Source organism: Haladaptatus sp. DYF46 (genome assembly GCF_021083305.1).
Classification (GTDB): Archaea; Halobacteriota; Halobacteria; order Halobacteriales; family Haladaptataceae; genus Haladaptatus.
Window position 1 is genome coordinate 1 of record NZ_JAJFAY010000002.1, and the last position, 55,861, is coordinate 55,861.

At 62.7% G+C, this 55,861-nt stretch carries 58 protein-coding genes (1 of these 58 cut by a window edge); 29 read left to right on the forward strand and 29 right to left on the reverse strand.

Going from position 1 to position 55,861, the window contains the following annotated elements:
* On the forward strand, nt 1–119 hold a 119-nt coding region (locus LJF34_RS11040; RefSeq protein ID WP_231186313.1), incomplete at its 5' end, for an integrase core domain-containing protein.
* 384 nt (nt 120–503) lie between these two features.
* Here the strand turns inward: LJF34_RS11040 and LJF34_RS11045 are convergent.
* The 6 genes from LJF34_RS11045 to LJF34_RS11070 form a co-directional block, all read right to left on the reverse strand.
* Complete coding sequence (locus LJF34_RS11045; protein ID WP_231185069.1) at nt 504–893, reverse strand: hypothetical protein; 390 nt, start codon at nt 891–893, stop codon at nt 504–506.
* A gap of 52 nt (nt 894–945) precedes the next feature.
* The gene (gene gcvPB, locus LJF34_RS11050; protein WP_231185070.1) at nt 946–2,367 is read right to left on the reverse strand and encodes an aminomethyl-transferring glycine dehydrogenase subunit GcvPB; all 1,422 of its coding nucleotides are present in this window, start codon (nt 2,365–2,367) and stop codon (nt 946–948) included.
* A complete protein-coding gene (gcvPA, locus tag LJF34_RS11055; RefSeq protein WP_231185071.1) occupies nt 2,367–3,755 on the reverse strand; it encodes an aminomethyl-transferring glycine dehydrogenase subunit GcvPA in 1,389 nt (462 codons plus the stop codon). Before gcvPA ends, gcvPB begins: the two co-directional genes overlap by 1 nt.
* Before the next feature lie 254 nt (nt 3,756–4,009).
* A complete protein-coding gene (gene gcvH, locus LJF34_RS11060) occupies nt 4,010–4,393 on the reverse strand; it encodes a glycine cleavage system protein GcvH (protein WP_231185072.1) in 384 nt (127 codons plus the stop codon).
* Entirely contained in the window at nt 4,393–5,487 is a 1,095-nt protein-coding gene (gcvT, locus tag LJF34_RS11065; protein ID WP_231185073.1) for a glycine cleavage system aminomethyltransferase GcvT, read from the reverse strand. Before gcvT ends, gcvH begins: the two co-directional genes overlap by 1 nt.
* Before the next feature lie 88 nt (nt 5,488–5,575).
* Nucleotides 5,576–5,743: a hypothetical protein gene (locus LJF34_RS11070; protein ID WP_175424197.1), complete on the reverse strand. Its 168-nt coding sequence runs from the start codon at nt 5,741–5,743 to the stop codon at nt 5,576–5,578.
* A gap of 73 nt (nt 5,744–5,816) precedes the next feature.
* On the opposite strand from LJF34_RS11070, the gene LJF34_RS11075 reads away from it, so the two are divergent.
* Nucleotides 5,817–6,260 (forward strand): hypothetical protein, encoded by a 444-nt coding sequence (locus LJF34_RS11075; RefSeq protein ID WP_231185074.1) that lies wholly within the window; start codon nt 5,817–5,819, stop codon nt 6,258–6,260.
* On the opposite strand, the gene LJF34_RS11080 is transcribed toward LJF34_RS11075, so the two are convergent.
* Nucleotides 6,236–6,430: a hypothetical protein gene (locus LJF34_RS11080; protein ID WP_231185075.1), complete on the reverse strand. Its 195-nt coding sequence runs from the start codon at nt 6,428–6,430 to the stop codon at nt 6,236–6,238. The genes LJF34_RS11075 and LJF34_RS11080 overlap by 25 nt on opposite strands.
* Before the next feature lie 204 nt (nt 6,431–6,634).
* Here LJF34_RS11080 and LJF34_RS11085 point away from each other — a divergent pair, with 204 nt between their 5' ends.
* Nucleotides 6,635–7,393, forward strand: coding sequence for a plastocyanin/azurin family copper-binding protein (locus tag LJF34_RS11085; RefSeq protein ID WP_231185076.1), 759 nt, complete (start codon nt 6,635–6,637; stop codon nt 7,391–7,393).
* 54 nt (nt 7,394–7,447) lie between these two features.
* Here LJF34_RS11085 and LJF34_RS11090 read toward each other — a convergent pair whose 3' ends face one another.
* Entirely contained in the window at nt 7,448–9,142 is a 1,695-nt protein-coding gene (locus LJF34_RS11090) for a Na+/H+ antiporter (RefSeq protein WP_231185077.1), read from the reverse strand.
* Between the two features lie 166 nt (nt 9,143–9,308).
* Entirely contained in the window at nt 9,309–10,898 is a 1,590-nt protein-coding gene (locus LJF34_RS11095) for a S8 family serine peptidase (RefSeq protein ID WP_231185078.1), read from the reverse strand.
* 212 nt (nt 10,899–11,110) lie between these two features.
* On the opposite strand from LJF34_RS11095, the gene LJF34_RS11100 reads away from it, so the two are divergent.
* The 6 genes from LJF34_RS11100 to LJF34_RS11125 all read left to right on the forward strand — a co-directional run bounded on the left by LJF34_RS11100 (nt 11,111) and on the right by LJF34_RS11125 (nt 18,361).
* On the forward strand, nt 11,111–11,593 hold the full coding sequence (locus LJF34_RS11100; protein ID WP_231185079.1) for an NYN domain-containing protein: 483 nt from the start codon (nt 11,111–11,113) through the stop codon (nt 11,591–11,593).
* Between the two features lie 56 nt (nt 11,594–11,649).
* Nucleotides 11,650–12,498 (forward strand): TatD family hydrolase, encoded by an 849-nt coding sequence (locus tag LJF34_RS11105; protein WP_231185080.1) that lies wholly within the window; start codon nt 11,650–11,652, stop codon nt 12,496–12,498.
* 215 nt (nt 12,499–12,713) lie between these two features.
* Nucleotides 12,714–13,295: a DUF2150 family protein gene (locus LJF34_RS11110; RefSeq protein ID WP_231185081.1), complete on the forward strand. Its 582-nt coding sequence runs from the start codon at nt 12,714–12,716 to the stop codon at nt 13,293–13,295.
* 44 nt (nt 13,296–13,339) lie between these two features.
* On the forward strand, nt 13,340–15,826 hold the full coding sequence (locus LJF34_RS11115; protein ID WP_231185082.1) for a hypothetical protein: 2,487 nt from the start codon (nt 13,340–13,342) through the stop codon (nt 15,824–15,826).
* Nucleotides 15,827–15,907: 81 nt separating this feature from the next.
* Entirely contained in the window at nt 15,908–17,245 is a 1,338-nt protein-coding gene (hmgB, locus tag LJF34_RS11120) for a hydroxymethylglutaryl-CoA synthase (protein WP_231186314.1), read from the forward strand.
* An 84-nt stretch (nt 17,246–17,329) separates the two neighbouring features.
* A complete protein-coding gene (locus LJF34_RS11125) occupies nt 17,330–18,361 on the forward strand; it encodes a helix-turn-helix domain-containing protein (RefSeq protein WP_231185083.1) in 1,032 nt (343 codons plus the stop codon).
* Nucleotides 18,362–18,372: 11 nt separating this feature from the next.
* Here the strand turns inward: LJF34_RS11125 and LJF34_RS11130 are convergent, their stop codons facing one another.
* From LJF34_RS11130 to LJF34_RS11145, 4 genes are all read right to left on the reverse strand, one after another.
* Nucleotides 18,373–19,173, reverse strand: a complete 801-nt coding sequence (locus LJF34_RS11130; protein ID WP_231185084.1) for an archaeal proteasome endopeptidase complex subunit alpha — start codon at nt 19,171–19,173, stop codon at nt 18,373–18,375.
* Entirely contained in the window at nt 19,170–19,787 is a 618-nt protein-coding gene (locus tag LJF34_RS11135; RefSeq protein WP_231185085.1) for a proteasome subunit beta, read from the reverse strand. Before LJF34_RS11135 ends, LJF34_RS11130 begins: the two co-directional genes overlap by 4 nt.
* A gap of 48 nt (nt 19,788–19,835) precedes the next feature.
* Nucleotides 19,836–20,138, reverse strand: a complete 303-nt coding sequence (locus tag LJF34_RS11140; RefSeq protein ID WP_231185086.1) for a hypothetical protein — start codon at nt 20,136–20,138, stop codon at nt 19,836–19,838.
* 127 nt (nt 20,139–20,265) lie between these two features.
* Complete coding sequence (locus LJF34_RS11145) at nt 20,266–20,973, reverse strand: helix-turn-helix domain-containing protein (RefSeq protein ID WP_231185087.1); 708 nt, start codon at nt 20,971–20,973, stop codon at nt 20,266–20,268.
* Between the two features lie 272 nt (nt 20,974–21,245).
* Between LJF34_RS11145 and LJF34_RS11150 the strand changes: the two genes are divergently transcribed.
* Together LJF34_RS11150 and LJF34_RS11155 are read left to right on the forward strand one after the other, a co-directional pair.
* On the forward strand, nt 21,246–21,857 hold the full coding sequence (locus LJF34_RS11150; RefSeq protein ID WP_231185088.1) for a metal-dependent hydrolase: 612 nt from the start codon (nt 21,246–21,248) through the stop codon (nt 21,855–21,857).
* Between the two features lie 24 nt (nt 21,858–21,881).
* Nucleotides 21,882–22,367, forward strand: coding sequence for a GNAT family N-acetyltransferase (locus tag LJF34_RS11155; RefSeq protein WP_231185089.1), 486 nt, complete (start codon nt 21,882–21,884; stop codon nt 22,365–22,367).
* 18 nt (nt 22,368–22,385) lie between these two features.
* On the opposite strand, the gene LJF34_RS11160 is transcribed toward LJF34_RS11155, so the two are convergent.
* The 4 genes from LJF34_RS11160 to LJF34_RS11175 all read right to left on the reverse strand — a co-directional run bounded on the left by LJF34_RS11160 (nt 22,386) and on the right by LJF34_RS11175 (nt 24,518).
* On the reverse strand, nt 22,386–22,994 hold the full coding sequence (locus LJF34_RS11160; protein WP_231185090.1) for a GNAT family protein: 609 nt from the start codon (nt 22,992–22,994) through the stop codon (nt 22,386–22,388).
* A 92-nt stretch (nt 22,995–23,086) separates the two neighbouring features.
* On the reverse strand, nt 23,087–23,320 hold the full coding sequence (locus LJF34_RS11165; protein ID WP_231185091.1) for a flagella cluster protein: 234 nt from the start codon (nt 23,318–23,320) through the stop codon (nt 23,087–23,089).
* On the reverse strand, nt 23,317–23,916 hold the full coding sequence (locus LJF34_RS11170; RefSeq protein WP_231185092.1) for a GNAT family protein: 600 nt from the start codon (nt 23,914–23,916) through the stop codon (nt 23,317–23,319). The genes LJF34_RS11165 and LJF34_RS11170 overlap by 4 nt, the downstream gene beginning before the upstream one ends.
* Nucleotides 23,913–24,518 (reverse strand): GNAT family protein, encoded by a 606-nt coding sequence (locus tag LJF34_RS11175; protein WP_231185093.1) that lies wholly within the window; start codon nt 24,516–24,518, stop codon nt 23,913–23,915. Before LJF34_RS11175 ends, LJF34_RS11170 begins: the two co-directional genes overlap by 4 nt.
* A gap of 139 nt (nt 24,519–24,657) precedes the next feature.
* Here LJF34_RS11175 and LJF34_RS11180 point away from each other — a divergent pair, with 139 nt between their 5' ends.
* Both LJF34_RS11180 and LJF34_RS11185 read left to right on the forward strand, forming a co-directional pair.
* Nucleotides 24,658–25,389 carry a bacterio-opsin activator domain-containing protein gene (locus LJF34_RS11180; RefSeq protein ID WP_231185094.1) on the forward strand — a complete coding sequence of 244 codons (732 nt, stop codon included), beginning with the start codon at nt 24,658–24,660 and terminating at the stop codon, nt 25,387–25,389.
* 133 nt (nt 25,390–25,522) lie between these two features.
* Complete coding sequence (locus tag LJF34_RS11185) at nt 25,523–25,756, forward strand: HalOD1 output domain-containing protein (RefSeq protein WP_231185095.1); 234 nt, start codon at nt 25,523–25,525, stop codon at nt 25,754–25,756.
* A gap of 113 nt (nt 25,757–25,869) precedes the next feature.
* Here LJF34_RS11185 and LJF34_RS11190 read toward each other — a convergent pair whose 3' ends face one another.
* Nucleotides 25,870–26,319 carry a pyridoxamine 5'-phosphate oxidase family protein gene (locus LJF34_RS11190; RefSeq protein ID WP_231185096.1) on the reverse strand — a complete coding sequence of 150 codons (450 nt, stop codon included), beginning with the start codon at nt 26,317–26,319 and terminating at the stop codon, nt 25,870–25,872.
* A 90-nt stretch (nt 26,320–26,409) separates the two neighbouring features.
* Here LJF34_RS11190 and LJF34_RS11195 point away from each other — a divergent pair, with 90 nt between their 5' ends.
* Both LJF34_RS11195 and LJF34_RS11200 read left to right on the forward strand, forming a co-directional pair.
* Complete coding sequence (locus LJF34_RS11195; RefSeq protein ID WP_231185097.1) at nt 26,410–27,297, forward strand: PhzF family phenazine biosynthesis protein; 888 nt, start codon at nt 26,410–26,412, stop codon at nt 27,295–27,297.
* A gap of 117 nt (nt 27,298–27,414) precedes the next feature.
* On the forward strand, nt 27,415–28,914 hold the full coding sequence (locus tag LJF34_RS11200; protein ID WP_231185098.1) for a replication factor C large subunit: 1,500 nt from the start codon (nt 27,415–27,417) through the stop codon (nt 28,912–28,914).
* An 83-nt stretch (nt 28,915–28,997) separates the two neighbouring features.
* Here LJF34_RS11200 and LJF34_RS11205 read toward each other — a convergent pair whose 3' ends face one another.
* The 6 genes from LJF34_RS11205 to LJF34_RS11230 all read right to left on the reverse strand — a co-directional run bounded on the left by LJF34_RS11205 (nt 28,998) and on the right by LJF34_RS11230 (nt 34,501).
* Nucleotides 28,998–29,543, reverse strand: coding sequence for a GNAT family protein (locus tag LJF34_RS11205; protein ID WP_231185099.1), 546 nt, complete (start codon nt 29,541–29,543; stop codon nt 28,998–29,000).
* Nucleotides 29,544–29,606: 63 nt separating this feature from the next.
* Entirely contained in the window at nt 29,607–31,274 is a 1,668-nt protein-coding gene (locus LJF34_RS11210) for a Na+/H+ antiporter NhaC family protein (RefSeq protein WP_231185100.1), read from the reverse strand.
* 74 nt (nt 31,275–31,348) lie between these two features.
* Nucleotides 31,349–32,110, reverse strand: a complete 762-nt coding sequence (locus tag LJF34_RS11215) for an amino acid ABC transporter ATP-binding protein (protein ID WP_231186315.1) — start codon at nt 32,108–32,110, stop codon at nt 31,349–31,351.
* Nucleotides 32,111–32,136: 26 nt separating this feature from the next.
* On the reverse strand, nt 32,137–32,967 hold the full coding sequence (locus LJF34_RS11220) for an amino acid ABC transporter permease (protein ID WP_231185101.1): 831 nt from the start codon (nt 32,965–32,967) through the stop codon (nt 32,137–32,139).
* 17 nt (nt 32,968–32,984) lie between these two features.
* Nucleotides 32,985–33,821, reverse strand: a complete 837-nt coding sequence (locus tag LJF34_RS11225) for a transporter substrate-binding domain-containing protein (protein ID WP_231185102.1) — start codon at nt 33,819–33,821, stop codon at nt 32,985–32,987.
* Between the two features lie 200 nt (nt 33,822–34,021).
* Nucleotides 34,022–34,501 (reverse strand): COX15/CtaA family protein, encoded by a 480-nt coding sequence (locus tag LJF34_RS11230; RefSeq protein ID WP_231185103.1) that lies wholly within the window; start codon nt 34,499–34,501, stop codon nt 34,022–34,024.
* 334 nt (nt 34,502–34,835) lie between these two features.
* Here LJF34_RS11230 and LJF34_RS11235 point away from each other — a divergent pair, with 334 nt between their 5' ends.
* A complete protein-coding gene (locus LJF34_RS11235; RefSeq protein WP_231185104.1) occupies nt 34,836–35,915 on the forward strand; it encodes a M24 family metallopeptidase in 1,080 nt (359 codons plus the stop codon).
* 72 nt (nt 35,916–35,987) lie between these two features.
* Nucleotides 35,988–38,243, forward strand: coding sequence for an NADP-dependent malic enzyme (locus tag LJF34_RS11240; protein WP_231185105.1), 2,256 nt, complete (start codon nt 35,988–35,990; stop codon nt 38,241–38,243).
* A gap of 383 nt (nt 38,244–38,626) precedes the next feature.
* Here LJF34_RS11240 and LJF34_RS11245 read toward each other — a convergent pair whose 3' ends face one another.
* The gene (locus tag LJF34_RS11245; protein ID WP_231185106.1) at nt 38,627–39,019 is read right to left on the reverse strand and encodes a hypothetical protein; all 393 of its coding nucleotides are present in this window, start codon (nt 39,017–39,019) and stop codon (nt 38,627–38,629) included.
* A gap of 221 nt (nt 39,020–39,240) precedes the next feature.
* Nucleotides 39,241–39,876: a reverse transcriptase-like protein gene (locus LJF34_RS11250; RefSeq protein WP_231185107.1), complete on the reverse strand. Its 636-nt coding sequence runs from the start codon at nt 39,874–39,876 to the stop codon at nt 39,241–39,243.
* A gap of 130 nt (nt 39,877–40,006) precedes the next feature.
* On the opposite strand from LJF34_RS11250, the gene LJF34_RS11255 reads away from it, so the two are divergent.
* From LJF34_RS11255 to LJF34_RS11280, 6 genes are all read left to right on the forward strand, one after another.
* Entirely contained in the window at nt 40,007–41,632 is a 1,626-nt protein-coding gene (locus LJF34_RS11255; RefSeq protein WP_231185108.1) for an ABC transporter substrate-binding protein, read from the forward strand.
* A 30-nt stretch (nt 41,633–41,662) separates the two neighbouring features.
* Entirely contained in the window at nt 41,663–42,649 is a 987-nt protein-coding gene (locus LJF34_RS11260; protein ID WP_231185109.1) for an ABC transporter permease, read from the forward strand.
* The gene (locus LJF34_RS11265) at nt 42,649–43,707 is read left to right on the forward strand and encodes an ABC transporter permease (RefSeq protein ID WP_231185110.1); all 1,059 of its coding nucleotides are present in this window, start codon (nt 42,649–42,651) and stop codon (nt 43,705–43,707) included. Before LJF34_RS11260 ends, LJF34_RS11265 begins: the two co-directional genes overlap by 1 nt.
* Nucleotides 43,704–44,891 (forward strand): ABC transporter ATP-binding protein, encoded by a 1,188-nt coding sequence (locus LJF34_RS11270; RefSeq protein ID WP_231185111.1) that lies wholly within the window; start codon nt 43,704–43,706, stop codon nt 44,889–44,891. The genes LJF34_RS11265 and LJF34_RS11270 overlap by 4 nt, the downstream gene beginning before the upstream one ends.
* Nucleotides 44,888–46,207, forward strand: coding sequence for an oligopeptide/dipeptide ABC transporter ATP-binding protein (locus tag LJF34_RS11275; protein WP_231185112.1), 1,320 nt, complete (start codon nt 44,888–44,890; stop codon nt 46,205–46,207). Before LJF34_RS11270 ends, LJF34_RS11275 begins: the two co-directional genes overlap by 4 nt.
* Before the next feature lie 95 nt (nt 46,208–46,302).
* A complete protein-coding gene (locus LJF34_RS11280) occupies nt 46,303–46,965 on the forward strand; it encodes an HAD family hydrolase (RefSeq protein WP_231185113.1) in 663 nt (220 codons plus the stop codon).
* On the opposite strand, the gene LJF34_RS11285 is transcribed toward LJF34_RS11280, so the two are convergent.
* Together LJF34_RS11285 and glp are read right to left on the reverse strand one after the other, a co-directional pair.
* On the reverse strand, nt 46,924–48,876 hold the full coding sequence (locus tag LJF34_RS11285) for a molybdopterin biosynthesis protein (RefSeq protein WP_231185114.1): 1,953 nt from the start codon (nt 48,874–48,876) through the stop codon (nt 46,924–46,926). The two genes, LJF34_RS11280 and LJF34_RS11285, sit on opposite strands and share 42 nt — an antisense overlap.
* A 55-nt stretch (nt 48,877–48,931) precedes the next feature.
* Entirely contained in the window at nt 48,932–50,155 is a 1,224-nt protein-coding gene (glp, locus tag LJF34_RS11290; protein WP_231185115.1) for a gephyrin-like molybdotransferase Glp, read from the reverse strand.
* 73 nt (nt 50,156–50,228) lie between these two features.
* Between glp and LJF34_RS11295 the strand changes: the two genes are divergently transcribed.
* From LJF34_RS11295 to LJF34_RS11310, 4 genes are read left to right on the forward strand one after another with little or no spacing between them, the layout of a single operon-like run.
* Entirely contained in the window at nt 50,229–51,002 is a 774-nt protein-coding gene (locus tag LJF34_RS11295; RefSeq protein WP_231185116.1) for an E3 ubiquitin ligase family protein, read from the forward strand.
* A 52-nt stretch (nt 51,003–51,054) separates the two neighbouring features.
* Nucleotides 51,055–51,411, forward strand: a complete 357-nt coding sequence (locus tag LJF34_RS11300; protein ID WP_231185117.1) for an Hsp20/alpha crystallin family protein — start codon at nt 51,055–51,057, stop codon at nt 51,409–51,411.
* Nucleotides 51,412–51,417: 6 nt separating this feature from the next.
* On the forward strand, nt 51,418–53,088 hold the full coding sequence (locus LJF34_RS11305) for an AarF/ABC1/UbiB kinase family protein (protein WP_231185118.1): 1,671 nt from the start codon (nt 51,418–51,420) through the stop codon (nt 53,086–53,088).
* Between the two features lie 59 nt (nt 53,089–53,147).
* Nucleotides 53,148–53,522 (forward strand): hypothetical protein, encoded by a 375-nt coding sequence (locus LJF34_RS11310; RefSeq protein ID WP_231185119.1) that lies wholly within the window; start codon nt 53,148–53,150, stop codon nt 53,520–53,522.
* A 432-nt stretch (nt 53,523–53,954) separates the two neighbouring features.
* On the opposite strand, the gene LJF34_RS11315 is transcribed toward LJF34_RS11310, so the two are convergent.
* Nucleotides 53,955–54,185, reverse strand: coding sequence for a hypothetical protein (locus LJF34_RS11315; protein ID WP_231185120.1), 231 nt, complete (start codon nt 54,183–54,185; stop codon nt 53,955–53,957).
* A gap of 211 nt (nt 54,186–54,396) precedes the next feature.
* On the opposite strand from LJF34_RS11315, the gene LJF34_RS11320 reads away from it, so the two are divergent.
* Together LJF34_RS11320 and LJF34_RS11325 are read left to right on the forward strand one after the other, a co-directional pair.
* The gene (locus LJF34_RS11320; RefSeq protein WP_231185121.1) at nt 54,397–55,122 is read left to right on the forward strand and encodes a helix-turn-helix domain-containing protein; all 726 of its coding nucleotides are present in this window, start codon (nt 54,397–54,399) and stop codon (nt 55,120–55,122) included.
* 117 nt (nt 55,123–55,239) lie between these two features.
* A protein-coding gene (locus tag LJF34_RS11325; RefSeq protein ID WP_231185122.1) for an acyl-CoA dehydrogenase family protein crosses the window boundary here: on the forward strand, nt 55,240–55,861 show its 5' portion. The gene runs 518 nt beyond the window's last position; only the first 622 of its 1,140 coding nucleotides appear in the window; it begins with the start codon at nt 55,240–55,242; its stop codon lies beyond the right edge, outside the window.

The following is a 55,861-nucleotide window of genomic DNA, read 5'->3' on the forward strand; positions in this document are numbered from 1 at the left end:
GGGTGGGCAGTCGGCCGAGCGTTCAGCGGTGGCTTGAGCAGTTTGTGCATTACTATAACCATCAGCGACCGCATCAATCGCTTGAAAACCGAACACCTGTCGAGGAGGAGCTTAACTAGACAGTGCCGCCGATGTTTTCATCACGATAACCATACCTGTCCTGATGCTGTCAAGAAAGAACACAACCTCGGTCTCGAAAGAGATGAGTCAGCGAACACCACGCTGAAAGATAGGCGCGCATCAAATCTATACTCCGAGGTTGTGGAAGGTGACGGCTTTCGGTACGACGAGATACGTGACGAAGGCTGTCGGGGCGACAGTCGCCGTGACGCTCCCGAAACCATCTCCGATGACCGGAAATTCCGTGGATGTCCGAAAAAGGGTTCGTTACCGCTCATAGACGACGGACGCGTCGTACCGTGCGACCCGCGTTCCGTTGTCGTGGAGTTCGACGTGCAGTCGCCCGACGAGCGGAGCGGTTCCCACGGGTCGTCCGAAACCGCTCACGTTCTCCCCGCCAATACCGATGACTGCACGTCGAACAGTCGGTCCCCGTCCAACGTCACCGCAAGTTTCGAGACGTTCGCATCCGAACGCCACTGTATCGAAATGATGACTTCCCGGTCGCTACCGTGCATCGTCGGCCGAATGTCGATGAGGGCACCTTCCTTCGTTTCGTTCGTGACGGCACAGGCTTCCGACTGAAGTGTCGTCGTAGTTTGGGTGGTGCTAGATTGAGTGGTGCTAGATACTCCTATCGCGGTGTCCGTGGTAGTTCGACCGGGAGTAGAGTGGGTCGACGTCGTCGTCGTTGCCGAATCGAACATCGAACCGTTACATCCCGCGAGAAGCAAGAAGAGGACGAGACAGAGTGGTTTCAGGATTCGTTTCACCTGTCAGCAGAGGAGGAAACGAAAGATACGGTTTGTGATGTGAACCGTTCGATTAGTCGTCCAGCGCGTGCCACGAAAGCCGCAGGTTCCGTGCCGCGCTCGCTTGGTCGATGCGCCTCGCGGTGGTCTTCTGCGGTGCGGACTCCAGCGTCTCGTCGTCCTCCTCGATGACGGCGTTGAACGCGTCGGCGAGTTCGTCCAACGTCTTTCGATTCTCGATTTCCGTCGGTTCGGTCATCAGGGCCTCGGAAACGATCTCGGGCCACTTCGTCGTCGGTGGGTGGACGCCGTAGTCGAGCATCCGTTTCGCCACGTCGGCCGCATCTTGGTCGCCCGCGCTGGCGACGAACTCGTGGTGGAACGGCGAGAACGGGACCTCGTAGTCGATTTGGGAGGCGAGGTAGTTCGCGTTGAGAACGGCTTTCGCGCTGGCGTCGCTCAATCCGTTGTCACCCAATCGCGCGATGTAGGCGTAGGCCTTGATCAACACGAGCCAGTTGCCCGTGAAGCCGTGAACCTTGCCGATGGTGCGTTCGGGGTCGAAGCGCTCGTACGTTCCGTTCGTCTTTTCGACCCGCGGGGCGGGCAGGAACTCGGCCAGTTTCTCGCCGACGCCGATGGGACCGGCACCGGGACCGCCGCCCCCGTGCGGCGTGGCGAACGTCTTGTGGACGTTGTAGTGCATGATGTCGAAGCCCATGTCGCCGGGTCGGGCGCGGCCGAGGAGGGCGTTCAGGTTCGCGCCGTCGTAGTAGAGCAGGCCGCCCGCACCGTGGACGATTTCCGCGATTTGCTCGATGTCGCGCTCGAACAGGCCGAGCGTGTTCGGGTTGGTGAGCATGAACAGCGCCGTGCTGTCGCCGGTCGCCGCTTCGAGCGCCTCGATATCGACGCGGCCGTCGTCCGCGCTGGGAAGTTCGACCACGTCGTACCCGCCGAGCGCCGCGCTGGCGGGGTTGGTTCCGTGGGCGCTGTCGGGGACGATGATTTCGGTGCGTTGGTCGCCTTGGCCGTTCGCCTCGTGGAAGGCCTTCGCGACGAGGATTCCGGTGAACTCGCCCGCCGCTCCCGCGGGGGGTTGGAGGCTAACCGCGTCCATTCCGCCGATTCGGCCGAGGAAGTCCTGCAAGCCGTACAGGAGTTCGAGGGTTCCCTGGACGCTCCCCTCGGAACGGTCGGGGTGGACGCTCGCACCGGGGAGCGCCGCCACGTCCTCGGTGAACTTCGGGTTGTACTTCATCGTACAGGAACCGAGCGGGTACGGGCCGCTGTCGATACCGTAGTTCATCTGGCTCAGTCGGGTGTAGTGACGGGCCAACTCGGGTTCGGACAGTTCGGGCAGATCGAGGCTATCACGGGTCAACTCGTCGGGGAGCGACGACTCGATTTCGACCTCTTTTCCGTCCTTCTCGGACAGGAGCGGTTCGTACAGGTCCTCGTCGTCGTGTTCCCACTTCGCTTGCGTGTATTGCATTACTTCGCCACCTCCGCGAACAGCGTGACGAACTCGCCGACGGCGTGTTCGTTCACGTCGGTCACACAGACCTGTACCTCGTGTTCACCGACCTCGTGGACCGCGAAGCCGCGTTCCTCCAAGTCGGCGACGATGGGCGGCGCGGGTTGGTCGGTGCGGGCGACGAACTCGCGGAAGTGATGGCGGTCGTTCACCGGCGCTTGCACGCCGCTGATGTCGTCGAGTCGCTCGGCGAGGTCGTCGGCCAGCGTGACGCATTTCTCGGCCAACTCGACCAACCCGGACGACCCGAGATACGCGATGTGCATCGCGGTTCGGAGGGCGACCCACGCCTGATTCGTGCAGATGTTCGAGGTGGCACGCTCCCGGCGGATGTGCTGTTCGCGCGTCTGGAGGGTGAGGGTGTAGGCGCGGTTGCCGCGCGCTTCGGCGGCGTCGCCGCCTTCGCCCCGTTGCGCCGTCGGCGCAACGCTTTCTTCACTGACGCCGACGAGCCGCCCCGGAACCTGCCGGACGAACTCCTCGCGGGTGGCGAACAGGCCGAGTCCCATCCCGTAACTCGTCGGCAGGCCGAGCGTCGCGGCGTCGCCGACGACCACGTCGGCCCCCACCGCGGCGGGTTCCTGCAACAGCGCGAGCGCGACGGGGTCGGTGCCGAGACAGAACAGCGCATCGTGGTCGTGCGCGAGGGCACCGATATCCGTGAGATTCTCCTCGATGGTCCCGCGCGTCGTCGGGTTTTCGGCGTAGACGAGGACCGTCTCCTCGTCCGTCGCCTCGGCCAGCGAGTCGAGGTCCACGTTCCCGTCGTCCATCGCGTACTCGTCCACGACGAGCCCCGGCCCGTCGGTGTAGTTTTCGAGGACGCTCCGACGTTCGGGGAGGAGCGAATCGGGAACGAGAACGCGGTTGCCGCTGGTCTTTCGCACGCGTGCGGCGAGGAGTGCCGATTCTGCCAGCGCCGTCGCGTGGTCGTACATCGAGGCGTTGGCGATTTCGAGGCCGGTCAACTCGACCAGCATCGACTGGTACTCGAACAGCGCCTGTAGGAATCCCTGCGTGACCTCGGGTTGGTACTGGGTGTACGAGGTCAAAAACTCCGACCTGTCGGCGAGGTGGTCGACCAGCGAGGGGACGTAGTGGCTATAGTGGCCGCGTCCCAGAAACTCCGTCAGACTGCGGTTCTCGCCCAGTGTTCGCTGCAACTCGCGGCGGGTCGCCTGCTCAGTGCGTGTTTCGATGCCGAATTCGCCGTCGAAGCGAACCGACTCGGGGATGTCGAAGAGGTCTTCGACGCTCCCGACACCGACAGCATCGAGCATCGCCGCCGTCTCCTCGGCCGTGTGCGGTGCGTACGGACTTCCCGTACTCGCGTTGCCTCCGGTCATTGATTCCGGCTAGGGAGCGCACCCTTTTAATATGCGAGGAAAGCGACCGCGCGAGTTGCACAGTTATGTATACATTCGTACTGTCGTCGCCGTGAGAGGCGGTAAAGTATGCACGGAAACGCAAACGAAGGGGGAATCTTCCCGGTCAGTCATTCGGATTCTATCGCCGGGCAACGACGACGTCCGACCGTCCGCCGTCGCTCGGCTATCGTCGTGACGTCGGGCGAAAAAGCGAGTGACTCGGTCGGAGAGCGTTACTCTATCTGCTCGCGGTACTCGTCCGCGGAGAGGAGGTCGTCCAGTTCGCCCTCGTCGTCGAGTTCGACTTCGAGCATCCATCCGTCGCCGAACGGGTCCTCGTTGACGAGTTCCGGGGTGCTCTCCAACTCGTCGTTGACGGCCGTGACGGTTCCGGAAACGGGCGAGTAGAGGTCCGAAACCGCTTTGATGCTCTCGACGACGCCGAGGTCGCCTTCCTGTTCTAGTTCGTCACCTTCGGAGGGAAGTTCGACGAACACGACGTCGCCCAGTTCGTCCTGTGCGAAATCGGTGATGCCGATTTTCCCGGTTCCGTCGTTTACTTCCACCCATTCGTGCGATTCAAGATACTTGCGGTTTTCTGGTACTTCGAAGCTCATTATTTGTCTTTCAGAAACGGCGTGCTCTCAACCTTTGCCTTTTTCGACTGTCCGCGCACCATCACGCGGATGACGGTTCCGGGGTCCGCGTAGTCCGTCGGAACGTATCCCAGACCGATGGGTTCGCCGAGCGTCGGACTCATCGTCCCGCTCGTGACCGTCCCGATGATGGTGTCTTCGGTACTCGTGATGTCGTAGCCGTGTCGTGGAACGCCCCTGTCCACGAGTCGGAATCCGACGAACGTCTCCCCGACGCCCTCCTCTTTCGCCTGTTCGAGCGCATCACGGCCCACGAACTCCGTATCGAGTTTCACCGTGAAACCTACTTTGGCCTCGTAGGGGTTCCGCGGGTCGTCTTCGTAGTCGAAATCCTGCCCCGAGAGTAGATAGCCCATCTCGGTTCGGAGCGTGTCGCGCGCGCCGAGCCCGCAGGGCTGACAGTCGAAGGCGTCCCAGACGGTTTCGGCCTCGTCCGACGGCAGGATGAGTTCGTATCCGTCTTCGCCCGTGTAACCGGTGCGGGCAACCCAGCACCGAACGCCCGCGACGTTCGCGTACTCCGCTTCGAACTTCGAGAGGTCGGCGAGCGACTCGTCCGCGGCCTCGTTTACCGCATCGGCCGCGTCGGGGCCTTGGACCGCGTACATCGCGTAGTCGTCCGTCGCGTTGCGGATTTCCGCGTCCAGATCCCACTCGCTACGGAACCGCTTCCAGCGGTCGTGCATCATCTCGTCGTGGCCGGCGTTGGGGATGAACAGGAACTCCGCGCCGTCGTCCTCCGGCAGTCGGTAGAGAACGGTGTCGTCCATGATGATGCCGTCCTCGTCGGTTATCATCGCGTACTGGGAGTCACCGGGCGACAACTGGGTCACGTCGTTGGTCGTCAATCGTTGCATGAGACGCTCGGCATCGGGTCCGCTGACCTCTATTTCCCCCATGTGGGAGACGTCGAAGATGCCGACGGAGTGCCGGACGCTCTCGTGTTCTTGCTTTATCGAATCGAATTCGACCGGCATATCCCAGCCGCCGAACTCGGTGAACGTCGCGCCCCGCTCGTCGTGTCGGTCGCGCAACGGCGGTTTCCGAAGGGGCATACCCGAACCCTCGAAGCGTAGTAAGTAATGTTTTGTTTTCTCCCCCGCGACTGCCGGGGTCGATTCGAGACCGTTGTCTCCTGCCTTCTCACGCCGGTTCGACGACGATTTGCCCGTCCCGCTTCTTGAACACGAGTCGGTCGCCCTCTTTCACTTCCTCGCCCGCCTCTTCGAACTCCTCTCGAACCGCCTTGATGAGGCTGATTCGCCAGCGTTGTGTTACGGTCGTCGTGCCGAGTATCTGTTCGGACGTCATCTACATCCCCCCAAGTAATCGGTACCGTTATGGATTTGTAGCTATTTCGACTAAATAGTCACATATGACTATAATGACACAACGCCGTGTCCGTCGGATACACGACAGGGAGGCGAGGTGTGTCCTCGTCCGTGGGTGGAAGTCACCGATCGAACCACTCGATACCGTCGTCGCGTTCGATGCGGGATTCGTCGCGACGTACCGAGGGGATACTCCGAATCTTCCCGTGTACGTCACGACGCCGAAGGAGGACGGGCGAGAACGACGACGATTCGACACGCGAACGCTGTTGGACGCCACCGACTACGTGGCACGGATGCTCTCCGATGGGGTGTTCGACGCCGTTTGGTTTCGCCAACACCCACATTTGGTCGATTGTCTCCATCCGATTCGCGTCGGCGCGCTCGAACGGCGATTGGCCGAGACGGCCGAGGGGTCCGGGGCGACGCTGGTGACGTGGACGGACGAGACGACGCCCGCCAACGACGCGGTTTACGACGACATCGTCGAGTCCTGAAGTCGGTCGAACAGTCGCGTCGGGTCGCCGTCGACGTCGGTACTCTCACAGGCCGGACATTGGACACAGAACGACCAGTCGCACGGCGTCGCGTCGGTGTTCGTAACACGAGCGGCGACGTCGAGAAGCAAGACGAACGAATCGGAGTGTCCACAGTTTTGGCAGTTCATGGGTAGCGGACCGACTGGTGGATTCACGTTGTCGGCCGTCCCGGAGTGGTCCCGTTTCGCTACTTGAACGTTCGGGTCGTCTGGGGAGAAGTAGGAGAAGAGAAGAGAGGAGAGGGAGGAAAGGAAAATATTCGATTTTCAACAACTGGGAATCGGATACCGGTATTTTTTGCCGCGGACGTGTAGGTAACCCTGTATTTTCGCATGACCCCAAATCACGACAGACGGACGATGCTGAAAGCGACCGGCGCGTTGGCACTCGGAACCCCCTTCGGCGGCTGTCTCGCGCTCGGCCAACCCGATTCGAACGGCGACGGTTCCGAAGCGAATATCACCGTGACCGTCGGCAGGAACGGAAACCTCGGGTTCGAACCCCGAGACGTCACGGTCCTTCCCGGAACGACTGTGGAGTGGGTGTGGGACTCGGACACCCACAACATCTACGTGGACGACCAACCCGAGGGCGCGAACTGGCAGGGGACGCCCGGTAAAGTATCGAAGCTGTACGACGACGGATATCGCTACGCACATACCTTCGACGTACTGGGCAGGTACGAGTACTACTGCGCCCCGCACAAGGCGGCGGGGGCGACCGGAACGGTCACGGTCGCCGAATCGAAGGACGCCGACGCGGAACCGCCGGAAAACCACGCGACGAAAGCCGACCTTCCGGTCGAAGTCGGTCCCGAGGGGTACCTCGAATTCGCGCCCGGTACGGACCGTCCGCTCGCCGTCCCCGTTGGAACCGAAGTCGCCTTCGTCTGGAAGTCGGACGGCAACAATCTCGTCGTCGACGAGCAACCCGACGGCGCGAACTGGCGGGGAACGCCCGGTGGGTCGAGCGATCTCTACGACGAGGGGTACGAGTACGGCCACACCTTCGACGTTCCGGGGTTCTACAAATTCCACAGCGCGCCGTACGAGAGCGCAGGGATGATCGGCGAAATGTACGTCACGGAGTAGCCCTCCGCCGATTTCCGCCGGTTCCCGCCGATTCCCGCCGTTTCGTCCGTCGCGTCAGTCGTTGCTGGGGGTTGAATCGAGGCCGTATTCGGACGCGCGGGCGCGCCAGAACTCCTCGTAGGCTTCGTTGTCGGGGTCGTCGCGGACGGTGCTTTGGCCGGTGTCGACCCGGTCGAGTTTGAGGTCCACCTCTTGGAGCAGTCGTTCGCCGATGTCGTCGCTGATGACGCCCGAGTGCATGGCGTCCATGATGGCGCTCTTTTCCTGTTTGAGGACGCGGCGCTCGCCGACGAGGAGTTCCTCGCGGCGGAGTCCGGGATTCTCCCGGAGCAGGCGGGAGATGGTGGTGTTCAGGTCGTCCTTTTCGTTTTCGTACTCGCCGCGGAAGTCGTCGTACACGTCGCCCGGAAGGTCACCGCGGTTGTGTAGGCGCTCCGCGGCGTCGAGGGCGGAATCGACCGCCCGTGCGCGCCCGAGGAGGAGTTCGTACAGTTCCTCCGTCTCCGTCCGTGTGATGATTCCGAGGCGGTCGAGGAGGTTGCTCATCGTCAGTCCTTGGACGACGAGGCTGAACGCCGCGACGCCGAACACCATCGAGCGGAGTTCACCGATGTGCGGGAAGTCGCTTGGAAGTCCAAGCACGAGCGCGATGGGAATCGAGGCGTGCAGGCCGCCCCAGATCATCACGTGCTGGTAGGAGAACGGAATGTCGCGCCGACCGAATCGATTGACCGCAGCGGTGAAGGGATAGACGGTGACGGCGCGGACGAAGATAGTGAGAACGATGGCGATCGCGATGAGTTGCCAGTTGTTCACCATCTGGTGAATGGGCGTCTTCGCGCCGATGAGGACGAAGATGAGGGTGTTGACGAGGAACGCGGCGGTATCCCACGTGTTGAACACCGAAATCTTCGTCTGGGGACTCATGGCGTACTCCGCGCCGCGGTTACCGATGAGCAGTCCCGCAGTGACGGTGGCGATGACGCCGCTGACGTGGAGGTAGTGTTCCGCGAGCAGGAAACTGCCGTAGGCGAGGATGAGCGTGAGAACGATTTCGGTCATGTGCTCGTCCAGATTGATCATGACGCGATAGATGAGGTAGCCGGCGGCGAGGCCGACTATCAGGCCGCCGAGGCTGGCGACGATGATCTCAAGTCCCGTATTGACGAGGACCTTCGGCGTGATGAGTTCCGAGAGTTCGGTGTTGTTCTCTATCGAGTCCTTCACCAGAAGGAACAGCGCGGAGAAGACGACGACGCCGACGCCGTCGTTGAGCAGGCTCTCCCCTTCGACCAGCACCGACAGTCGTTCGGGTGCGCCCAGTTCCTCGAACAGCGCCAGCACCGACACGGGGTCGGTGGGGAGGATCATCGCGGCGAACAGCGTGGCGAGCAGGAGCGGATAACCGAACGCGTAGTGACCCAGCACCCCGAGGACGAGAATCGAGACGATGAGTCCGGGAACGGCGAGTACGAGTATCGGGACGAGGTTCTCGCGGAAGCTATCGAGGTCGGTGGTCGCCGCGCCCTCGAACAGTAACGGCGGAAGGAGGACGAGGAGGATGAGGTCGTGTGTGAGCGTGATGTCGATGTTGAGACCCAGTATCGAGACGGCGAGACCCGCGAGGAGGAGGGCGATCGTGTACGGGAATCGTCCGACCTTGGCGACGAAGATACCAACGCTCGCCGCGATGATGAAGACATCGAGGAGGTTGATGAGTCCGGCAGTGATTCCAGTCGGCGCAGCCATGGACGACGATTTGTCGTAACAACGGATAAACCGCGTGGTAGAATCACGGGAAGGATTCGCATTCGAAGTCGCCGTTGGCGGCGGGCGGTGGCCGGATGGCCGACTGTCACCGGCCGGCGTTTCCACTCACGGGGAAGCGACGGGAGAAGGGACCAATCGAAGGAGGTTACTGGAATTCCGTGATGGTCACGGTGTAGCTGCCCGACCCGCTGTAGGAATCGACGTCGATTTGGAGATCCGTCGAGGTGTCGGGACTGTCGATGGTGACCGTCTCTTGGCTGTTCGTGCTGGTGGACGAATAGTCGTAGTTGCTCGGGCTCGCGGCGCTCGTCGCACCCGTGTTGAGATAGAGGTCGAAGTCGGCACCGCTCGGGCCGTCGAGTTCCACGACGATTTGACTCGGGTTGCTGTACTCCCACGACCACGAGTAGTCGGCGTAGTCGGCGTAGCTCGATAGCGAGCCACTAACCGAATCGGACGTGGAACCGCTTCCGCCGTCGCCACCGTCGCCGCCATCGCCACCGCCGCTACCGGGCTGGGTGGTGACGGCGTTGTAGGAGTCGACGCGGCCACTGCCCTGCTTGTTCGAGGAGAGGCCCACATCGACGGCCGTGTTCTTGAGGTGGCTTCGAAGCTCCGAGTTGGTGAGGTCCCACTGGGAGAGCGTCAGACCGGCGACGCCGGCGACGACGGGCGTCGCCATCGAGGTACCGGAGAGTTTCTCGTAGGAACCGCGCGCCTCGGTGGTCGTCGAGAGGATGTCCACGCCGGGCGCACAGAGTTCGACCTTGCTACCGTACTGGGAGAAGGAAGCGAGATTGCCGTTCGAGTCGATGGCTGAGACGGCGAGACATTCGCTGTATCCCGCCGGATACGAGACGCTGCTCGACCCGTTGTTCCCCGCCGCCGCGGCGATGAAGACGCCGTTGTTGGACGCGTAGGTAACCGCGTTCTTCATCGTGCTCGTGTAGCCACCGCCGCCGAGGGACATGTTGATGACGTCGGCACCCTGGTCCGCGGCCCAGCGGATGGCATCCGCGATGTCGGACGTAGAACCGCTGCCGTCCTCGTCGAGCGCACGGCCGTTGATGAGCGAGGAGTTACCCTGTCCGGCGACGCCGGTCCCGTTGTCGATGACGCCGGCGGCGATGCCGGAGACGTGCGTCGCGTGGTACTCGTCCTGCGGCGCGTCCGGGTACGGGTCGCTGTCGTCGTCGGCGAAGTCCCTGCCGGGATTGGATTTGTAGTTGGCCGCCAAGTCCGGATGGTCGTACTGGGCACCCGTGTCGATGACGGCGACGGTGACGTCCGAACTGCCGAGGGTCGTGTCCCACGCGTCGTCGGAGTGGACCATCTGCGGCGCGTACTGCTGGCCGAATTTGGGGTCGTTCGGGGTGAGAAGCGACTCGTGCGTCGCGTTCTCCTCCGCGTATTTGATGCCGTCACGCTGTTCGATGGCGTCCATGAAGCTCTGTCGAGCGGAGTCGGGCATCGCGCTCGAGAGTTTCACCGCAACGTAGCGCAGGTGTTCGTTCTTGTGAACGACGTTGACGTCCATCGGTGCGCTCTGCGTGACGGCCTGTTCGATGTCACCGTAACCGGCCGAGACGCCGACCAGAATCTCGTCTTCTTTCGGTCCCGGACTACGACCCGGCGTCGCCACCGTCACGCCGCTGAGGGCTGCCGTCGCACCGATCGCACCGGTTGTTTTGAGGAATGTACGTCTGTCGAATCGCGATGTGTTGTCGTCTGCCATGCGTCGAGTTGACAAAAATATCATACATATTTAAATTTTATCCATTGTCCATTGTGAAATCTTCTCTTGAGGATTAATAAATAAATGTGAAATTCATTCGAACTAATTATACGACCCGGTTATATGATACGGAAATAACTCCGGACGGGTCGAAACGGCGAACGCGAGGGCGAATCGCCACCGCTATGTCCCGCTGTCGTTTAGCTCGGTGCATGAGCGGCGGCTTGCGGTCTCTCCACGAGGAAGACGACGACGAACACGACCGAACGGTGGCGCTTTTCGTCGACGGTCCGAACGTCCTTCGGGACGACTTCGACGTCGATTTGGACGACGTTCGAACCGCCGGACGGCAGCTCGGCCAACTCGCGACGACCCGTCTCTATCTGGACGAACACGCGACGCCGGGACTGATTCAGGCGGCGGAAGCGCGCGGGTTCGAGGTCGTCATCACGAGCGGCGACGTCGACGTGAAACTCGCCATCGATGCGACGGAACTCGCGCTCGACGAGCGCGTGGACGTTCTCGCCATCGCATCGCGTGACACGGATTTTAAGCCCGTCCTCGAAAAGGCGGCGCGAAACGGCATCCGAACGGTCGCCATCGCGCCCGGCGAGTACGGGCGGTCCGATGCGCTCCAGAACGCGGCCCACGAGGCGTTCGTCATCGAGGACGAAGAAGCGGAGCAGGACGAGTAGACGACCGACGAGGGGCGAACCACGGGCGTTTTTTCCGTGGAGCCCAACGTAGGCGTATGAACGACCTCGGGACGCCGGTACTCGACGACCACCTTCATTTGGACCCCGACCACGGCCGCGGTCTCGAAGCGGTCAAAGATTTCGCGCGGAGCGGCGGCACGCACCTCCTCGTCGTGAACAAGCCCTCGTGGCTGCTCGGCGTCGAGGCGGAGTCGGGCGACGATTTCCGAACCGTCTTCGACACGACGGTCGAGGTCGTGTCGCGCGCGAACGAAATCCTATCGGGACGCGCGTGGCCGGTCCTCGGCGTCCACCCCGGACTCGTCTCGAAACTCGTGGACGACCGGGGTTTCTCGGCCGCGGACGCGCGTGACTTGATGCGGGCCGGACTCGAAGTGGCGGCCGAATACGTCGCGGACGGGCGTGCCCTCGCCCTGAAGTCCGGACGGCCACACTACGACGTGACCGACGAGGTCTGGGACGCGTCGAACGCGGTCCTTCGACGCGCGCTGGAACTCGGCGCGGAAACCGGATGCGCCGTCCAACTGCACACCGAGGCGACGGAGGACCTAACCGAAGTGGCGGAGTGGGCACGGGCGGCCGGGTTGGCACCCGAACGCGTCGTCAAACACTACGCTGGCGGCGAACTGGCGGGCGTGACGCCGAGCGTGATGAGCGACAAGGACCGTCTCGAACGCGCCGCCGAGCGCGGAGACCCGTTCCTGATGGAGACGGACTTCGTCGACGACCCCGACCGGCCCGGCGCGGTGATGGGGCCGAAAACGGTGCCACGACGCGTTTCGTGGATGCAGGAACGCGGGTACGACGAAGCGATTCGGACCGCACACGTTTCCACACCCGAACTCGTGTACGGAGTTAATACCGAAGCGACGCTTTCCGACTGAGGCGACTTTTACCAGCGAAGCATCGGTTCCCCTGACATTTCAACGGAAACGGGACGCGACCCGAACCTCGTCCCGTTCGTCCCGAAACGTCCGATATTTCTGATCGAGGGTGTTTCGGTTTCATCGTTCTATCAGCTTTTCTGTCGTTTCAAACCGCCTCGCGCTCCTGGGGCCGCCTCGGAGGATTTATGAATCGTGCTACGCAGGGAAGAGGTATGAGCGCTCCTCCAGAGGAGTTTTACTCCGAAGAACGCTGGCAGAACTGGCTGGACAGAATAAAGGACGAGGACGTCGACCCGGAGAACGAGGATTCCGCGCGTCTCCTGCTCAACCTGCAGGACGACGTGGCCATTGCCGTCGCAAAAATCGTCACCGCGTACGACGACGAGGACATCGACGAGGAAACGGCCCTCTCTGAACTCACCGACATTCGCGAGACCGTCCTCGGCGAGGTCGATTTCGAGGACGAGGAGAAGGCGATGCTCATCGACGGCGTCCAGACGAGCCTCCTGTGCGTGTTCTACGCCGCGGAGGAGTACGTCGCACACGGACCCGCCGATGAGGCACCCGTGGAGGAGTACATCCGCGAAGCGGAGAAAGCCGAATCGGCCGAGGATTTGGACTCGGCGCTCGGTCTCGTCGCGGCGGGCGGAACCCGCGTCTTCGCCGGCGACGAACTCGACATATCAGTGATGGAGGAGATGGAGTACGGCCTCGTTACGGAGTGGGCGAACGGTCTGGACAGCCTTCAGAGCGCGATGAGCGACCCGGAACTCGTCGAGGAAGACGACGAGTGAAAGAGTAACAGGTTTTTTATCCTTTTCCCGTATCTGTCCCATCCATGACGTTCCGGTCCGACGAGCGCGGCGTGACCGTACAGGTGGGAACGGTCCTCCTGTTCGCCACGCTCGTCGTCGCCATGTCGCTGTATCAGGCGACTGCCATCCCGAGCCAAAACGAGGGGGTCGAGTTTCGACACAACGAGCGGGTGCAGGGTCAGATGCAAGACGTGCGCAACGCCGTCCTTCGAACGGGTGCGACCGGAACGAGCCAATCGACGTCCGTAACGCTCGGAACGCAGTATCCGGGACACGTCCTCTTCGTCAATCCGCCGCCCGCGTCCGGGACGCTTCGAACGACCGAACTCGGAACCCTCAGCGTCGAAAACCTCACCGCCATCGACCCGGAGACGAAGGAGTATTTCGATGAAAGTAGGCACTCGTTTTCGACGCGAGCGCTCGTCTACGCGCCCAACTACGACCAGTACGGCAACGCGCCCGACACGGTGTACGAGAACTCCGTCGTCTACAATCGCGGACGGGACGGCAACGCGACGCTGACCGACCAGCAACTGATTCAGGGGAAACGGATTACACTCGTCACGCTCGCCGGAACTCTCTCGCGGTCACGGTCCGGTGCGATAAGCATCGACCCGCGCGCGCTGAGTCCATCGACCGAGACGCGCACGATCGCCGTGCGAACGAACGGGAGCGACCCGGTGATTCGAGTCCCGACGACGCTCGACGCGGAGAAATGGAAGGACCTCCTCGCGGGACAGGAGTACATACGAAGCGTCGACCCCGGCACAGGCGATTCGGTCGTGGTGACGCTCAAAGGGCAGGAAAACGGTACGAACGTCACCTACGACCTTCGAATGGCGAAGGTCGGCGTGGGGTCGGGAACGACGGAGACGGAGGCGACGTACATCACGAACGTCAGTCCGAAGAACGCGAGCGTCGACGGAACGACGACGCTCGTCGCGGAGGTGCGTGACGAGTACAACAACCCCGTCAGCGGCGTCACCGTGACACGAACCGACACCGGGGAAACCGAGACGACGGACGAACGGGGTCGTGTGGGGTTCGAGTACGACGCCCCCGAGTCCGGCACGGGGACGGTTACGCTTTCCATCGGTGACAGTAGCCGAGAGCAGGTGTCGTTCGAGATTCACACGGGCGAGGGAACTACCTCGCCATCCGGTTCGTACTACGACGTCGAGTGGCGACCCGACGAGTTCGACGGAAGCGGCGTTTCGGACTGTAACGGATACCACGCCTGTGTGAACGTAAGCGAGGGAACGACGGTTTCGCTCCCGGTTTCCGTGACGGCGGACGACGGGCCGGTTACGTCGGCGACGGTCGATTACGCCGTGAACAACTCGACGCTGGCGACGATTACGGCGAACGACGGGACCACGCTCGATGGAAACGACGAGGCTACACTTCAGGTCGGGAACGAACGGAACGGAACGATAACGGTGTACGCCGCGAGCGGCGACGATGTTGACAGCGCCACCATACGACTGATGAAACCGCCCAATTCATCGAACAACGGTAGTGGCGGTGGCGGCCCCACGAACCTCAGTTACGTCGTGACGGACAACACGGACATCAGCGAAAACAGGGTTCACTACGAGGTATCGTACGACGTGTCCAACGCCGGGTCGTCGTTCGATTACATGCGGGTCAACTTCACGAACCTCGACGAACCGGCGTTGACACAAACCAACGTAACGAACGACACCGCGCGGGGAATCATCCGATACGACGCCGGATACGGTCAGGGCGACACGTACAACATCACGATACAGGTGGTCGCAACGAACGGAAGCGTCCTCCACTCGGCGTCGGTGGTAGACCAAGCCGACAGCACCGATCCGGACGGGAGCGGTTCGCTCGGTGGAGAGTCGAGTCCGGCGCTCGCCGGACGGTGGATAACCGACGAAAGTGACAACGAAGATGGTGGGGTGTATCAAGCCTCGTACAACGTGACGAATCGGAGTACGTTCGGCCACATCGAAATCGAGTTCCGGAACATCGACCACGACTGGGCGACCCAGACCAAGTCGTCGAACGACCCGCGCGGACGGGTGTTCTATTCCCTGGGCGGTGCCGACGGTGACGAGTACGAGATCATCTTCAGGATCTACGACACGTCCGGCGTGAAAGTCGACGAGGTGTCCGTTTCCGACGACTCCGATGGCGTCGAACCGGCCGGAAACGAAAAACTCCGGAACGATTCGAGTCCGACGCTGACGAACGTCGCCGTGGACGACCGGAGTTCGCCGTACAACTCCTCGTTCGAAGTAGAGTACGACGTCTCCGACCCGGACGGAACGTTCGGAAGCGTCGAGGTCGAGTTCAACGACCAGACGGCGGACCTGAGCCGTGAGAATCACACGCGCACCACGCCGAGCGGGACGGTTCAACTCGACGAGTACGCGGACCACGGCAACAGCTTCGAAATAATCGTCCGCGTGTACGACGAATCGGGCGCTCTCGTGGACGAACAGCGGGTTTACGACACCGGAGACGGGACGGACCCCTGATTCGGACGCGAGGAGTTTCGACGACCGTCGATACTTTCATCGACAAACACTTATAGCACGTTAGACAACGTGATGGCAAGAATGACAGCCGTCGGTATCGACGCAATCGAAATCTGGACGGGAAAGCTGAAGCTCGACCTCCCTGAAACGGTCGCACCGGTAAAGGACAAGGACCCGGCGTACTACACGAAGGGATTGGGGCTGAACGCCAGTTCGTTCCCCGACGCGTACGAGGACATCGTCACGATGGGCGCGAACGCGGCCAATCGGTTGATGCAGCGCAAGGGACTGACGCCGGACGACATCGGTCGCATCGACGTGGCGACCGAAAGCGCATTCGACAACTCGAAGCCCGTTTCGACGTACATCGCCGGATGCCTCGAACAGGTGTACGACGGCGACTTCCACCACGCGAACAAGGGCGAGCGCAAGTTCGCCTGCATCGCCGGAACGCAGAGTCTGGACGACGCCTACAACTGGATCAAGGCGGGCCGCAACCGCGGCCGCTCCGCGCTCGTCGTCGCCACCGATACCGCGCTGTACGCCCGCGGAGACCCCGGCGAGGCGACGCAGGGTGCCGGTGCCGTGGCGATGCTCATCAGCGAGGACCCGTCCCTCCTCGAACTCTCGACCGAGCAGGGGTACGGCAGCGCCGACGAGACGGACTTCTTGAAGCCCAACCAGCAGTTCCCCAGCGTGGACGGCAAGCGCTCCATGCAGGTCTACCTCGCTCGCATGCGCGAGGCGCTGGAGGACTTCGAGCGCGCCGGCGGGGAGACCCACCCCGACGATTACGTCTTCGGCCCGTACCACACGCCCTTCCCGGGAATGGTCCGCAAGGCCGGGTTGTTCGCCTTCCGTCACACGATTCGGGACACGGACATCGAGGAGGAACTCGCCGCCGAAATCGGCCGCCAACCGCGCGAGCAGGATTACGACGACCGAGAGGAGTTCGAGGAGGCCATCAGCGCGTACATGGACGACCTCAAGGCGACCGATCAGTATCGGGAGTGGTACGCGAACACCATCGAACCCACGCTCCGCATCTCGCGCGAGGTCGGGAACTGGTACACCGGGTCGGTCCACATCGCCCGCGCCTCGGCGCTCCAGTATGCCGCCGAAAACGACATGGAGATGGTCGGCAAGAAGCTCCTCGTCGGATCCTACGGCAGCGGCGCACAGGCCGAAATCCACGCCGAAACCGTCCAAGAGGGCTGGGAGGAGGAAATCGCACAGCTCACTATCGACGAGCAGATTCGGAACCGTCACGACCTGACCTACGACGAGTACGAGCAGGTTCACGACCGGCACAACCACGACAAGCGCGTCGAACTCGACGACTTCACGGACCCCGAAAACGAGTTCGTGTTCACCGGTCGCGGCGAGATGGACGAACGAGTGTACGAATACGTCGAGTAAGCCGCCGAAACACTGTTTCCGTCCCGTCTTATTTTTCGATTTCCTTCCGGGAGCAAACGACTTATCCGAGTCGCGCCCGTCCGTGTGACCAAGGAACACGCGCTCGACGCCGAATTCACGCCGACGGCATTCATCGAAATGACCGAAACAGAGCCGACACAGACGGGGGACGAACTGCCCGAAACCATCGGAATCGAACCCGAAGGGGACGACGACCCGACGGACGCGTTTGCAGTTCTCGGGAACGAAGTCCGAATGGCCGCGCTTCGCGCATTGCTGGACGCCGAGGCGGAGGGCGAGGAGACGCTCGCCTTCTCGGAGTTGTTCGAGGCGACGTCGGCGGACAACACGGCGGGCTTTTCGTATCACCTGCGGCAGTTGACCGACCACTTCGTTCGGAAGACGGATCGCGGATACACCCTGACCTACGCCGGGCGGGAAATCGCGCGGGCGATTCGCGCCGGGACGTACACCGACAGCGTCGATTTCGATCCCATCGCGGTGGACGACCCGTGTCCGTTCTGCGGGAAAGAGCGAATGGAGGCCCACGGCGAGGACAACTACGTCGTGGTGGAATGCCGGGCGTGCGAACGGCCGACGCTCACGCTACCGTTTCCGCCGGGAGGTCATCGCGCACACGACCCGGAGGGGCTTCTCCCGGCGTTCGACCGCCATCACCGACACCGCCTCTCGCTGATGGCCGACGGCGTCTGCCCGGAGTGTAGCGCCCCGGCGAACGCCCACGTCGGGTATCACGACGCCGACGAGGGCGACGAAGGCGGCGAGGAAGTGGCGGAAACGACGGAAAACGCCGACCGCCACCGTCGCCCGCAGGTCCGGTTCGACTGCGAGCGCTGTGGCTGTCGGCTTCGCTCGCCAGTGACGCTCGCGGTGCTGGAGCATCCGGCGGTCATCTCGTTCTACCATCGCCACGGAATCGACATCCGGGACCGTCCCGTCTGGAACGTCGGCGACGAGTGGCGCGAAGCGGTCGTCTCGGAAGACCCGTGGTGCGTGCGGGTTTCGACGGAACTCGACGGCGACGTCCTCGCGCTGTTCGTCGCGGAAAATCTGGAGGTCGTGACGGTGCGCGAGACGGGACAGACGGCTTCGTAAGGAAACGCGTTTTACGACGCCTGTTCGTCCAGCAAGTCCAACGATTCGAGGGTATCCCTGCGACTATCCACGTCGAGCGTCTGGTACGTCGGCGCAATCGTCGCAATCGACACCTCCTCGGGCGCGAGCGGGCCGTCTTCGGCCGCCGCGAGCGCCGAGAGGGCGAGTTCGACCCCGGATTGAACCGAACTCTGCGGGTCGTAGTTCGCTTCGAGATACTCCCGAACCGTGTCGTCGTTCGCGCCGATAGCCGTCGCCCGCCACTCGTGCGGCGTTCCCGAGGGGTCGGTTTCGAAGAGGCGCGGTTGCGGGTCTTCGTCGGCGATGGCGGGGTCGACGCCATCTCGCGGGATGGTCCTGCTCGCTTGCTCCGTCGAACGCGGTTCGACGCCACCCACCAACAGCGCCGCACCGAACGGGCGTGCACCGCCCTGCTGGGTGAACTCCTGGACGTGGTCCGTGACGGCCTTGGTGAACGGGTCCACACCGATCGGTTCGCCGTAACGCAGGCGGTCGGTCTGTGCTCGCCGACGGCCGAAGTCCACGAGGCGGCGGGCGTCGGCGACGTGACCCGCGCTGGCGACGCCGATGTGGTCGTCTATCTTGTGGAGTTTCTCGATGCCCTCGGCTTCGAGGAGGGGCGAGCGGACGTGCTTTCTCGCGGCCAAGACGACGCCGTCCCGAGCGCGGACGCCGACGCTGACGCTGCCGCGGCGGACCGCTTCGCGGGCGTACTCGACCTGATACAGTCTGCCGTCGGGCGAGAAGATGTTCGTCCCGCGGTCGTAGGCCTGCTGTTGCTGTCCGTTCATGCCGCCACCTCCGTGTACTCGTCGTACGCGTGGATTTCGACGCCGTCCGCGGTGACGGTCGCTATCGTCATGCCGTTCCCGCTGGCGGTATCGCGCTGGGTGGCGCTCTCGATAGCGTCGGCCGCGACGCGGCGGGCGTCGCCGATGGGGAGGCCGGATTCGTACTCGCGTTCGAGGACGCCGTAGGCCAGTTGCATCCCGCTTCCACTGGCCACGTACTCGGCCTCCATGACGCCGCCCGCGGGGTCGAGGTCGTAGACGTGCGGGCCGGTCGCATCGACGCCGCCGAGCGTTGGTTGTCCGGCGCGGTAGGGACCGTTGCGAAGCAGATTCCCGGCGAGCGTCGAGAGCGCGGCCATGTCGATGGGCGTGTCCCGGCGCGTTTCGTACAGGGAGGCTTCCGCACGGAGCGTACGGATGAACGCTTGCAGGTCGCCGACGCCACCGGCCATCGTTAGCGCGGCCGTCGGGTGAATTTGTTGAATTTTTTGAGTGTTCTTGTTCGTGACGAAGCGGCCACCGAGGCTGGCCCGGCGGTCCGTGCCGAGGAGAACTCCTTCCTCGGTCGTCAGCGCAACCGTCGTCGTCCCTGTCTTGACTATCGTATCGGACATGGAGAAAGGAAGGGGGTGAGAGCGGAAAAGTGTTAGCTAAAATATATTTTAGCTCGTGTCGGGCATCTCCCATTCGAGCATCTCGTTGACGTCGCCGGAGAGCGGCCCCTCGACGAGCGTCCGAAACGCCCCGCGCCCCGCGAGCGTTCGGAGGTGGGTGACGAACTCCCGCCACTCGGCGGCGCAGTCGGTGTGGAGGAACCAGCGGTTGGCCGTCGGCCGGTGTTCGGGTGGACGGCAGTCGGGCGGCGCGACTTGGACGCAATCGGTCGGATGGGAGATGTTTTCGGCACACCACGGGCACGTAGAGAATCCCATCTCGACCCCCTCGCGTGATTCATTCGTACTCATTAAGTAATGTAGACACATCAAAGATGATTCAACCCTGCCCTTCACCACGCCATCCTTTAAGTTATCAGCAAGTCGTCACAGTCAGAATTTGGGGATGAGTAAAAGAGATTACGGCGAGTGCAGGAGATCACGGCGCGAGTTCACGCATGGCGTCCAACATGGTCTCCTTCTCGCAGTCCGTCACCGCGAGCGAAAAGCCGTCCAGTTGGGCCATCTTCGGCGCGTACTCCCAGAGTTCGTCCGGGTCGATGCCGTGGAGGACGACGGCGTTCGGTGTCGGGGTGACGACGCGCATCGCGACTAGGGGTGATTCCCCCCGCGTGACGTTCGTGAAGACGAGCGCACGGTTCGTGCTCTGGCCGAAGAGTCGATAGAACTCCTCGCTGGAGAGGCGGGAAATCGCCTCGATGCTGTCGATGACGGTGTGTCCGGTGATGCCCGCCGAGGTGCCTTGCGCGAGTTCCGTTGCGTCGATGGCGTCGTAAAACTCCGAGAGCGGGACGCTCGTCGGATACTCGCGCAGGTCGTTGACGATGCTGCTGTCGAACCCCGCCGAGAGGACGCGGGCGTACTGCCGGATTCGGTCGCCGCCGCGCTGTTCGTCGATGTCGAGGAGCGCCGTGACCGTCCGACGAACGACGCCGATTCCCGGGTTCTCGCGGCGACCGCTCTCGTAATCGGAGATGACCGACGAGGAGACGTCGAGGTGGTCTGCGAGTGCCGTCTGGGACACGTCGAAGTCGGTGCGCCATTTGCGGAGCGTCGCTCCGGGGTCGTCGCTCAGCGTGATTTCGCCCGCGATTTGCTCGGCGAGCGTCCGGCGCGCATCTGTCATGCCTTCCGATGTGGGAGAGTCTCCGAAAAGCGTATCGAAACCGACCTTCGACGGGTGTCGAAAAAAAGTGGCGAGAGAGGAGAACGTCGAGAGGGAAAGGCACGATGGGCAGTCTTGTCGGTTCGGTAATGACGGTATGGGGCGATTCTCATCGAAGAAAGCCGAGTGCCGATAGAGAGCAGTCCGACAGCAGTTGCCATCGGAAAGTACGCCGAGCCTACGGTGAAAGAATCCACCAAACTACTTTCTTGCATGCTGTCGTCCATCGTCCGATGCCATCGACGGTGGTACACGTCGCGGTGGGGGCGTTGCTCGCCACGTCGCTCCTCGCGGAACACTTCGACACGCGGGCGGGGCTCGTGGTACTCGCCGCCGCCGCGTTCCCGGACCTCGACACGCTGCTCGGCCTCTGGATAGAGGGTGGACACAGAGCCGTCTTTCACAACTTCCTCCTGCCGACGGTCGTCGGTATCTTGCTTCTCGCGGACCTGTTCGGGAAGAATCGAATCGGTGGGCGGTGGGGCGCGTACGGCGTTCGCGTGGCGTGGGTGAGCCTCGTCGCGTTCGTCGTCGCAGGAATCGGCCTCGACCTCGTGAAGAACGGCGTGAACGTGTTCTATCCGATTCACGACCAGTTCTATAGCGTTTCGGGGAAGATCAGCGTCTCGAACAAGCACGGACTCGTCCAGACGTTCCTCGAACCGAAGAGCCGAGGAACGACCCATACGACCCACTACGACACCGGATTCGACCTCGCACAGGGTCCAGACCCGCGGAACGAAGAGCGCGTGTTCCCCATCGTCCGGAGCGGGCGACAACTGCTCCTCGGCGCGATGAGTTTCGGAATCTTCGGCTTTCGGGTCTGGGACTCACGTAACAAGTAAGCCCCCGTCGCGCCGACGGAACGTATGGAGATTCGACCCTACGAGGAAAGCGATGTCGAGGAGTTCTGGAAACTGAAACGCGCGTTCGAACTCGGTCTCGGCGCGGGTACCGGCGGCAACGACAAGGAAGCGGTGTACGAAAATAAACTGACCGAGGACTACCGCGAGCGATATCTCGACTGGGTGAACCGGTGCGTCGGCGAGGACGAGCGGTGCGTCATCGTCGCCGATGCGGGCGACGAGTTAGTGGGATACGTCTTCGTCCTGCCCGAGGCGTTCGCGTTCATCTGGGACGCCGCCATCCTGAACGAGATTTACGTCCGGCCGCCCCATCGCGGGACGGGCATCGCCGACGAGTTGATGGACGCCGCCGTCTCGTTCGCGGACGATCAGACGCTTCCGCTCGACCGCCTCGTCCTCGACGTCGACCGCGAAAACGACCGCGCCGGTGCCTTCTACGACCGTCACGGCTTCGAACACTGGGGAGAGATGGTCGCGAAAAAACTGTAATTCGTCTCCCACTTCGATTCACGCTCTCCCCCTCTCCGACTCGGGCTTCCCCTCGCGCCACTCCTCGCGGAGGAGGCCGTACTGCACCATGTCGCGGTGTGCGCCGTCGACGAACATGTACTTTCGGCGTCGGCCTTCCTCGGTGAAGCCGAGCGATTCGAGCAGGCCGCGGGAAGCGTCGTTGAAGTCGTACGCCTCCGCGCCCACCGCCGGGGCGTCGTACGTCCGAAACGCGTAGTCGATGGCGAGCGAGACGGATTCCGTGCCGTAGCCCTCGCCGTGAACCGTCGGAACCAACCAGTAGCCCAATTCGGGGCGTTTGTAGTCGGCGTCGGTCACGTTCACCTGCCCGATTCGGGTCACGTCGCGTCCGTCGTCCCCGGTAGCGGCCGTTTCGGCGTTCGCGTCGGTGCCGTCCCGTTCCCACTCGTCCTCCAAACAAACCAAAAACCGGTCGGCACCGTCCTCTTCGAGATGGTCCGCGAGTTGCCGTCGATTCATAACCGGATTGCCCATCGGATGGCGAATCTCCCGGTTCGCCAACGCGCGTTGGACGAACGGAACGTCCTCCTCCTCGACCGTTCTGAGCGTGACCCGCTCACCGTTGGTGATACATGCGCCCGGCATGCAGTCGAGTTCGAAAATCCAGCGGTTATAGCTTGTGAACGACGGGACGTCGAAGGGCAGGAACGGCGACGGGCGAAACGGCGGAAATCGCGTTAGTCGTGGGTGAACAGCAGCGTTCGGCCGTCCTCGCGGACGACGCAGAAGCGCATCGAACCGGTCGGCTGAAAGCTGTGGGCGCGTTTCTCGGTGGCGAACACCTCCGCGAACGGTTCGTCGCACGCCGGACAGGCGACGGCGTCGCGGTTTTCGAACAGGGAACTGTGTCCGGCATCCGTCTTCAACTTCAGGCGGTGGCGAACGGCGTGAACGTCGAACCCGTCGGTCACGAATCGACCGCCTCCCGATACTGCTCTCTCGTGATGGTGTAGCGATGCACGTCGGCTATTTCGGCGTCCATCGGAACCCGATTTCGGAGCAGGCAATCGTGCTGTCCGCCGTACGTTTCGACGTACTTCTCGATGGCGCGTCGGGACTTCTCGTTGCCCGTGTTGTGACCGACCGTGACGAGTTCCAAATCGAGACGGTCGAACGCCAGTTCCAGCAACGCGCCGGCGCGCTCGCCGGAGTAGCCGCGTCCCCAAAACTGCTTTGCGAGGATGAGGCCGAGACGGGCGCTTCGCTTCTCCCATTCAGGGAAGAGTGACGCCTCCCCCGCCAGTTCACCGGCGTCGGGTTCCCCGCTTCTCGGCCGAATCGCGTACTGGGCGGCGCTCCCATCCCGCCAGCGTTCGTCGGCGTTTCGAATCCTGTCGTATGGTTTTTTCAACGACCGATAGGGAGACTGCGGAACGTGCTCGAACGCCTCCTCCGCTTCGGGACCCGAGAACGGGTCGTGCAGTTCGCGGGCCGTGACGTTCTCGGGACGGAGTTGTTCGAGCACCAACCGCTCCGTCTCGATTCGCTCGGGGAAGGGGTTCGTCACGTCGTCTCACCCGCACGACTTTCCTCCCACTGTTCACGCGAGACGGTGAACCGGTGGGAGTCGCGCACCTCGTCGCCAATCGGGTGCCAGTTCCGGAGGATGCCGTCGTGCTGTCCGCCGTGGTCTTCGACGTACTTCTCGATGGCACGCCGGGATTTCTCGTTGCCCACGAGATGTTCGACGGCGACGAGTTCCAAATCGAGGCGGTCGAAAGCGAGTTTCAGCAACGCGCTGGCGCGCTCGCCGGAGTAGCCGCGGCCCCAGAACGGCTTTCGAAGCCACAGGCCGAGGGTCCCGGTCCGTTTCTCCCAGTCGACGTGCAAGCCGGTGGTCCCGGCGATTTCGCCCGCGCCGTTCTCGCCCTCCTCGGGCGTGATGAGGTACTCCGCACCGTTCGCTTCGGAGCGGCTTTCCTCCGCGCTGTCGATGAACTCCTTCGTCTCCCTCGGGGTGGCGTGTGGGTTCCACGACAGATATTCAGTAATCTCGTCGATGTCCGGCGCGTCGTGGCCGACGTGCCGATACAGTTCGAACACGTCCACGTTCTCGTGGGAGATGGCCTCCAACAGGAGGCGGTCCGTCTCGATTCGCTCGGGGAACATGGTTCGACGGTGACGGCAAATCGAGAAAAGGTTTCCGAGGCCATGCGTGCGTTTCACGTGGTCCCCGCCGGTCAGCGTTTGCACGATATGCTTTCGCATGTCACAGAGTCTCTAATCGTCTCCGACCCGTACCACCGCTATGACCCGTCATCAACCGCCCCAATCGGAAGCGGTCGAATTGGTCTTCTCACTCCGCGACGAGCGATGTTTCTTCATCGTCGCCTCGGAGCGAGCGGGGTGTGAATTCGTCGGCGAGCGGGCGGTTCATCGGTCGGACGGGAACATGCTCGAGTTCTTCACCGTTCGCGGCGCGGCACCGGAAACCGTTCTCGATGCAGTCGCCGACCGTCCGTCGGTTCTGGACGCCCGAGTCGTGAGCGACCACGAGGACACCGCGTTGATGGAGTTCGTCGTCACCGAACCCTGTATGGCCGCAACGTTGGCGACCACGGACGCGGTGATACGGGAGATTCGGGCCGAGGACGGAGAGGCACGCGTCGTCGCCGACGTTTCACCACACGGCGACGTCAGGGAGGTCGTAAATCGGGTTTTTGACCGCCATGGCGATGCCCACCTCCTGTCCAAGCGAACGCTCGGGGATACCCTTCCAGGCCTCTCGAATATGTCTCAAAAAGAACATCTAATGGCGGGGTTGACGGACAAACAACTCACGGCGGTCGAAGTCGCAACGCGGGAAGGATACCTCTCGTGGCCCCGCGAGAGTACCGCCGCCGAATGTGCGGCGGTGATGGACGTTTCCCAACCGACGTTCAGCCAGCACCTCTGGACGGGACTGGAGAAGTTGCTCCGCTCCCTGTTCGGTCCGGACGAGGAGGAAAGCAAGGGGACGATGGTGAACGACATCACGTGACAAACCGTTCGACATAGGCGACGCCGTGAGGTGGCTTCGTTTCTCAGACTACAACAGCAGGACCGACACCGACGCCGAATCCATCTGTCGGTCGGATTTAACGATGCATGCTTCAGATCCACACAGAGAACCCATGAACCGACCGCACGGCAACGAATCGATAACCCGAGACGTCGTCCGCGAAGTCGCGGCACGAGCGGGCGTTCAACCAAACGAACTCCCGCCGTTGTACGACTTCATCGACCCGGATGCCCTCGACAGGGTGGTCCACAGCACCGATTCCGACCTCGAACTGTCGTTTGTGTTCGCCGGATACCGAGTAACTATCGAGGGCGACGGGTCGGTCCGGGTCCATCAGGACGACTGACCGGCCCGTCACTGCGCCGGTCCGAGAACCACGCGTCCACTTCCTGTTATCCCGCGTTATGATGCGACCGTCCTCCGATATCGTCGAGCGTACGGCACCCCCGGATGGCGGCGTTACGCTTCCGTGTGGGCTTCCTTGCGACTCGTTATCTCCTCGGGACGGAGGTGGTAGAACCGGAACGAAACTTCCCGCGAGTCGCGGTCGAACAGGTCCACGAGCGGAATGTCCACCCGTTGCATTCCCTGTGTCACCTCCGAGTCGATATCCGCCTCCGCCACTTCGTCCAGTTCGCCCGTGACGATGACGCTCCGCCACCCGCCGTCGACGTGGTCGTAGGTGGCGAACGTGACCGGTCTGCCGACGACGTCCTCGCGTCCGCCGTCCGGACCGACCGCAAGGCGAAAATAGAAGTGCGTTTCGGCGGCGTCGTAGCCGTACGACACCGGCACCGAGTACGGAGATTCGTCCGTTCCGGTCGGAAACGAGATGACCCCCGTTCCGCCGGTCGTGAGAAATTCGTCCCGCTCTTCGTCGTCCATTTGGACGGCTTCGATGTCCCCCATGGCAAACAACCTACGTCACGCTGGTCGAAAAAGGTGGGTGGTGGCTGAACCGGGGATACATTCATCCCGTTCGTCGTGTCTCTTCCGGGTATGGCCACCAACCGATTTCACGTGGTGGACGTGTTCGCACAGGAGCGGTACGCCGGCAACCAACTCGCGGTCGTTCACGACGCGGCGTCGCTGACCGACGCGGAGATGCAAGCCATCACCCGCGAGACGAACTTCTCCGAGGCGACGTTCATCGACTCGCCGGAAACGCGAGATGGTGGGTACGACGTCCGCATCTTCGACCCGGCCGAGGAGATTCCGTTCGCGGGCCATCCGACCATCGGCACGGCGTTCGTGATTCGAGAGTTCGTCCGCGACGACCGTCCGGACGAACTCACCCTCAACCTCGGCGTGGGACAGATACCCGTCCACGTGGAGCGCGACGATGACGGAAACGAGACCTTCTGGATGCACCAGATCCCGCCGACGTTCGAACGGACCTTCGACCACTCGTTCGCCGCCCGCATCCTCTCGCTCGACGAGGAGGACGTCGACCGACGGTTTCCCGTGCAACTCGTCTCCACCGGCCTGCCGACGCTGGTCGTTCCGCTTCGCTCGCTCGATGCGGTTCGGCGGGCGGAGACCGACCACGGCCCGTACTACACGGACCTCATCGAACCGCACGGGAACATGAACGTCGTCCTCTTCGCGCCGGAAGCCGAGGACGGAAACGACCTCCACGCCCGCGTGTTCGCCGACTGTGCGGGCGTCCCCGAGGACCCTGCGACCGGCTCCTCGAACGGCTGTCTAGCGGCGTATCTGGTCGAGCACGGCTACTTCGACTTGGACGATATCGAGGTGTGCGTCGAACAGGGGTACGAGATGGGACGCCCCTCGCTCCTCCACCTCCGTGCCTCGAAGACGGACGACGACATCGACGTCCGAGTCGGCGGGCGCGTGATTTCGGTCGCCGAGGGAAATCTTCTGTAGCGAGGTCGACACCCGTGCCGTCGAACAGCGACCGAAAATACGCTAACCGCGGCCAGTCGACCGTCCGGTACGACAACCGTATCGTTAAGTTCCGCGAACGCCGAGTGTGGACCAGTAATGACCGACTGGACGGAGAAATATCGCCCGACCACGCTGTCGGAGGTTCGGGGGAACAACAAGGCCCGGGACGAGCTTCGCAAGTGGGCCGAGACGTGGGAGGAGCACGGAGACGCCGTCATCCTCCACGGCAGTCCCGGCGTCGGAAAAACCTCGGCGGCCCACGCGCTGGCGAACGACATGGGCTGGCCGACCATCGAATTGAACGCCAGCGACCAGCGGACCGGCGACGTGGTGAAGCAAATCGCGGGCGAGGCGGCCAAGAGCGGAACCCTCACCGGCGGAACGGCGGGGCGGCGCATCGTCATCATGGACGAGGCGGACAACCTGACGCACAACGCCGACCGCGGCGGGTCGCGGGCCATCACGGACGTGGTGAAGTCGGCGAACCAGCCGCTCATCCTCATCGCGAACGAGTTCTACGACATGTCGAACTCGCTCCGGAACGCCTGTGAAACCGTCGAGTTCCGGAACGTCTCGGCGCGGAGCATCGTCCCCGCTCTCCGCGACATCTGCCGACAGGAGGGCATCGAGTACGAGTCCGAAGCGTTGGAAGCCATCGCCGAGAACGACAGCGGCGACCTGCGCTCGGCGGTGAACGATTTGCAGGCCGTGGCCACCACGGGCGGACGACTGACCCGCGACGACGTGGTGACGGGCGAGCGCGACACGACCAGCGGCATCTTCGACTTCCTCGACGACCTCATCAAGAAACAGGATGCGGAGGGCGCGCTGAAGGCCTCCTACGACGTGGACGAGACGCCGGACAACATGCTGAACTGGATAGAGGACAACCTCCCGAAGGATTACGAGGGGCAGGAACTCGCCGACGCCTACGGCTACATGGCGAACGCGGACCGCTGGTTGGGCCGGGTTCGGGCCACGCAGAACTACAAGTACTGGCGCTACGCGAGCGACAACATGACGGCCGGAGTGGCCGCCTCTCGGCGGGGCGACAAGGGTGGCTGGACGCGCTACGGGCCGCCGAGTTACTGGCGCAAACTCGGCAGTTCGCGGGGCAAGCGCAACACCCGCGACTACATCGCCCGGAAGATAGCCGAGGAGAGCGGCATCAGCATGAGTACGGCCCGGCGCGAGGTCATCCCGTTCCTCTCGGCGATGACCCACCACTGCAAGAACCGGGAGTTGACGGTGACGATGGCGGCGCAGTACGATTTGGAGGAGAAACACGTCGCGTTCATCACCGGGAGCGGGAAGACCACGAACAAGGTGCAGGGAATCGTCGAGGATGCGGAGGAGTCCAAAGCGGCAGCGGCCGTCGATAACTCCGGCGGCGCGTTCGAGGAGTTCGCGTCGGAGGGGGACGGGGCGGAAACCGACGAATCGGGCGCGGACGACGAAATCGACGAAGTGGTTGCGGACGCGGACGAGTCGGAGGCAGACGAGTCGAAGGCGGACGGGTCGGACGCGGAATCCGAGTCTGCAAGCACGGAGGAACGATCGGACGACGGTCAGTCCGGTCTCGGCGACTTCTTCTGAACGGTCCGTTTCTCGAAGCCATCGCTACCGTCGAGAAGGGATTCGTTCCCGCGGCGGGTGCGGTGCCTACAGTTCAAACCCGCTCAGGGAAGGTCCCGCTCCTCGACGAGGAGGCCGTACCGAACCATATCACACCACTCCCCGTCGACGAAGGACGCGTCCCGTGACACGCCCTCTTCCACGAACCCGACCCGCTTCAGGACTCGCTTCGACGCCTCGTTCGTCGTCAAGGCGGATGCGGTGATTCGATGGAGACCGAGTTCGGAAAAGCCGTACTCGACCATGCACTCGGCGGCGGCGGTGGCATAGCCGTTCCGCCACTCGTCGGGCGTTATCCAGTAGCCGAGTTCGGCGTCCCGCGTGACGTGCACCCACGGGTGTTCGCGGATGAGGCGGACGAACCCGACGGGCGCGTCGTCCACGCAGACGAGCAGGCCGATGGAGTCGTCGCTGCGACCCATCGTCCCCCCGAGTCGCCGTCGCGCCCAGTCCTCGTCGGCGGGACGGTGTGCGTGTCGGGTCGCCCGCACGTGCGGGTCGTTTTGATTTTCGCGGAGGAAGGCGATGTCCTCGTCCGTCGCGGGACGAAGCGTGACGGGATCGTTTTCCAGAAAGACGGAGCCGGGCATGTCGATCGTGTTGCCATTCTGTAGTTATCAAACTTCTCAAAATTTCCCTTGGACCAACCGAGGTCAGTACGGGAAGATACGGAAGCCCTGTGGAAGCGCGAATCCGAGGGCGAAGAACAACACCGCCGCGATGGTCGCACAGATGATGGCGTAGGGAATCTGCGTTCTGACGTGGACGAGGTGGTCACTCCCGCTGGTCGACGACGCCAAAACAGTGGTGTCGCTGATTGGCGAACTGTGGTCGCCGAAGATGCCGCCGCTGAACACCGCGCCCATGACGAGCGGGAGGTTCGCGCCGGTGGTGAAGGCGATGGGCATCGCGATGGGGAACATGATGCCGTAGGTGGACCACGAACTGCCGTCCGAGAAACTCACCATGCTGGTGATGAGGAACAGCGAGACGGGGACGAACTCCGGCGGCACGCCGGAGAAGTGATTCGTGACGAACGAGGAGATGTCGAGGATGGTCACGGCGTTCTGGATGGAACTGGCGAACATGAGGATGACCGCGGCGAGCAGGATACCCTTGAATCCGCGCGTCATCGCCTCGGTCGCGTCCTTGTTGCTCGGGATGTCGCCCTTCACGCGGTAGAGGACGAACGCGACGACCAACGCGGAGAAGGCCGCGAGACCAAGACTTACCCCACCGATGTTGAACGCCCACTTTCCGCCGTTCGGGAGCAAGAGCCGATAGCCGCCGACGGAGAACAGCGTGGTCATCGACGGCGCGGTGAGGACGGGACTGCTCCGCCAGAACATCGCGCCGACGCCGACGAGAATCATCGTGGCGATGGGAACCGCGAAGTTGCGCCAGTCGGGGGTGGCCGTCTCGGCCATCTCGTACTCGTCCATCTCGCGGGATATCATCGGGTCGTGGTCGTCCCCCACGACGCCGCCGCCGTTTCGCGCCCGCGACTCCTCGCGGCCCATGCCCATGATGTTGGGAACGACCTGCCACGCGACCAGCGCGGCGAGGATGAGCGCGACCCACGAGTAGAAGCCGAAGAAGATGCTGTTGAAAAAGAGCGGCCATATCTGGTTCGTCACCGCGTGGGCGCTGTCGCCCTGTCCGGCGACATACTGGCCCATCCCGTCCGGGAGTTTGTCCTGTTTCTGGGCCTGCACGAGCGCCTTGCCGATGAAACCGATGAGCGCCGCGCCCCACGTCGAGTAGAACGCGAGACGGGCGGCGGGACTGCCCGCCGAATCGACGTAGTAGGCCAACTTCGCCCGCGAGACATCGTACTTGTCCGTCAGCGGGCGCATCATCGACCCGACCACCAAGCAGTTGAAGTAGTCGTCGATGTGGATGATGATGCCCGCGAGGAACGCCGCCTTCTCGGCGTCCGCCGCGGAGTCGGTTCGTGCGGTGAGCGCTTCGAGGACCCCGCGAAGCGCACCCGAGCGAATCATCAGGCCTATCATCCCGCCGATGGCGAAGATGGCGAGCAGGACGTTTTCGACGTACCACGGGTCCGAAAAGAGCGGCGCGGTGGCGATTATCTCGGGGACGTGTTTCAGGCCGAACACGGCACCGAGAACCGTGCCCGCGGTGCTCCCGACCATACTCCCCGGAACGCCGGCGGAGGCAGGCTTCAACGCACCGTAGACGACGCCAGCACTGGCGATACCGCAGAAGAGACCGATTATCGCGTCGCGCGAATACCACGCGAGGCAGATGGCGACCAGCGCCGGAGCGATCGACCAGACTCCGGCATGAATCGTATCCATACCCTTGTTCCCGACCAATCGAACAAATGGGTTTTGGGCGGTTGTACGACAGGCGGGGGACGAAAGAAACCCACTCAGTGGACACGTTCGAGGAACCGTTTCGCGCGGTCGGTCTCCGGGTGAGCGAAGAAGTCGGTGGGCCGCCCCGACTCCACGATTCGTCCCTCCGACATGAGGATGACCCTATCGCCGACTTCGCGGGCGAATCCCATCTCGTGCGTGACGACGAGCATCGTCATCCCCTCCTCGGCGAGATTGCCCATCACTTCGAGCACCTCGCCGACGAGTTCGGGGTCGAGCGCGCTCGTCACCTCGTCGAAGAGCATGACGCTCGGGTCCATCGCCAGCGCGCGGGCGATGGCGACGCGCTGTTGCTGTCCGCCCGAAAGCTGGTTCGGATACTTCTCGGCTTGGTCCGAGAGGCCCACGCGGTCCAGCATCGCCGTCGCCCACTTCCTCGCTTCCGCCTCCTCGAATCCCTTGACGACCTGCGGCCCGAGCGCGACGTTCTCCAGCGCGGTCTTGTGCGGGAAGAGGTTGAAGCTCTGGAACACCATCCCGATGTGCTGGCGCAGGTGATTCACGTCCACCTCGGGGTCCGTTATCGACTCGCCCTCGATTCGGATGTCGCCGTCCTGTATCTCCTCCAAGCGGTTCGTACACCGCAACAGGGTGGATTTGCCGCTCCCGCTCGGCCCGACGATGACGACCACCTCGCCGTCGTCCACCGAGAGCGAGACGTCCTTCAGGACGTGCGTCTCGCCGAAGTACTTGTCAACCGACTCGTACTCGACTTCGGGAGCGTCGGGGACGCTCTCACGGTCGGGGTCGCCCATCGCTCCATCCTCGTCCTCGGGAACGCTCATCGTTCCGTCCCCCACATGGAGCGTGACTCCATCGTTCGGACGAGTTTGCCGAGCGGCACCGTGATGACGAGGTACGCGACGGACACCACGACGATGGGCGTCCACGCGTCGAACGTCGCGCTGTTCACGTTCCGGAAGACGCTGATGAGTTCCGGGATCGCCAGCACCGTCAGCAACGAGGTGTCCTTGACGAGGATGATGAGGTCGTTGCCGATGGCCGCGAGCGCGTTCCGCCACGCCTGCGGCAGGATGACGTAGCGCATCGAGTCGATGTACGACATGCCGAGCGACCGCGCCGCCTCCGACTGCCCGCCGGACACGGAGTTGATGCCGCCCTTGACCGCCTCACCGATGTATGCGGTGTGGTTCAGCGTCAGCCCGATGATGGCCGCCGCGAAACTCCAGTTCTGCAGCGGAAACGTGCTGTTCGTCCAGAGCGCCGGTACGCCGAGGTAGACGACGAACAACTGGAACAACAGCGGTGTTCCGCGGAAGAACTCCACGTACAGTGTGGCGATTCGCTGCGTGAACCCCGTTTGGGAGACACGGCCCAAGCCGACCATCACGCCAAAGATGAGCGAGAGAACGGAAGAGATGATGATTATCTGCAAAACGAGGAGTAACGCGTCGATGAACTGCGGCAGAATCGTCACGAGCAACTGGTAGTCAACGAACTGCGTCAGAATCAACAGCAGAAAGAACAGGACGCCGAGCGTGAACACGCCCGCGACGGCGATTCCCATCCATCGAACCCGGCGGTCGGTCAGCCAACTCTCCTCGCCGTCCGTCGGACGTTCGATACCGCGTTCGGTGTAGGTCTCTGCCATGAGGACTCCTGCGGCGCTTAACCGCTGGTGGTCCCTCCGGGCGACTCCGAAGTCTGGAAGTATTTGTTGTACAGTTCGTCGTACGTCCCGTTCTGTCGGATGGTCGAGAGCGCGCCGTTGACCTGCTTTCTGAGTTGGTTATCGTTCTTGCGGAAGGCGATGCCGTAATCCTCGACGGTGAGCGTGAGATAGGGCGGTGCGTTCTCCTTTCCCTGCCTCTCCGCGGCCCCCTTCCCCTTCAGGAACGTCACTTGGTCGTTCTGCTGTGCGAAGGCCGCGTTGACCGTGTTGTCGTTGATGACCGCGGCGGCCTGATTGTTCCCCAGCGCCGAGAAGGCGTCGGGAATCTGGTCGTAGCTATCGATGGTCAGATCACCGCCGAACTGCTTTTTCAAGTCCTGTGCGGCGGCCTCACCCGTCGTTCCCTTTTGGACGGCGACCGTCTGACCCTTCAGGTCCTGTAGCTTCGTGATGCCGCTGTCTTTCAGGACGAGGACGGTCTGGTACGCCGTGAAGTACGGGTTCGAGAAGGCGACCTGCTTCGCTCGCTCCGGCGTGATGGTCATCGCGCTCATGATGACACGGAAGTTCCCGTTGTTCAAACTTGGGATGATGGTGTCGAAACTCGTCTGGACGAACTCGTAGTTTCGGTCGAGTTGGCCCTCGAAAATCGCGTTCGCGATGTCAACGTCGAAGCCGACGAGGTCGCCGGTCGTGGTTCTGTATTCGAACGGGCGATACGGGATGTCGGAACCGATTCTGATGGTGCCGCTGTTCTGTGCGCTCGCGTTGCCCGCGAAGGTCAGCCCAGCGACAGCTCCGCCGGTTCCCCTGAGAAAGGTCCGTCTGTGCATTGTGGTTCTCCCCCATCCCTACATAGTCAAACACCCTATAGAAAGCTACTATCGGTTGTTGACTGGATTTCGGTAAAAATTTTTGCGGCAGTTCGTTGGTCGTTCATTCGCGAACCATTAGTCGTTTGCCGACGGTTCGTTGGTCGCTCACCGACGGTTCGTTGGTAGTTTGCCGCTGGGTCGTCGGAAGTTCGCCGCCGTCAGTCGTCCGACGGATAGCCGCCGGGCGAATCCGCGGCGGGGGCCGTCGCCCGGTGCGGTTCCTCGTACGCCCACAGCGTCGCCGCGAGGAGCGACGAGAATATCACCATCGCGGCGGCGTGGTGGGCCGTTTGCACGAGCGGACCGTAGATGAGGACGGTCGCGCCGCCCAGCAGCACCTGCACCGGCAGGACGACCAGCGCGAGGGTCGTCGCGGCGCGGATTCGCGTGCTGTCGTAGTACTTCCACGCGCCGATGGTGGTTCCGAGGATGAAGAATCCGGTCACCATGGCGACGAGTCGGTGGAACCACTCGATGAAATCCGGAATGGTTTGCGGAAGGACGCCCCCACGACAGAACGGCCAGTCTTGACCACACGAAAGTCCCGCACCCATCGCGGCGGTGTACACGCCGAGCAGGATGAGGATGAACGTCAGTGCCGTCGTGAACGCGGCGAAGCGTCGAAATCGAGACCCCATCAGTTACACACCTCGGGTTGGTCGTCTCCTATCACGGTAATCCCCTTTCACGGGAGTTGGAAAGCGGCCTACTTAGGTCTGTCCGACTTTCCCGCGAACTGGGAGCGGGAGAAGAACGTCCATCGGAACGTCGTTTCGACGAGGAAAGGGCGGAAGCTTTCAGCGGGGACCACGGGGCGGAGAGGACACCACCGCGGGCGAAACCGGGTCGGCTTCCGAACATTCTTGTATGTAAGTAATAAGTTTTGTGGAGATATAATGTCCCGAGAGAAGCGACAACCACGAACGGACCCCAAGCACGCGTTTAATGGGGTGCGGTCACCATACGTCGCGTATGACGAAACGAGACCGCCTCGATGGCCTGCTCGCAGACCGTGACCTCGAATCAGTCTGGTTCGCACGCCCGAACTCGTTCGCGTGGCTCACGGGCGGGAACAACGTCGTGGACCGCGAGGGCGACGTGGGAGTCGCGGCAGTCGGCTACGACGGCGATACGCTCCGCGTGGTCACGGATTCCATCGAGGCGGGTCGCCTCCGCGAGGAGGAACTCCCCGACGACGTGCCGGTCGAGGAGTATCCGTGGTACGAGTCGTCGCTCGGCGAAGCCGTCGCGGAGCACGCGACGACGCCCGCCGCGGCGGACTTCGACGTGCCGGGATTCGAGTCGGTGGACGCCTCGCCGCTTCGAGAACCGCTCACCGATGAGGACGCGGACGACTACCGGGAATTGGGTGCGGAGACGGCCGCCGCGGTCGAAGCCATCTGTCGGGAGTTGGAATCGGACGACACGGAACGGGAGATCGCGTCGGCGGTCCGCGGCGCGCTCTCCGCACGCGGCATCGAGACGCCCGTGGCGCTCGTCGGGGGGAGCGAGCGAGCGCAGAAGTACCGCCACTACACACCGACCGAGGCAAAACTGGGCGATTACGCGCACGTCTCCGTGACCGCGGAGCGGGACGGACTGCACGCGAGTTGTACGCGAACCGTCGCGTTCGACGCGCCGGATTGGCTCGCGGAGCGACATCGGGCCGCGGCGATCGTGGAGACCACGGCGCTCGCGGCGACGCAGCAGATAGCGGCGTTCGACGGGCGTGCCAAGGACGTGTTCGAGGCGATTCGAGCGACCTACGAACACGTCGGATACGAGGGCGAATGGAAGCACCACCATCAGGGCGGCGCGGCGGGGTACGCCGGACGGGAATGGATAGCCACGCCAACGACGGATGACGAAATTCGACTGCCGATGGCGTACGCGTGGAACCCGACCGTGCAGGGTGCAAAGAGCGAGGACACCGTTCTCATCGGGGAAAACGAAATGGAAATCCTCACGGAGACCGGAAACTGGCCGACGGAATCCGTGATGGCGTTCGACTACGAGGGCGCGCTTCCGCGGCCGGCCGTTCTCGAACTTTGATTTCGACGGACGTCGAAGGCAAATTCGACGCATTGGGATACCTTTTTACAGGCGGGCGAAAACGTACCCGGCATGGGACTCGACGAGGATTCACTCGACTACCACCGGAGCGACCCACCGGGGAAGATAGAGATTTCGACGACGAAACCGACGAACACGCAGCGCGATTTGAGCCTCGCTTACTCCCCCGGCGTCGCCGTCCCCTGTAACGAAATCGCCGAGGACGCCGGAAAGGCGTACTCGTACACCGCGAAAGGGAACCTCGTCGCCGTCGTTTCGAACGGCAGCGCCGTTCTCGGTCTCGGGGACATCGGCGCGCAGGCGTCGAAGCCCGTGATGGAGGGGAAAGGCGTCCTCTTCAAGCGGTTCGCCGACATCGACGTGTTCGACATCGAACTCGACCAGCAGGACCCGAACGACATCATTCGAACCGTGAGCGCGATGGAACCCACCTTCGGCGGCGTCAATCTGGAAGACATCAAAGCGCCGGAGTGCTTCGAAATCGAGGAGCGCCTGCGCGAGGAGATGGACATCCCCGTCTTCCACGACGACCAACACGGCACCGCCATCATCAGCGGGGCCGCACTCCTCAACGCCGCGGAGATAACCGACAAGGACCTGAGCGACCTGAAAATCGTCTTCTCCGGCGCCGGCGCGAGCGCCATCGCCAGCGCTCGTTTCTACGTCTCGCTCGGCGCACGAAAGGAGAACATCCTGATGTGTGACTCCTCGGGAATCATCACCGAAAACCGCGTGCGAAACGGTGAGGTCAACGAGTTCAAGACGGAGTTCGCCCGCGACGTTCCGGAGGGCGACCTCGAAACCGCGATGGAGGGGGCGGACGTGTTCGTCGGCCTCTCCGTCGGCGGCATCGTCAGTCAGGACATGGTGCGGTCGATGGCCGCGGACCCCATCATCTTCGCTATGGCGAACCCCGACCCCGAAATCGACTACGAGGCCGCCAAGGAGGCCCGCGACGACACGGTCATCGTGGCGACGGGACGTTCGGACTACCCCAACATGGTCAACAACGTCCTCGGCTTCCCGTTCATCTTCCGCGGCGCGCTCGACGTTCGCGCGAGCGACATCAACGAGGGCATGAAGGTGGCCGCCGCACGCGCGTTGGCGAAACTCGCCAAAAAGGACGTGCCGGACGCCGTCGTCAAAGCCTACGGCGACCAACCGCTCCAGTTCGGCGCGGACTACATCATCCCGAAACCGCTCGACCCGCGCGTGCTGTTCGAAGTCGCGCCCGCCGTCGCGGAGGCGGCGATGGAAACCGGCGTGGCCCGAAGCGAACTCGACACGGAGGAGTACGTCGAGACGCTCGAAGCGCGCCTCGGCAAATCCCGCGAGATGATGCGCGTCGTCCTGAACAAGGCGAAGAGCGACCCCAAGCGCGTCGCCCTCGCGGAAGGAACGGACAGAAAAATGATTCGCGCGGCGTACCAGATGCGCGAGGAGGGCATCGCGGACCCCGTCCTCATCGGCGACCGCGAGGATATCGGGACGAACGTCGACGACCTCGGCCTCGATTTCGACCCCGACATCGTGGACCCGGAGAACGGCGACAACGAGGAGTACGCCGACCGACTCTACGAACTCCGCGGCCGGAAGGGCATCACCCACAGCGAGGCGGGCGAACTCATCGAAAAGGACTCGAACTACTTCGGCAGCGTGATGGTCGAACGGGGCGACGCGGACGCCATGCTGACGGGACTGACCCACCACTACCCGTCGGCGCTCCGCCCGCCGCTGCAAGTCATCGGCACCGCGCCGGACGTCAACTACGCCGCCGGCGTGTACATGCTCACGTTCAAGAACCGCGTCGTCTTCTGCGCCGACGCGACGGTCAATCAGGCACCCGACGAGGACGTGCTGTTCGAAGTGACCAAGCAGACCGCCAAACTCGCCCGGCGGTTCAACGTCGAACCGCGCGCCGCACTCCTCTCATACTCCAACTTCGGGAGCGTAGACAACGAGGGTACGCAGAAGCCGCGCAAGGCCTCCAAGATGCTCCGCGAGGACCCCGACGTGGACTTCCCGGTCGACGGCGAGATGCAGGCCGACACGGCGGTCGTCGAGGAGATCCTCAACGGAACGTACGAGTTCTCGGAGTTGGACCAACCCGCGAACGTGCTCGTCTTCCCGAACCTCGAATCGGGCAATATCGGCTACAAACTCCTCCAGCGTCTCGGCGGCGCGGAGGCCATCGGCCCGATGCTCGTCGGCATGGACAAACCCGTCCACGTCCTCCAGCGAGGCGACGAGGTCAAGGACATCGTGAATCTGGCTGGCGTTGCGGTCGTGGACGCACAACAAGAGTAATTACCGCGAGCGACCAGCGGGAGCGAGTGGCTCTTTTTTGGTCCAGATTTTTTCGAGGAGCGGTGCCCGCAGCGCCGGAGGCGTGAGGACACCCGATGACGAAAAAAGGTGGAAGCGACATCGTGAACTTGGCAGGCGTTGCGGTCGTGGACGCGCAACAAGAGTAATTACCGCGAGCGACGAGGCGCCCCGCGCCTCGAAGTGAACGGCGACGGAACGGAGCCGTGAACCGTGCGAGTGGCTCTTTTTTGGTCTCTCCGTGAACGACCAGCGAGAGTGAACGAATGGCTCGTCAGAGCTCGTCTCTGACGGTGCAGATTTTTTCGAGGAGCGGTGCCCGCAGTGCCGAAGGCACGAGGACACCCGAGCGGAAAAAAGGTGGTTTAGCGGACGCTCGTCTCCGTCATCTCTTTTTCCTCCTCGCCCACCGAGTACAACCGCTTTACCGGGACGACGGTGTGCATCTTCGCCACGCCGCCCTCGTGTCGTCGCCACTTCGTCGAATCGTGGAGGATGTACTGCCGGGGCGCGCGCGCCTTCAGTTCGGCGACCAACTCCGCGAAGCGCTCCGCGTCGAACCGTTTGTCGGGGACGAAATCGGTATCGACGACCAGCGAATCCCGGCGTGGAACCCGGTCGAGTCTGCCCTCGCACACGCGTTCGAACTCGGACGCCAACGCGGGCAGGTCGGTGTCCAGCGGGAGTTTGACGTACGCCTGCCTGTAGTCCGGTCGATTCGTCTTCCGCTTCCAGTACCGCGAGATCCAATTCGTCATCCGCGTTCCCATTCGCGTGCCACCTTGGATTAAGCACTCAAACGGGGATTGTAGTCGTTTCGCTGTCCGTATCTCCCCGATTCGTGAGTAATCCTAGCGACCGACTGAACGAAATCGACCGGCGAAGTTCCGTCGGGTATCGCACCTCTCGGTCGGGTGACTGAATTCCGATATCGAACCGCCCCGGAGACGGCTCGGAAAGTTGGGACGAAACGCGGGCGTTAGCCGCGGGCGTGCCTGTCGGCGCGTGACGGCGGCGGAATCTGCGTCTCGCTCGACCCCGGCGCGTCGGGGAGGAGACACCGCTCGGGTTCGCGGTTGACGTGGGCGTACTGGTCCGGTGCGTTCGCCAGCGGATGCGCGGGATTCTGCTCGCTTCGAATCCGCGCGGCCCGGAGTTCGCCGAACCCGGCGATTCTGGCGCGGATGCCCCGCCAGTGGTGCTTGCCCGCGAGCGGAACCGAGAACGGTTTCGGCGGTCGGCAGTCCGTCCGGTTGTGGGCGAGGACGGCGTTGTTGACGTTGGCGGCCAGTTGATCGTGGTCCACCAGCACGCCGACCCGTGCGTTTTTCGGCGCGCGGACGGCCAGTACGTCGAGTCCGAGGTGGAGCGCTCGGTACTCGGCCACGTTGTTGTCGGGAACGTCACCGTCGGGGACGGAGAGACGGGCGACGCGCCTGCCGTCGCGTGTCTCGATGATGACGCCGAGTCCACCGGCACCGGAGTCCCTGTCGAACGATCCGTCGCTCGTGACGTAGAAATCACGGTGATGGGTGTGAGGTGGGTGCGCGATGTGCGGGGTTGGCGACTCATCGAACAGATCTCGTAATGAGGGATGACGGCCGTTAACGGCCATATTACGGGCTTCAATGTCGAATTACTTAAATCTGCGGTTGAATTCGGTGGAAAAGCCTACGATAGAATAGAACACGGGTTGTGTTGTCCAATACCACAGATATATATGGAGTTACCCGCCATGTCAGGGTATGCCCGACGAAAGACTAAATCGGCGCACGTATCTGAAGTTTGCAGGCGGCGCAGCGGCGTCGGCCGCCCTCGCAGGTTGTACCGGCGGTGGGGGCGACAACCAGAACCAAGACGGCGACGGAACCGGTGACGGTCAGACGTCGACTACCGAGAGCGACGGAAACGGTGAAACCCCGACGGGAGACTTCCCGGTCACCATCACGCAAGGACAGATGCCGTCCAAGCTCGACCCGCAAAACCACCGGGAGACGACCACGGACAACGTCGTCCTCCAGGCGTACGAGGGCCTACTCACGCGTGACGCGGAAGGGAAGATCATCCAGCAACTGGCGACGAAGTACGAGCGGAACGGCGACAAGACGGTCAAATTCACCATCCGCGAAGGGGTGAAGTTCCACAACGGCGATACCCTGACCGCGGAGGACGTGGCCTTCAGCATCAACCGCATCGTGAAATCCGACGTCGGCGGACTCGAAAGCCCGCAAAGCGACCAGCTTTCGGGTGTGACGGGGGCAAAAGCGATGGACGGCGCAGTGGAAGTCACGTCCGACGGCGTGAACCCAATCGTGTTCGCCCTGTTCGCGTCCTACGGCGACATCATGCAGAAGTCGTGGGTGGAAAGCCACGACAAGAACTACATCGCGAAGAACATGAACGGGACCGGCCCGTTCAAGCTCAAGAACTACACGGAGGACGTGAAGGTCGTCTTCGAACGCAACGACGACTACTGGCAGGACCCGGCCTCGGTTTCGGAACTCACGTTCAACTCGGCGAAGGAGTCCAGCACGCGCGTGAACCAACTCGTCAACGGCGAGACGGACATCATCGTCAACGTTCCGCCGCAGGACGCGGGACGCGTGAAAGGAAACTCGAAATCCCGACTCGCGGCGGTCCCGAGTACGCGCATCATCTACAACGCGATGCGGTACGACGTGAAGCCGTTCGACAGTCCGAAGTTCAGGCAGGCGATGAACTACGCCATCGACCTCCCGAGCATCGTCAAGAACGTGCTTTCGAGCTTCGCCGACCAAACCGGTCAGCCCACGTTGAAGGAGTTCACCGGCTACAACTCGAACGCCAAGCCGTACCCGACGAACAAGAAGAAGGCGGAGTCGTTAGTCGAAGAGAGCGGCAACGCGGGAGCGACGATCACCCTTCACACGCCCGTCGGACGCTATCTGAAGGATTTGGAAATCGCACAGGCGGTGGCCCAGCAGATAAACCAACTCAAGAACGTCAACTGTTCGGTGAAACAGCGTGACTTCAACTCGCTCGCCGGGGAGTTGGCCGACGGCGACATCGAAACCGGGCCGCACTTTTACCTCATCGGCTGGGGTAACGCGACGTTCGACGCGAGCCAAACCATCATCCCGCTTCTCACGACCGACGGAGCGTTGACCTCCTACAGCAACGAGAAGGTTGACAAACTGATGAAGGAGGCACAGAACATGCCGGACGGGGACAAGCGAACCTCGAAACTCAAGGAGATAAACAAGATCCTCCACGACCAAGCGCCGTGGATTTACCTCAATCAGCAGTACAGCGTGTACGGCGTCAGCGAGCGTCTCAAGTGGAAGGCCCGTACTGACGAACGCATCGACGCATACGCCATCTCTCCGAAGTAGATGAGTTTGCAATCGATGGGGTGTTCATAGATGTCGATGGGACGATTCCTGCTCCGCCGGAGCGTGCAAGGAATCTTCGTCATCTGGGGGGTCGTGACCGTGGTGTTTCTGCTTCGGTTCGTTACGCCCGGTAATCCGATTACGGTCATCGCCCCCTTGGATGCAAGTCCGGAGTTAAAACGCCAAATTGCGGTCGAACTCGGACTGAACCAACCGCTGTACGTTCAGTACGGCGAGTACATCTGGAACCTCCTCCACGGAGACATGGGCTACTCGTTCATCTCGGGAACGCAGGCCAGCACGCGCATCTTCGCTCGCCTTCCGGCGACCGTCGAGCTAGCGGTTGCATCGAGCATCGTCGCCATCGTGCTCTCGATTCCACTGGGCGTCATCAGCGCGACGCGACGACACGACCCGGTGGATTACGCCGCGACGACGTTCTCGCTCGCGGGTATCAGCACCCCGAACTTCTGGCTCGGAATCATGCTTGTAATGCTCCTCGCCGTCGCGGGGCCGTTCCCGACGAGCCACCGCGGTATCGGATTCGTTCCCGCGGTGGAGATGCTGGTATCGCAGGGAAGCATGAACGGGCTCGTGACGTGGGCGAAACACATCTTCCTCCCGGCGATAACGCTGGGGACGTACTTCACCGCGCTCATCACGCGGCTCACGCGGAGCGGCATGCTCGACGAACTCGGGAAGACGTACATCCGTGCGTCGCGGGCGAAGGGACTCCCGGAGACGCTGGTGCGATACAAACACGCGCTCCGAAACACCCTCATTCCCGTCATCACCGTTCTCGGCCTACAGTTGGGAACGCTCATCGGCGGCGCGGTTATCACCGAATCGGTGTTCGCGTGGCCGGGACTGGGAACGCTGGTCATCACGTCCATCAACGCCCGCGACTGGCCGCTGATTCAGGGGTCGCTCATCGTCATCGGGACCGGGTTCGTCCTCGTTAACATCTTCGTGGACTTCCTGTACGCGTACATCAACCCGCAGGTGGTCTACGAATGATGGACGACATTCGGGACGCCATCGGAAAGGCGCTCGGACGGGGGTTCTCCCCGCGAACGCTTCGCAACCTCAAGCGCGAATATCGAAACAGCCTGCTGGCGAAGATCGGTATCGTCGTCCTCATAGCTGTGGTACTCATCGCGGCGTTCGCCCCGGTGATAGCCCCGCACAACCCGAACCGGCAGGATTTGGACAACTCGAAACTGCCGCCGTTGGGATTCAGCAAGAAGACGACGCAGACGGGCTCGCAGATGGTCGATGGCGAGATCAAGATAACGAACAACACGACGTACGTGAAGGCCCAGCCGTCACATCCGCTCGGAACCGACCAACTCGGGCGCGACATGCTGTCACGGGTGATTTACGGCGCGAGGACGTCGCTCCTCGTCGGACTCTTCGGGACGCTGTTGGCGATGCTCATCGGCGTGACCGTCGGTCTGGTCGCCGGATACTACGGCGAACTCGTTGACGACGCGCTGATGCGGAGCGCGGACATCATGCTCGCGTTCCCGTCGCTGGTGTTAGCGATAGCGCTGGTCGGCATGTTCAGACAGTCGGTCATCTGGATCCCCGACCCGCTCGTCGCCAGCGGCGTCGTGTCGGGAATGCCCGGGAAAATAGGGATTCCGGGAACTATCGTTATCGTCGTCGCGCTCGTGAACTGGGTCTGGTTCGCCCGCGTCTCGCGCGGCGAGGCCCTGACGGTGGTCGGCGAGGAGTACGTCAAAGCATCCCGGTCGGTCGGTGCGAGGGACACGTTCATCCTCCGAAAGCACATCCTGCCGAACAGCGTGACGCCGATCATCGTGCTCGCGACGATTCAGATCGCGGCCATCATCCTCCTCGAAAGCTCGCTCTCGTACCTCGGATTCTCCGGGGTGAACCTCTCGTGGGGATTCGACATCGCACAGGGGAAGGACTACCTCGCCACGTCGTGGTGGATTTCGACGGTTCCGGGGCTGGCAATCGTCATCACCGTCATCGGCATCAACCTTGTCGGTGATTGGTTGCGCGACGCACTCGATCCCGGCATCGAAGGCGAAGGAGGTGGCGTATGAGCGATCTGCTTCGCGTGCGCGACCTCTCGACCCGCTTTTTCACCGAGAAGGGGCAGGTCAACGCCTGTGAGTCCATCAGCTTCGACGTCCGGGAGGAGGAAGTGTTCGGCGTGGTCGGCGAGTCCGGGTCGGGAAAGAGCGTCGCAGCGCTCTCCATCATCGACCTCGTGGAGTCGCCGGGCAAAATCACGTCGGGAGAAGTGTGGTACCGAAACGCCACGCTCGCCGGAGAAGTCGAAGACAACCGTCCTGAAGCGGTCGATGGCGAGTTCGTGGACATCCGCCAGTTGACGACGCGCGAACGCCGCGCCCTGCGCGGCCCGTCGTTCAGCATGATCTTCCAAGACCCGATGAGCAGTCTGAACCCGTCGATAACCGTCGGTGAGCAGATAGCCGAAGCCGTCGAAGTCCAACAGCGGGCGAAATCCAACCCGCGTTCGACGCGTTCGCGGACGCAGGGCTACGGACTGGGGAGCCTCGTCGCGGGGACGATCTTCCCGTCCCAAAGCTACGTCAGCGAACCGAGTCGCGCGAAGGCCATCGAACTACTGGAGCAGGTGGGCATTCCCGACCCGGCCGAGCGCGCAGACGAGTACCCCCACCAGTTCTCGGGCGGGATGCTCCAGCGGGCGATGATCGCCCAAGCGCTCGCCGGGGAACCGGACCTGCTCATCGCGGACGAACCGACGACGGCGCTCGACGTGACGATTCAGGCCCAAATCCTCGACCTGCTGCGCGACTTGCAGGACGAGACGGGCATGAGCATCATGCTCATCACGCACAACCTCGGCGTCGTCGCGCGGATGTGTGACCGAGTCGGCGTGATGTACGCCGGTGAGTTGGTCGAACACGGCACCCTCGAAGACGTGTTCGACACCCCGGTCCATCCGTACACGCAAGGGTTGCTCGGGTCGCTTCCTGACTTGGAAGACCCCGCGCCGCGCCTGCAACCCATCGAGGGGAACGTCCCCGACCTGATAGATTCGGAGATGGAGAACCGCTGTTACTTCGCCGACCGCTGCCCGAAGGCGATGGAGGAGTGTCTCTCCCACCCGGCGATGCACGACGCGGGCGGAAGCATCGAACACGAAGCGCGCTGCGTCCTTGCCGAAACCGAGTACGACGAGGCGCGTGCGCTCTCGGCGGACTACTTCGAGGACGCTCAAACGGAGAAGAAACGATGACCGACCACCTCGTTCGCGTCGAAGAACTGCAGAAGTACTACTTCGAACAGAACACCCTGACCGACCGCATCCTCGGCCGCGAGCCGAAAAGCGTGAAAGCGGTCGACGGCATCTCGTTCGCCATCGAGGAGGGCGAGACGTTGGGGCTGGTCGGCGAATCCGGGTGTGGCAAGTCCACGACCGGGGAAACCCTGTTGAGCCTCCGCGATGCGACGGACGGGAAGGTCGTCTTCGACGGCCGGAACGTCTACGACATGGACGACCTGACGGAGTTCAGAAAGCGGGCGCAAGTCGTCTTTCAGGACCCGTTTTCCAGCCTCGACCCGCGGATGACCGCGGGCGAAATCATCCGCGAACCGCTCGACGTTCACAGCGTCGGGTCGCGTGAGGAGCGCCGCGAGCGCGCCCAAAGCCTCATGGACCGCGTCGGCCTGTCGGCGGGGCAGATAGACCGTTATCCGCACGAGTTCTCCGGCGGGCAGCGCCAGCGTATCGGTATCGCCCGCGCGCTCGCGCTCGAACCCGAGTTTATCGTGCTGGACGAACCCGTTTCGGCGCTGGACGTGTCCGTGCAGGCGCAAGTGTTGAACCTCCTGCAGGACTTGCAGAACGAACTGGGGCTGACCTACCTGTTCATCGCCCACGACCTCTCGGTGGTGCGCCACATCTCCGACCGCGTGGCGGTGATGTACCTCGGCGAAATCGTCGAACTCGGACCGGTGGACGAGATATTCTCCGACCCGCAGCATCCCTACACGAAGGCGCTGCTGGAGAGCGTGCCGCGCGCCGATACGAGCGAGCAGGAGCGCGACGTACACACGCTCTCGGGCGACGTGCCGTCGCCGCGTAATCCACCGTCGGGATGCCATTTCAGGACGCGGTGTCCGAACGTCATCCCGCCGGACGACATTCGGATTTCCCAACCCGCGTACCGCGAAGTGATGGACTACCGCGAACGCCTCGAATCGGGAGAACTCACCCTGAACGGCGTTCGGGAGTTGGCCGCCGGAGCGGAGAAAAAACCCGAAGAGGTGGACGACGAGGCGCTCGAAGCCGAGTTGTGGGACGAGTTGTTCGAGGAGGAGTTGGCGGGCGAAAACCGCGCGACCGTTTCGGAATCGTTCGACCGGTTCGTCGCCGGCGACCGGGACGGCGCTATCGCCGTGATGGCGGACCGGTTCGCGAGTATCTGTGAGCGGCAAAATCCGGTGCTCCAGAATCGTGCACATCCCGCGGCCTGCCACCTCTACGACCAACCGGTCCCGTCGAAATCCGAGCGTGAAACGGAGCGGGAAGTGGAATCCTCGGCGGACTGAACGACCGGTCACCACACGAGGAATTTTTTCACGCGACGAACGTTCGACTCTAGACGAAGACTTATAGCTGAAGAAGCACTACTGTATGAACCCCAATGGTCGCCCGTGAGTACGATTTTTGGCTGCTCGATTTGGACGGGACGCTCATCGACATCGACCCGTCCTACGTCCGCTCGGTGTTCGGGCGGGTGAGTGACCGACTCGGTTACGAGTTCACCGACTACGAATCCGAAATCATCTGGCACGGCCTCGGCGGGTCGCGCGACGCCCAACTCCGGAAGTGGGGACTCGACCCCGTGGAGTTCTGGGAGGCGTTTCACGCCATCGAGGACCCGCAAGTTCGCGCCCAAAACACCTTCCTCTACGACGACGCCGCGTTCGTCGCCGATCTCGACTGCCCGGTCGGATTGGTGACACACTGCCAACAGTTCCTCACCGACCCGGTGCTCGACGGCCTCGACATCCGCGACTGGTTCGACACCGTCGTCTGCTGTGACGAGCAACTGGGCTGGAAACCGGACCCCGCTCCGGTCGAACACGCGATGGCGCAACTCGACGTCGGACGGGGGGATCACGGCGTTCTCGCCGGAGACGGTTCGAGCGACATCGGCGCGGCGTGGAACGCGGGACTGGACGCAGTCCACGTCGAGCGCCACGACCCGACCCGCCGGAAACAGTGCGTCCTCGGGGATTACCGCGTGAACAGCTTCGACGAGCTATGGCCGAACGCCCGGCAGACCTTCGATAACACCGACTAACGTCGAATCGAGCGCCGCGACCAGTTCCTCGACGCCCTCTTTTTCCTCGCGATTCGGATTGGCGAGGATTCGGACCCGCTCCTCGCCGAGCGGAACGAAGCCGAGGTCGAGTTTTTCGGCGGTCGAGCGCAGGCCGAGTCCGGCGTCCGCCGCCCCCGACTCGACCTTTCTGGCCGGGCTTTCGTGGGCTTTCACCGTGAGGTCGAACCCGGATATCGATTCGACGAGGTCGCGGCGCGTGGTTCCGCGCTCCTCGGCGAGGTCGGCGACGGCGTTCCCGAGCGTGGTTCGGAGGCCGGAGTTCGTCCCGCGGTTGACGAATCGAAGGTCGCGGTCCACGAGGTCGGAAAGTCCCTCTATTTCGTCGGGGTTTCCGGCGGGAACGACCAGTCCCCATTCTCGGACGTAGGACGCGAGTTCGGTGCTCGCGTTGGCAGACGGCGATTCCGCATCATTCGCGGCTTCTCTGCCCGCACTTTCGGCGGAACGCGGTTCCGCCTCTCCGGTGACGACCGCGAAATCCGGCACGCCGTTTCGGAGGCGACGCAGGCCCTCACGGCTGCCGAACGGGAGATAGCGCGGCGAGTCGAGCGAATCGAGCAGTCGGGAGAGGGCGGGGTCGTCCTCGCCGACGCCGAGGATGGACGGCGGGCGAACCTCCGGCGAGAACAGTTGCACTGAAATCGCCTCGCCCTCCGCGAGGTACGCCGTGTCGGGATGCACCGTCACGACGCCGTCGGCTTCCACGAGGCTGGTCGTGGCTCCGCTCCCTTTGTCCACCGGGTAGGCGAGCGTGTGGCCGTGCTCGTCCTCGACCAAGCCGGTCGGCATGAGTCGCATTCGTCCCTCGCCGTAGCGCTCCTCGACGGCCATCCGGGCATCGACGGTCGCCGTGGTCGGGTCGGGCAGTCCGGCCGCTTCTCGGATGGCCGGCGCGACGAACGTTCGGAAGATGGTCAACGCCGAGACGGGATATCCCGGAAGCCCGACGTAGGCCGAGTCGGGGAACCGACCGACGAGCATCGGTTTGCCGGGTTTGACCGCGACGCCGTGAAGGAGGAGTTCGCCGCGCGATTCGATGACGCGGTAGATGACGTCCACCGCGCTCGCGCTGGTCGAACCGGAGGAGAGGACGAGGTCGCACTCCTCGGACGCCTCCAACAACAGGCGCTCCATCTCGTCGTAGTCGTCGCCGGCGTGGGGATACAGAACCGGTTCGCCGCCGGCTTCCTCGACGGCGGCGGCGACCGTGTAGCTGTTCACGTCGTATATCTGCCCCGCTTCGTCCGAGAGCGGGTTTCCGGGGCGAACCAACTCGTCGCCCGTCGAGATGATGCCGACGCGAGGGGTGCCACGGACGGGCACCTCGTCCGCGCCGAGCGCCGACAGCAGACCGATTTCGCGGGCGGTGAGCCGCGTTCCGGGACCGAGTGCTCGCTGGCCCGCAGCGATGTCCGCCCCGGCCAGCATGACGTGGTCGCCGGGCGTGACGGCGGTTCGGATTTCGACGCCCGGTCCGTCGTCGCGGTCCACGTAGTCGGTTCGCTCGACCATCACCACCGCGTCCGCGCCGGGCGGCATGACGGCCCCGGTGGAGATCTCGACGGCTTCGCCCTCGCCCACTTCCACGTCGGGTTCCGTCCCGGCGTGAACCTCCCCGACGAGGTCGAGGACGGCGGGGTCGACCTCGTCGGCCCCGAAGGTGTCCCGCGCTTTGACCGCGAAGCCGTCCATCGCCGCCCGGTCGAATCCCGGCACGTCACGGTCCGCGTCGAATCGCTCGGCCAGCACGCGTCCGTGTGCCTCCGTGAGCGATACCGACTCCGGTTCCGGCGTGAGGTCGAGCGATGAGATCGCCTCGCGTGCGTCCTCCGGTTCGGCGAGGTCGCGGAACTCCTTTCGTTCGGTCACGCGAATCCCCCCGCGGTGAGCGTGACGCTATCGGACGTGAGTCGTCCGATTGAAATCACGCCGACCACTCCCAGTTCGCGACCGCGACCGTCTCTCCTTCGGGAATCCCCTCGCGTTCTTCGGGCACCTCGACCCATCCGTCCGCCAGCGCGACGCTGGAGAGGACACCGGCCCCGCTGGCCCGCGTCGGGGTTGCGACGAGGTCGTCCCCCGTTCGGTCCAGCGTCACCCGGACGAACGACCGGATCCCGGGTTCGCTTCGGATTTTGCGACCGAGTCGGGCGCTTCCGGTCGGAAGGTCCTCCAAGGGGAGGTTGCCGACCCACTTCAGCGCGGGACGGAGGAACTGCATCGCGTTGACGATGCAGGCGACGGGGTAGCCGGGAAGCATCAGGACCGGCGTCCCCTCGACGACCGCGAGCGCGACCGGATGTCCCGGTTTCAGCGCGACGCCGTGGACGACGACCTCACCCAGCGAGGAGACGACTTCGGGGAGCAGGTCGCGTTCCCCCACGGAGGACCCGCCGGTCGTGACGACGATGTCGTGGTCGAGGGTCGACTCGATGGCCTCGCGGAGGCGCTCTTCGTCGTCGGTCACGACGTCGTGATAGGTCGCGCTCCCGCCCCATCGCTCGACCAAGCGGGAGACGGTGAGGCCGTTCGTCTCGATGACCTCTCCCGGTTCCGGGTCGGACTGCACCAACTCCTCGCCGGTCGGAATCACGGCGACGCGCGGCCGGTCGTACACCGTGGCCTCGCTCACACCGGCGGATTTCACCATGCCGAGGTCGGACGGTCGGAGGCGGTGTCCGGCCTCGTACAGCGATTGGCCGACTTCCACGTCGTCGCCGACCGGCGCGACGTTTTCGCCTTCGGCCACGGCGTCGAACACCTCGACTTCCTCGCCGAACTCGTCGGTTTCCTCCATCATCACCACGGCGTCGGCCCCGTCGGGGAGTTCGCTGCCGGTATGGACCCGCACCGCAGCGCCGGGTACTATCTCCTCCGCTCCTCGAAGGATTTCCGGCGACCGCCCGCTGGCCCCGAAGGTGTCCTGCGCCCGAACCGCGTAACCGTCCATCGCCGCCCGCGAGTAGTGGGGCACGTTTCGCGGCGCGCTGATCGACTCCGCGAGGACCCGACCGTCCGCTTCGAGGAGCGGGACGGAATCGGTTCGGTCGTGACCGTCGACGATGTCGCGCAACCGGTCGCGGGCGGCCGACACGCGCGTCGTTTCCTTGAACCCGGACTGCTTTCTGTCCGGTTGGTGGTCGCTCATACGAACACGTTCGAGACGGCGGGCAAAAAGGAAGCGGGGAACACTTATCGTCCCGCCAACAACATCGTCCCGCATGGCCCTCCTCGACCATCCGTTCGCCCTCGCGCTCGTCGGCATCGCCGCCCTGCTCGGCTGTGTGATGCTGTGGTACGGCGGGCGCGAACTCGTCCTCGCGTATCGGATCGTAACCAACGACCCCACCGACGTGATGTCGTTGGGCGACGGCGGTCCGGTCGAAGTGGAGGGGACGGCACAACCACAACACGGGACGCTCACGTCCCTGTTCACGGAAACGCCCTGTCTCGCCTACGAGTACGAAGTCGAAGAGGAGCGAAACTCGAAGAACGGTCGTCACTGGGAAACGGTCGACTCCGGGCGAAACCATACTCCGTTTCGCGTCGAAGATGGCACGGCGAGCGCGCTCGTGGACCCGCGTGCGGCCGACTTTCGCTTCAGCGACGAACGGTCCATCGACGTTCGCGGCGGGAAACGGCCTCCCGAACGCGTACAGGAGTTCATCCGGCAGAACGAGGACGTCGGGTCAGAGGAGAAAAGCCTCGACCTCAAACTGTTCGAGTTGAACACGGGAAAGGACAGAAAGTACATCGAGCGGCGACTCGACCCCGACGAGTCGGTCCACATCCTCGGCGAAGCGCGCTACGACGCGAGCGCCGGGAAGGAGGGGGGCGAGGTGAACGTCGTCATCGGCTACGGCGACGACACGCACTTCCTCATCTCCGATACGGACGAACGCGGTGCCGCGTGGCGGGTCGCGGCGAATGGACTTCCCTACGTGGTCGCCGGCGTCCTGTTTTTCGGCATCGGTGCGTTTGTCCTCGGGGTGTAAGACGACCAGCAAGACCGCACCCTTTTTCGGTCCTGCCTCCTAACACGGAACTATGTCAGCGCTGCGCGATGCGTTGCGAGAACTCCCGGACGCCGTGTTCGCGGACCTGTTGGAGAACGACGAGGCCTACCTCCTCGTTCTCGATATGCCCGGCGTCACCGAGGAAACTATCGACATCGACGTGACGAATGGCCGCCTCCGGATAGAAGCGCGGCGCGAAAAGGACGTTCCCGTCGAGTTCGACTACGTGAGCGAGGGGCGTCCGCTGTTCCTCGATGCCGAACTCCCGCTTCCGCCGGACGCCACCGGCGCGGGTGCGGAGGCCACGGTCGCACGTGGCGTCCTCGAAATCACCCTCCCGAAACAGGCGTCGGCTCCGGACGAGTCGGTCCCGGTCACGAGCCGCTAACGGCGGGTGGTCACACTGGCATTCCTCCGCGCATACCGTCGGTTCGTCGTCGTCGCATGGCACTTCCTGCCGCTGCTGCTGAGCTACGCCCGCGACCGGAATCGGTTCCTGTTCTTCGGATCGTCGCGCCGGGTGACGAGCGAGATGCGAATCGAACGGGCGGACACGCTCCTCGAATCCCTCCTCACGCTCGGCCCGACGTTCATCAAACTCGGGCAACTCCTCTCCACGCGTCCCGACGTCCTTCCGCCCGAGTACGTGGACGAACTTTCGAAACTGCAGGACGAGGTGCCGCCAGCGCCGTGGGCGGACGCGGAGCAGGTCATCGAGTCCCAACTCGGCCCCGTGGCGGACAACTTCGACGAGTTCGACACCGAGGCGATAAGCGGTGCGAGCCTCGGACAGGTGTACGACGCGCAAATCGACGGCGAGCAGGTCGCGGTGAAGGTCAGACGCCCCGGAATAGAGGACTTGGTCGAAGCCGACCTTCGAGTCATCCGTTGGTCGCTCCCGCTCATCATGCGGTTCATCGGGCAGGCACGCGCCTTCTCGCTGGAAAACCTCGCCGACGAGTTCGCCCGCACGATTCGCGAGGAGATGGATTACGACCGGGAGGCGGAGATGCTTGGCGAGATACGGGAGAACTTCGAGGACGACCCCGACATCGCCATCCCGAGCGTCATCGAGAGCCACTCAGGGTCGCGCGTACTCACGATGGAGTTCCTCGGCGGGACGAAGATAAACGACGTGCACGAACTGGACGAGGAGGGACTCGACCGCCACGAACTCGCTGAAACGCTCCAGCGGGCGTACCTCCAGATGATAATTCAGGACGGCGTGTTCCACGCCGACCCGCACCCCGGCAACCTCGCCGCCACCGACGACGGGCGCATCATCTTCTACGACTTCGGCATGAGCGGGCGGGTGGACGAGTTCATCCAACGCAAAATCGTGGACTTCTACATCGCGGTTGCGAACCAGGACATCGAAGGAATCCTCGACGCCCTCATCGAGATGGGAACCCTCAGCCCGGAGGCCGACCGGGCGACGATGGGGAGCGTGATGGAACTCGCCATCGAGGACGCGCGGGGCGAGGACATCGAAACCTACCGCGTCCAGCAGATCGTCTCGCAGGTCGAGGACACGATTTACGAGTTCCCGCTCCGCCTGCCGTCGAACCTCGCGCTCGTGCTTCGCGTGGCGACGGTCGTCGAAGGGGTCTGTGTGACCCTCGACCCCGAGTTCGACTTCATCGCGGTGGCGACGGAGTACCTCACCGACGAGGGGTACCGCGAGGAGTCCATCAAGAAGTACGTCTCCGAGACGGGCGACCAACTGCAAGCGTCGGCCCAGTCGCTCGTCCGGACGCCGCCGAAACTGGAGCGCACGCTCGACAAAATCGACCGTGACAACCTCTACGCCCGCGTCAGTATCGAGGACGACAACGACGTCTTCGACCTGCTGGCCAAACGCCTCATCTTCGGCATCCTCCTCGCATTCGGCGGGTTGACGACGGCGGTGCTGTACGCCGCGGAGGCGTTCCCCGCCGCCGCGGTGGCCGCTGTGATTTCCCTGTTCATCACCCTCTTGCTCTACCGCTCGTTCCGCAAGCGCCGTGGGATTCGGGCGACGCCGCAGTTCACGCGCCAGAACTTGCGGGAACGACGCCGGGAGTAAGTAAAACTACCAGCTCTGCTCCACAACCCTTTTGCGACCTCTGTTCATTCGTTTGAACAATGACGACGACCGCCCATCTCCGCCAACAAAGCACCGAGAGCCACTGGTGGATACTCCTCCTCCCGAGTCTGCTGTTGTCGGTTTCCGCCACGCTCGGCCTATCGGTTTCCGCGATTGCCTTCCGCCTCGAACCATCGAGTACCCTCTCGTACCTTCCGCCGGTGGTCGGACTCGTTCTCGCTCTCGCGTACTTCACCGCTCCCGCCGCCGTGGCGGTTGGAATCCACTTCGACCGACGGTACATCGCGTCGGTGTCCGAGTGGGAACCCCGGTCCGAGTACACGCTCCTCGGCCTCGCCATGTGGTTCGGTATCGGCATCCCGTTCGGTCTGCTGTATCTCTACCGCCGTCACAAGTACGTCGGGGTTCCCTGAGTCGAATTCACGATATCTAGTAATCGGGATGGTGACTACCTATCAATCACAACCCATACGTATTTATTCGAGAGCGTTCTGATATATAACATGAATGTGCCCTCTGTGCACCGATCTTCGAAATTTCGCCGACTCCTTTTGATTGGGTTTTCCGTAATCACGACGATTGCTTTGTCGCACGATTACGTGACAACAGAGGCGGTTTCAGACGCGTTTTTCGTCATCATCGGATCCGGTCTGTTGCTCGCGGTACTGGTGACTGTTCCCGTACTGCTGTTCGATCGTGGGCCGGGTTTGGACTGATAAAACGCGCTCTGATCAACGTGAAGTCGGTTTCTGCTCCCAGAATCCATACGCGGAAGTAACACCACCCCGGGAGTCCTGGATCGATCTATGTGCAGTTCGTAGTGTCCACCATCAATTCGGAGCTATTCAAAAGATCCCGCCAAGAAGAATTAGCACACCAACTCCTACCACGATGATATTAATGACCTGACTAAGAAGGACGCTCCAGTTTGCTGGCTCCACCTCATCCCACGGTGTTGTACTTCCAATCGAATCGATACGTTCACTCAACCGTGACAACTCATAGGCGTACCGGTATCCGAATACACCCACAACTAGGAGTATGAGTCCAAAGAGTGTTTTTTCAATCTCAATCATATTGAGTTATAGAACGTGGGTAATAAGGACTTTGTCGATGATTAGTATCATATTGTCACCTTTTAAATCGATAAGCGGCAGTGGGTACCTTCGGTATCTCCTTTCGACCTGTGCGCCGGTCGTGGTGCGAATCTCTCGGTAACGAAATTCCACTCCGAGGGGCCACTACCCGATGACAATCTCTACGAACCGCTATGAATAACCATCAACCATGATCGATCCCGAGAACGGTGAGGAAATACTCCATGTGTCGATTGACCTCTGGTATCCCGATTGCTGGGAGATCGAGGTAACGGAGCAAGTTGCGGTTGGGTTTCTCGGATACGGAATATATTCGACTGGAGATGATGTTGCGACACTCTTTACGATATACGCAGATGACCAGGAGACGATTGCAGAAGGAATCGAAGCTATGAACGCATCAAAACATGTCCACTCCGTGTCCGAGATGGCCCCTGGCTTCCAGCGAACAACCGTGCCGAAACCAGGGAACGTAGTGCGGGAACTCCTCGTTAATCACGACGGACGCAAGCAGATCAGCCAACCCCTGACGTCTCGAGGGTTCGTCTGTACTGGTCCGATCGATATCCGAGACGGACGCGAATATTGGTCACTTGCCACAAACCGTGACCGGGAGACGGTTCAGACGAAATTTGAACAAGTCCGCGAAGAAATGAATGCGGAGATCAACATTCGTGGCATGGAACAAAGAAGCCGTCAGCCCGCGACAAATGCGCTTCCTCTGGATCAACTCACGAAACGCCAGCTGGAAGTACTACAACTCGCCCGCAAAAGGGGATACTACGAACACCCGAAAGAAACATCGGCCCGTGAGCTAGCGAATGAATTGAACATTTCTACGTCTACCCTGCACGAACATCTCCACAAAGTTGAAGCGAAGTTGTTGGGACAAAACGGACTCACACGACTCTCGTAGGGGCTATTCTTCGAGGTTCGGATTAACTTTAGATGGTAGTATGCCTCTCGGTCGCAATCCAGAAGACCTGCTATGTCCGGCTCCCGGTTTAATGGTTCGCCAGTACCGTACCCATCTATGGAATTCGAACTGACAGAGACCCAACGGTCGCTTCGAGACGATGTTCGGGAGTTTGCAGAAACCGAAATTCGACCCGAAGTGAAACGGTTAGATCAGCAAGGCGAGTATCCCAGCCAAATTCTTGACGAACTCGGTAATCGTCGCCTCGCGGGATTGACGCTGCCTGAAGAATACAACGGACGTGGTGAAGGCCTCGTCGAACTCGCGCTGATGATCGAAGAACTTTCAGCTGCGTGTATGTCCGTAGCGAGTGCCCTTGGACTGCATATCGGCGTCGCGGCAGTCATCGAGCGCTTCGGCTCCGAGGAGCAACGTGACGCATTCCTTCCCGAGATGGCGACGTTTGAGACAGTCGGTGTGCTCGGGCAAAGCGAAGCCAACGCCGGGAGCAACAAATTGGAGATGGAAACAGCGGCCGAACGGCAGGGGGACGGATGGGTACTCAACGGTCACAAACAATGGGTAACGAACTTCTATGACGCGGATTACGTCCTCACGTACGCGAAGACCGGCCCCGATGAGGCCGCACCGCACAACATTAGCGCGTTTCTCGTGCCAACCGAAGAGTTCGATAGAGAGAACGACTGGGATACATTAGGCGCGAACAGCGTTAAATCGC

Bases quoted from the DNA above. Each gene is read 5' to 3' on its own strand.
- LJF34_RS11300 (WP_231185117.1), top strand. From the start codon at position 51,055: ATGTCAGCGCTGCGCGATGCGTTGCGAGAACTCCCGGACGCCGTGTTC.
- LJF34_RS11270 (WP_231185111.1), top strand. From the start codon at position 43,704: ATGAGCGATCTGCTTCGCGTGCGCGACCTCTCGACCCGCTTTTTCACC.
- LJF34_RS11100 (WP_231185079.1), top strand. From the start codon at position 11,111: ATGAGCGGCGGCTTGCGGTCTCTCCACGAGGAAGACGACGACGAACAC.
- gcvT (WP_231185073.1), bottom strand. From the start codon at position 5,487: ATGCCCCTTCGGAAACCGCCGTTGCGCGACCGACACGACGAGCGGGGC.
- LJF34_RS11215 (WP_231186315.1), bottom strand. From the start codon at position 32,110: ATGGGCGACCCCGACCGTGAGAGCGTCCCCGACGCTCCCGAAGTCGAG.
- LJF34_RS11275 (WP_231185112.1), top strand. From the start codon at position 44,888: ATGACCGACCACCTCGTTCGCGTCGAAGAACTGCAGAAGTACTACTTC.
- glp (WP_231185115.1), bottom strand. From the start codon at position 50,155: ATGAGCGACCACCAACCGGACAGAAAGCAGTCCGGGTTCAAGGAAACG.
- LJF34_RS11140 (WP_231185086.1), bottom strand. From the start codon at position 20,138: ATGAGTACGAATGAATCACGCGAGGGGGTCGAGATGGGATTCTCTACG.
- LJF34_RS11265 (WP_231185110.1), top strand. From the start codon at position 42,649: ATGGACGACATTCGGGACGCCATCGGAAAGGCGCTCGGACGGGGGTTC.
- LJF34_RS11205 (WP_231185099.1), bottom strand. From the start codon at position 29,543: ATGCCCGGCTCCGTCTTTCTGGAAAACGATCCCGTCACGCTTCGTCCC.
- LJF34_RS11150 (WP_231185088.1), top strand. From the start codon at position 21,246: ATGCCATCGACGGTGGTACACGTCGCGGTGGGGGCGTTGCTCGCCACG.
- LJF34_RS11210 (WP_231185100.1), bottom strand. From the start codon at position 31,274: ATGGATACGATTCATGCCGGAGTCTGGTCGATCGCTCCGGCGCTGGTC.
- LJF34_RS11115 (WP_231185082.1), top strand. From the start codon at position 13,340: ATGACGTTCCGGTCCGACGAGCGCGGCGTGACCGTACAGGTGGGAACG.
- LJF34_RS11135 (WP_231185085.1), bottom strand. From the start codon at position 19,787: ATGTCCGATACGATAGTCAAGACAGGGACGACGACGGTTGCGCTGACG.
- LJF34_RS11105 (WP_231185080.1), top strand. From the start codon at position 11,650: ATGAACGACCTCGGGACGCCGGTACTCGACGACCACCTTCATTTGGAC.
- LJF34_RS11220 (WP_231185101.1), bottom strand. From the start codon at position 32,967: ATGGCAGAGACCTACACCGAACGCGGTATCGAACGTCCGACGGACGGC.
- LJF34_RS11185 (WP_231185095.1), top strand. From the start codon at position 25,523: ATGAACCGACCGCACGGCAACGAATCGATAACCCGAGACGTCGTCCGC.
- LJF34_RS11245 (WP_231185106.1), bottom strand. From the start codon at position 39,019: ATGACGAATTGGATCTCGCGGTACTGGAAGCGGAAGACGAATCGACCG.
- LJF34_RS11095 (WP_231185078.1), bottom strand. From the start codon at position 10,898: ATGGCAGACGACAACACATCGCGATTCGACAGACGTACATTCCTCAAA.
- LJF34_RS11250 (WP_231185107.1), bottom strand. From the start codon at position 39,876: ATGGCCGTTAACGGCCGTCATCCCTCATTACGAGATCTGTTCGATGAG.
- LJF34_RS11110 (WP_231185081.1), top strand. From the start codon at position 12,714: ATGAGCGCTCCTCCAGAGGAGTTTTACTCCGAAGAACGCTGGCAGAAC.
- LJF34_RS11315 (WP_231185120.1), bottom strand. From the start codon at position 54,185: ATGATTGAGATTGAAAAAACACTCTTTGGACTCATACTCCTAGTTGTG.
- LJF34_RS11175 (WP_231185093.1), bottom strand. From the start codon at position 24,518: ATGTTCCCCGAGCGAATCGAGACGGACCGCCTCCTGTTGGAGGCCATC.
- hmgB (WP_231186314.1), top strand. From the start codon at position 15,908: ATGACAGCCGTCGGTATCGACGCAATCGAAATCTGGACGGGAAAGCTG.
- LJF34_RS11090 (WP_231185077.1), bottom strand. From the start codon at position 9,142: ATGGCTGCGCCGACTGGAATCACTGCCGGACTCATCAACCTCCTCGAT.
- gcvPA (WP_231185071.1), bottom strand. From the start codon at position 3,755: ATGACCGGAGGCAACGCGAGTACGGGAAGTCCGTACGCACCGCACACG.
- LJF34_RS11280 (WP_231185113.1), top strand. From the start codon at position 46,303: ATGGTCGCCCGTGAGTACGATTTTTGGCTGCTCGATTTGGACGGGACG.
- LJF34_RS11160 (WP_231185090.1), bottom strand. From the start codon at position 22,994: ATGCCGGGCGCATGTATCACCAACGGTGAGCGGGTCACGCTCAGAACG.
- LJF34_RS11075 (WP_231185074.1), top strand. From the start codon at position 5,817: ATGACACAACGCCGTGTCCGTCGGATACACGACAGGGAGGCGAGGTGT.
- LJF34_RS11320 (WP_231185121.1), top strand. From the start codon at position 54,397: ATGATCGATCCCGAGAACGGTGAGGAAATACTCCATGTGTCGATTGAC.
- LJF34_RS11130 (WP_231185084.1), bottom strand. From the start codon at position 19,173: ATGAACGGACAGCAACAGCAGGCCTACGACCGCGGGACGAACATCTTC.
- LJF34_RS11080 (WP_231185075.1), bottom strand. From the start codon at position 6,430: ATGAACTGCCAAAACTGTGGACACTCCGATTCGTTCGTCTTGCTTCTC.
- LJF34_RS11260 (WP_231185109.1), top strand. From the start codon at position 41,663: ATGTCGATGGGACGATTCCTGCTCCGCCGGAGCGTGCAAGGAATCTTC.
- LJF34_RS11190 (WP_231185096.1), bottom strand. From the start codon at position 26,319: ATGGGGGACATCGAAGCCGTCCAAATGGACGACGAAGAGCGGGACGAA.
- gcvPB (WP_231185070.1), bottom strand. From the start codon at position 2,367: ATGCAATACACGCAAGCGAAGTGGGAACACGACGACGAGGACCTGTAC.
- LJF34_RS11255 (WP_231185108.1), top strand. From the start codon at position 40,007: ATGCCCGACGAAAGACTAAATCGGCGCACGTATCTGAAGTTTGCAGGC.
- LJF34_RS11225 (WP_231185102.1), bottom strand. From the start codon at position 33,821: ATGCACAGACGGACCTTTCTCAGGGGAACCGGCGGAGCTGTCGCTGGG.
- LJF34_RS11155 (WP_231185089.1), top strand. From the start codon at position 21,882: ATGGAGATTCGACCCTACGAGGAAAGCGATGTCGAGGAGTTCTGGAAA.
- LJF34_RS11295 (WP_231185116.1), top strand. From the start codon at position 50,229: ATGGCCCTCCTCGACCATCCGTTCGCCCTCGCGCTCGTCGGCATCGCC.
- LJF34_RS11240 (WP_231185105.1), top strand. From the start codon at position 35,988: ATGGGACTCGACGAGGATTCACTCGACTACCACCGGAGCGACCCACCG.
- LJF34_RS11085 (WP_231185076.1), top strand. From the start codon at position 6,635: ATGACCCCAAATCACGACAGACGGACGATGCTGAAAGCGACCGGCGCG.
- LJF34_RS11235 (WP_231185104.1), top strand. From the start codon at position 34,836: ATGACGAAACGAGACCGCCTCGATGGCCTGCTCGCAGACCGTGACCTC.
- LJF34_RS11180 (WP_231185094.1), top strand. From the start codon at position 24,658: ATGACCCGTCATCAACCGCCCCAATCGGAAGCGGTCGAATTGGTCTTC.
- LJF34_RS11195 (WP_231185097.1), top strand. From the start codon at position 26,410: ATGGCCACCAACCGATTTCACGTGGTGGACGTGTTCGCACAGGAGCGG.
- LJF34_RS11145 (WP_231185087.1), bottom strand. From the start codon at position 20,973: ATGACAGATGCGCGCCGGACGCTCGCCGAGCAAATCGCGGGCGAAATC.
- LJF34_RS11230 (WP_231185103.1), bottom strand. From the start codon at position 34,501: ATGGGGTCTCGATTTCGACGCTTCGCCGCGTTCACGACGGCACTGACG.
- LJF34_RS11310 (WP_231185119.1), top strand. From the start codon at position 53,148: ATGACGACGACCGCCCATCTCCGCCAACAAAGCACCGAGAGCCACTGG.
- LJF34_RS11200 (WP_231185098.1), top strand. From the start codon at position 27,415: ATGACCGACTGGACGGAGAAATATCGCCCGACCACGCTGTCGGAGGTT.
- LJF34_RS11070 (WP_175424197.1), bottom strand. From the start codon at position 5,743: ATGACGTCCGAACAGATACTCGGCACGACGACCGTAACACAACGCTGG.
- gcvH (WP_231185072.1), bottom strand. From the start codon at position 4,393: ATGAGCTTCGAAGTACCAGAAAACCGCAAGTATCTTGAATCGCACGAA.